This is a genomic window from Kitasatospora sp. NPDC059577 (assembly GCF_042735475.1).
Classification (GTDB): Bacteria; Actinomycetota; Actinomycetes; order Streptomycetales; family Streptomycetaceae; genus Kitasatospora.
Genome location: NZ_JBHWBZ010000007.1, coordinates 108,048 through 165,718 on the forward strand (window position 1 = coordinate 108,048; position 57,671 = coordinate 165,718).

The window sequence follows — 57,671 nt, forward strand, 5'->3', positions numbered from 1 at the left end:
GAAGGCGCCACTGGACCGCCCGTCCACGACCCGCGCGCTGGGCAGTTGGACGGCGGGAGGCCTGGTCGTGCGGGTCCGGCCGGATCTGGTGGTGGCGTACCGCAGTGGCACCGGCGCCGTCGTCTGGCGCTGGTCGCCGCCGGGGAACGACTCGGTGTGCGCGATGAGCCGGGGGATCGGGCAGGGCGGGACCGGGCCGGGCGGGGCGGGACAGCCCGGGGCGGGACAACCCGGGGCGGGACAACCCGGGGCCGGGCAGGACGGTGCCGCGACCGGCGGCGTCGGGCTGATCGGCCACTCGCCGCACGACAAGCCCTGCGCGGCGGTGACCGCGCTCGACCTCGCCGACGGCCGTGAGGGCTGGACCGCCGCCGTCGACGCGCCCGCCCGGGACGGGGACGCAGCCGCACCGGACGTGGTCGTCGTCGCCGGACAGCAGGCCGTCCTGCAGGAGAAGGGCGGCTGGCGGGCGGTGCGGCTGACCGACGGCGGGGCCGTGTGGCGCACCGCGGTCGACGCCGGCTGCTCCCCGCTGCAGGTCGCGGGCGGGGCGGCGGACGTGGTGGCGGTGGCGCAGTGCGGCGAGGCGCCGCCGGTCCTGCGGTCGCTGGTGGCCGCGGACGGGCAGGAACGGTCGCGGATCGCGCTGCCGGTGGAGGGCGGGCTGAAGAACCTCGCGGTGGTGTCGGTCGACCCGCTCACGGTGTGGGTGGACGCCCAGGGCGAGCGCGGGACGCACGCCGTGCTCAGCTACGACCGGGCCGGGCGGCCGCGGGCGTCGATCCCGGTCTCCGGGGAGGAGTACGACCTGGACGTCATGCTGGGCGGGCTGCACGCCTTCGACGAGTTCGACGCCCGGCCGCTGTTCGGCGGGGTGGTCGTGGGGGACCTGTTCATCGTGCCGGGGGAGAAGCCCGGGGACGTCAGCATCAGCGGCGGCAAGCACCCGAGTCGCAGCGCGACCGGGCGGCTGGTGGCCTACTCGCTCGCGGACGGCGGGCAGCGCTGGACGGCGGGGCTGGACGACCAGGTCACCGGCCTGGTGGTGGACGGGACGGCGGTGTGGGCGATGACCCGCACCAGGATCACCCGGGTCGACACCGCGACGGGACGGCGGAGCGCGGAGATGGACGTGAACGGGACGGCGTCGCTGTACCCGGTCGACCTGTCGGCGTCGGGGCCCGGGCGGTTCACGGTGGTGGCGGAGGACGGCACCCGGGACGAGCCGCCGGTGCGCGGGATGGGCTGAGCGTCGGACGTTCCGTCGCCACCCGCACGGGCCGCACCCGCGCACCCGCGCCCGCACGAGCCCGCGCATCCGGACCCGCACCCGCACCCGCACGCGCAGCGGCCGGGAGTGCGGCTGCGGCCCGTCCTACCGGGGGGCGTCGCGGAAGCCCGGATAGCCCAGGATGAAGACCTTCTCGGCCGGGTTCCGGACGTAGGGGATCACCTTGCCGGTGTCCTCGAAGCCGAGCCGCCGGTAGAAGGCCAGCGCGCGCCCGTTGCTCTCGTTGACGCCGAGGGTCAGCCACCGCACGTCGATGTGGTCGCGCGCGTGGCGGATGGTCGCGTTCACCAGGTCGGCGGCGGGGCCGGCGGCACCGCGGTGCGCCGGGGCGACGTAGACGGCGTGGACGTGCGCGGTGTCGGGGACGTGCGGGATGGGTTCGACGCCGGCGATCCCGACCACGGCGCCGTGGTCGTCACGGACCGTGAAGGTGGCGCAGTCCCCGGAGGTGGCCTCGGCGGCGGCGTGCTGCTGCCAGTAGCCGTCGGGGCGGGCGGCCGCGTCGGCGTAGGACAGGCTGAAGGCGTCGGGGGAGTCCCGGAGCGCCTCCAGGGTGATCTCGCGGAGTTCCCGCCATTCCTCGGCGGCGATCCGGCGTACGGCGTAGTGCATGCGTCGAGCCTGGCACGGACGCCGGGCGGCGGGATCACGCGTGAGGATGATCTTCGGCCCGATCCCGCCCCGGTCCTCGGCCGGACCCCGGGTTCGGCCCCGATCCCGTCCCGGTCCCGTCCCGGTCCTCGGCCCGGTCCTGGGTTCTGCCGTCTTGACGGCCTGCATGACGGCCCGCATCACGGCCCCCGCGCACCTCCCGGAGGCCCGGTGGCGGGGTACCGCAGCCGCCCGGACCGGCGGATCTGAGCCTTCCAGGCGGTTGTGTCAGGCTGGTGGGGGAGCACCGCAGAGATCGGGAGGCTCGTGATGGCCGAGATCAGGGTGAACGGGGTGGCGCTGCACTACGAGGTCCGCGGCGAGGGACCCGGCGTCGTCCTGGTGCACGGCTCGTGGAGCGACGGGGACTCCTGGGCGCGGGTGGTTCCGGGCCTGGCGGAGTCCGCCACCACCGTCGTCTACGACCGCCGGGGGCACAGCCGCAGCGAGGACCCGCTCACCCAGGGTTCGGTGTACGAGGACGCGGCTGACCTGGCCGGGCTGATCCGGGAGCTCGGCCTCGCCCCGGCCTTCGTCTACGGCGACTCCTACGGCGCGCTGGTCACCCTCCGGCTCGCCTCCGCCATTCCCGACCTGCTCCGGGGGATCGCCGTGCACGAGCCGCCCGGCACCGGCATCCTGCTCGCCGACCCCGACCTGCGCCCGATCGGCACGGCCTTCGCCGACCGGATCGCCGCCGTCCGGGAGTTGCTGGAGCAGGCCGAGTCGGCCGCGGCCGCCGAACTGTACGTGGACAGCCTCGCCTACGGACCGGGCGCGTGGGAGCAGTTGCCCGCGCCCATCCGGCACACCTACATCCGCAACGCGCCCACCTACCTGGACGAACTGCGCGACCCGGACGCGCTCGACCTCGACCTCACCGGACTGGCTCGCTTCACCGACCCGGCGCTGCTCACGCAGAGCGACGACAGCGCGCCGATGTTCGGCGAGGTGCTCGACCTCATCGACCTCGCCCTGCCGAAGGCGGAGCGGCACCTGTACCCGGGCGGCGGCCACGCCCCGCACCTGTCGCGGCCGGAGGACTGGGTGCGGGTGGTCCTTCCGCGCGTGCTGGCGTGACGGACCGCGCCGCGGCGCGCGGGAAGCGAGCCGCTGCCCGTACGAGGCGGTCCGCCGCGGGCCCGGGTCGAGCCGCTGCCCGTACGAGGCGGTCCGCCGCGGGCCCGGGTCGAGCCGCTGCCCGTACGAGGCGGTCCGCGCCCTGGCCGTTCCGGCCACGACCGATCGGGGCGGTTTCGTCCGCCTTCCGGGGGACCAGGATTCGACCCTGGACGAATCCCGGTGCCCGTGCTCGCCATCGAAGTCTCCCGGGGCGCAGGCTACTTCCGTGACCGCGTCAGTACGGACGCGGTGCGAGCGGAAGGACGAACATGACGAGCACGCGCGGCCGTTTCGCCGCCCTGCTGGGTGCCGTCGCGGTGGTCGCCGGAACCACCCTGGCCACCCCCGCCGTCGCCTCCGGCGGCCCCGCCGCCGATGTCGTTGCCGCGGCCGACCAGGCCGGACCCGGCGGCGGGATCACCGGGCAGGCGCCCTGCCCGGACGCACCCGAGTTCACCTGCGGGACCCTCACCGTCCCGCTCGACCACAGCGGCGCCACCCCCGGCACCCTCGACCTCGCGGTGGCCGTCACCGGCAACACCAAGGCCCCCAAGGGCGACCTGCTGTTCCTCACCGGCGGCCCCGGCCAGCCCGGTGTCCCGCTGATGAAGCGGATCGCGGGCAAGATGGAGCCCGTCCTGAAGGACTACCGCCTGGTCATGTACGACCAGCGCGGCACCGGAGGCGGCGCGCTCCAATGCCCGGGCCTCCAGGAGGACATGGGCTCCTCCGACCTCTCCGCACCCCGCAAGCAGTCCATCGCCGACTGCGCCGCCGCCCTCGGCCCGAACGCCCGCCACTACGGCTCCGCGGACACCGTCGCCGACATCGACCTGCTGCGCCGCGCCCTCGGCGACCGGCGCCTCACCCTGGACGGCGTCTCCTACGGCACCTTCGTCGCCGAACGCTACGCCCTCGCCCACCCGGCGCACGTGGCCAGGCTGGTGCTCGACTCGGTGGTTCCGCAACAGGGTTACGACCCCCTGGACCTGGCCGCACTGCCCGCCAGCGCCCGCGTCCTGCGCGCCGCCTGCCAGGCCACCGGCTGCACCACCGACCCGGCCGCCGACCTCGCCGCCACCGTCCGGCAGTACGGCAACGGGGCGCAGATCCTGGACGCCCTCACCAGCTACGAGTTCACCGACCCGAACTACGGCGGTGTCGCGCAGGCCCTGCACGAGGCCGCCGCCGGGCAGCCGGCCAAACTCCAGGCCTTCATCGACACCGTCCACCAGGGCGACGCCGCCCCCGCGAACCTGCTCAGCCAGGGACTGCACGCCGCCACGGTGTGTGCCGACTCGCACTTCCCGTGGGGCACCACCGACACCCCGGTCGCGGGACGCGCGACGGCGCTGGAGCGCACCCGGCAGCGGCTGACCGCCGAACAGACCTGGCCGTACGACCCGGCGACCGCGACCGGCCTCGGCAGCCTGCTGGTCTGCCTGGACTGGCCGCGCGAGCAGGTCCCGCCGACACCGCCGGCGCACCGCAAGCTGCCGAACGTGCCGGTGCTGCTGCTCGGCGGCGACCGGGACCTGTCCACGCCCAACGAATGGCTGTACCAGCAGGCCGAGTCGGCGCACGACCCGCAGATCGTGATCGTGCCCGGGGCGGCGCACTCGGTGCAGACCCGGGCGGCGAACCCGGCCGGACGGCAGGCCGTGTACGACTTCCTGCTGAAGTAACCGAAGTAACCGAAGTAACCCAAGTAACCGAAGCAGCCGAAGCAGCACGGGAGTTCGGGGAGTCGGCGGCGGTCCGTTCCGCACAGGGGACGGAACGGCCCCCCCCCCGGGCCCCCGCCCCGGCGGCGGCCGCCGGGGCGGGGCGCCCCCCCCCCCCCGCGCCCCCGCCCCCCCCCCCCCGCGCCCCCCCGGGGGGGGCGCCCCCCCCGCGCGCCGGCCCCCCCCGCCCCAGCCGTCGTCGGGCAGGGTGCGGTCCGGCTCGGGGCACTCGACGTGCTCGTAGCCCCACAGCATCGCCTTGTACAGCATGAACTCCTCCGACGGCGGCTCGTCGTAGGTCTCCCGGTTGGTCAGGACCAGCTCCACCCGGACCTCCTCGGCCGGCGAGAACATCAGGTTCTTCTGGTCCGGGAGGTTCTCGTACGTCACCGTCTGCCAGGTGTGGCCGGAGGCGGTCAGCGCGGCCATCAGCTCGGTCTCGGTGACGCGGCTGCCGAGCGTCACTGATCCGCCGCCCGGTCGCGGGAGTTCGAGCTCGCCGTACCAGGCCGGCAGGGACAGCGAGTGCAGCTGCCGGCAGCGGCAGAACACCGTCAGTACGTCGCCCCAGTTGAAGCCGTGCGGCCAGCGGTCGTCGCGGTGGATCCGGCCGCCGTCCCAGGGATCGCCGTAGTGGGCGGCGAGTTCGGGCAGCGAGGCGCCGTAGCGCAGCTCGCCGAGGCTGCCGGTGCCGGCCAGGCCGGTGAGGAGAGCGAGGAAGTCCGTCACCCCAGGCATCCGCGCACCGCGTCGATCAGCCGGGTCGCCCGGGCGTCGCCGTGGCCGATCATCCGGTTGGCGACGTAACCGAAGCCGATGCCGAACTCGTCGTCACCGAACGCGAACTGGCCGCCGGCGCCGTCGTTGCCGAAGCTCCGCGCGCCGAGCAGCCCGCGGAAGGCGGGGGAGTCGAGCAGGACACCGGAGCCCCAGCGGGCGCCCATGTCGAAGCCCAGGAAGCCCGCGCCGGAGGAGACTTCGCGCACCATCCCGGTGACCGTCTCGGCGGAGAGCAGCCGCTCCCCGCCGTCCAGGCCGGTGACCGCCGCCGCGTACAGGCCGGCCAGCCCGGTGGCGGAGGCGACGGCGCCCGCACCGGGCAGTTCGATCGCGTGCAGGGCCGGGTCGTTCCAGCCGTGCGGCGCGTCCAGGCCGGGGAAGACCAGTGCGCCGTTCATCGTCACGATCCGGGTCAGCAGGTGCTCGGGGCCGGGCATCGGGCGGCGGCCCTCCGCCTCCACCAGCCGCGCCAGGCGGGGGAGTTCGCTCTCCGGCAGGCCGATCCGGACCGGCAGTCCGAGCGGCTCGGCGAGTTCCTTGTGCAGGAACGCGCCCGGGGTCAGGCCGGTGATCCGGCGGATCACCTCGCCGACCGCGAAGCCGAACACGTGGCCGTGGTACTCGTAGGCCGTGTCCGGCTCCCAGAGCGGCTCCTGCGCCTCGATCGCCCGGATCACCGGCTCCCAGGCGGCGATCTCCTCGAACGTGAGCACCGCGTCCAGCGCCGGGATGCCGGCGCGGTGGCCGAGGATCATCCGGGTGGTGACGTCCTGCTTGCCGTGCCGCGCGAACTCGGGCCAGTAGCGGGCGACCGGGGCGTCCAGGTCGAGCCGGCCCTGCTGGGCGAGCAGGTGCGCGGAGATGCTCACCGGGCCCTTGGCGCACGAGAACACCGGCACCACGGTGTCCTGCGTCCAGGCCCGGCCGGTCCGTTCGTCGGCCGTGCCGTCCCACAGCTCGACCACCTTGCGGCCGCCGGCGAAGACCGTGACGGCGGCGCCCAGCTCGGGGAAGTCGGCGAAGTTGCGCGCGAAGGCGTCCGCGACGGTGCCGAACCGTTCGTCGGCCCAGCCCTGGTACTGCTGCATGGTGTGGAGCCCCGTTCTGCCCTCAAGATCAACGACCGGACCACGCTACGGGAGCCGGACAGCCGGGACGAGGGAATTTCACCAGGTCGGGGCTGAAGGGGCGGGTGTGACAGACTCGGCGGCGATCCGGGAGGTGACGCGCCGTCGGTCCGGCGGAGGGTCGGCGTCCGTCCTGCGGATCCCGGTGATCGGAGGAGGAGGAGGACGGGTGGCGGGGGTCGCGGTGGACCTGGAGGCGTTGACCGGGCGCTGGGAGCGACGGTGGCCGGGGAGCCTGCCGGTCGGGCACGAGCTGGACGAGCGGGGGCGGGACGTCTGGGTGCGCTTCCACGGCCTGCCCGACTCCAAGCGCTACCCCGGCGACGAACGCGAGTACGCGATCGTGCTGGAGCGCCACAACACGGTGCTGGACGAGCTGTTCGGCGGCACGGAGCTGTACGTCATCATTCCGGCGTGGACCTCCGATCCGCCCGCCCCCGCCGCGCGCCCGGGAACGACCCACTGGCGGACCTGGCTGCAGACCGACGACCCCGACCCGGCGTTCCGCACCTACGGTCACGCCTACGTCGAGCAGCTCCCGTGGCGGCGCGGCTGCCTGGACGGTCTGCTGCGCCAGGTCGCCGACGATGAGGTGGCCGGCGTCATCATCACGGACACCGACCTGCGGCGCATCCACCACCCGTACGACGGCGGCGCGGACGTGTTCCTGGCCACGACGGCGGAGCGCGATCGGCTGAAGGCGCGGCACGCCGGCTGGTTGTCGCGGCACCCGAACGGATGGTGACGAGCCGTCAGGTCCTGATTGGCGGACGGTGCGACCACGCCGCGACCCCCAGGGCCGTTCCGATGCCGACGAAGGCGGCGGCCCCGGCCGGGACGATCCAGCCGGTGATCGGGTCGCCGCCCGCGGCGTGGCCGCCGTTCGCACCCAGCAGGGCGGTGAGCAGCCCGTAGGGGACCAGCAGGGTGCCCGCCCAGGCGGGGACGAGCAGCAGGCGGCGGGGCAGGGTGCGGGCCGGTGGGCGCCGGGCCAGGACGAGTGCGAGCGCGACGCCCGCCAGCGCCAGGACGGCGGTGAAGTCGACGCCGTGCTGCTCCAGCCGGATCAGCGCGGCGGGTGCGCCGTTGCGCCGGAAGTCGTCCACCATCCGGTAGCCGTCGGCCAGTCCGGCGCGGCCGCCCGCCGCCCAGTACGACTTCAGCGCGATGTACGGCAGGGCGAGCGCGCCCGCCAGGGTGACGGCGTGCAGTCGGCGTCGGGTCATGTCCGGTCGTCGGGTGCTCCGCGGGGCTTTCGGTGCCCCAAGCCTGCCGGGGGCGGCCCGGGTTGCCGTCCCGCACGAGGAGGGGCCGTCTCCCCCGGGCGGGGGAAACGGCCCCGGGTGGGGTCGGCGCCCGTCGGGTGGGGGAGACAGACGTCGGGTGGGGTCGGCGCCCGTCGGGTGGGGGAGGTGCCCGTCGGGTGGGGGAGGCGCACGTCGGGACGGCTCGGCCGGACCGGGCCTAGCGGGGCGCGGGTGTGGGAAGGCTCGGTCGGTACGTCCGTACACGCCGCACCGGATGCCCGGGGCGGCCCGCACGACCCGGGCAGCCGAACGGTCGGGTGGCCGGGGCGGCACGGACGGCGCGAATGACAGGGAAGGCCGGGACGGCCCGGATGAAGGAGCCCAGGATGACCGCAGTGCACGAATCCGTCCTCGACGCGATCGGCGGGACGCCGCTGTTCCGCCTCGCCCGGCTCGGCGCCGGTATCGCCGCGCCGGTCTACGCCAAGGCCGAGTTCCTGAACATCGGCGGCAGTGTCAAGGACCGCGCCGCGCTCTCGATGATCCTGGCCGCCGAGCGGGACGGTCTGCTGGAGCCGGGCGGGACGATCGTCGAGGCGACCTCCGGCAACACCGGCATCGGTCTGGCCATCGTCGGGCGGCAGCGCGGGTACCGGGTGATCGCGGGGGTGTCGGACCGGTCGGCGCCCGAGAAGTCGGACATCCTGCGGGCGTACGGCGCCGAGGTGGTGCTCGCCACGACCGCCGTGCCGCAGGAGGATCCGGCGCACCTGTTCAACGTGGCCCGGCGGCTCGCCGAGGAGATCCCCGGCGCCTGGCTCGCCAACCAGTACGACAACCTGGCCAATCCTGACGCCCATGTCCGGACCACCGGCCCCGAGATCTGGGAGCAGACCGGTGGCCGGGTGACCCACTTCGTCGCCGGCGTCGGTACCGGCGGCACCGTCACCGGCACCGGCGGGTACCTGAAGCAGGCGTCCGGCGGTGCGGTGACCGTGGTCGGCGCGGATCCGGAGTCCTCCTCGTACGGGGGCGGGGACGGCAGCCCGTGGTTCGTGGAGAGCATCGGGCACTTCCTGCACCCCGGGACGATCGAGGACCGCTGGCCGCAGGCCTACCGCTCGGAGGTGGTCGACTCCTTCGAGCGGATCCCGGACCGGGAGTCGCTGCTGACGGCACGCCGGCTCGCCCGGGAGGAGGGCATCCTGGCCGGCCCGTCCTCGGGCACCGCGGTGGCGGCGGCGCTGCGGGTGGCGCGGCGGCTGGGCCCGGACGACCTGGTGGTCGTGCTGCTGCCGGACTCGGGGCGCTCGTACCTGTCCAAGGTGCACAGCGACACCTGGATGCGGGAGTGGGGCTTCCTGGAGGAGCCGGGGGAGACGGCGGTCCGGGCCGCGCTGGAGGCGGCGGATCCGCTGGTGGCGGTCCCCGCGGACGCGACCGTCGGCGAGGCGGTGGAGGCGCTGCGGGCCGCGCCGGGCGGTGTGGCGCCGGTGGCGCTGGCGCGGGCGGCGCGCCCGTTCGGGGTGAGTGCGACGGAGCTGGTGGGCTCGGTGTCGCGGGAGGCGCTGACGGCGGCGCTCGCGGAGGGCGCCGCCAAGCCGGACGATCCACTGGGCGCGCTGGTGGGGCCGGCGCTGCCGACGGTGGGCGTCGGGCAGTCGGTGGCCGAGGCGCGGGCGGCGCTGGCGGGCCGGGCGGCCGAGGGCGGCCACCCGGCCGTCCTGGTGCTGGTGGACGGCCGGGTGGCCGGGGTCCTGCCGGGGGAGGCGTTCGCGGACTGATGCGGCGTCAGATGTCGCTCGTGGGGGCGAGGATGGCGGAGACCACCCGGTCCAGCGTGCGGTCGAAGGCCTTGTCCGGGTCGGCGGGCGGGCCGGCGGTCGCGAACGCCTGCGCCAGGTGCGGGAATTCGCCGCCGGCCGCCGCCCGGCCGAGGTAACCGACCAGCTCGGCCTGCCACTTGGCGCCCGCGGCGGCCGTCTGCTCGTACTGTGCGAACTGGGTGACGAACCCGTTGAACAGCGCCATCGCCTCCATCCGGGCCCCGCCGCCCAGGCCGGTGGGGGCGGTGACGGCCAGGAAGTGGTCGGTGTAGCGCAGCGCGTTGGGGCCGATGCTGGGTCGGGCCAGCAGCAGTGTGGGCAGCCAGGGGTGGCGGCGGGAGATGCCGAGCTGCTGGTGGGCGAGGTCGGCGAGGTCGGCCCGGACGTCGCCGCTCGGCGCGGCCGGCAGCCGGTACTCGCCGGCGACCGCGTCGAGCATCAGGTCGAGCAGGTGCTCCTTCTTCGGCACGTAGTTGTAGAGCGACATGGTGCCCGCGCCGAGCACGGCCGCGACTCGGCGCATGGAGACCGCGTCCAGGCCCTCGGCGTCGGCGATCCCGATGGCCGCGGCCGCGATCGAGTCGCGGCTGTGGGCCGGGCGCGGGCCGCGGCCGGTGCGTTCGGGGCGCAACCAGATCAGTTCGGGTGCCTCGGGGGGCGTGGGCTTGGCCGGCCCGGGGCCGCCGGTCGCGGGCCCGGCGGTCGCGGAACTGTCGGTCACGGGCCCGCCGGTCACGGAACTGTCGGTCACGGGCCCTGCCTGGTCGGACGCGGCCGTGCTGGACGGCGTGGGCTTGCTGGACGGCACTGGAAGATCACCTCGCCCTCCCATCTTAGATACGTACGCCGTACGTAGTAGGGTGGCGTCCGCACGCACTTCTACGTACGCTGTACCTAGAGAAGGGCAGAGTCATGTCCGACACCACCCGGCCCGCCATCGAGATGGCGGGCGTGGAGAAGCGCTTCGGCGCCACCGAGGCCCTGCGCGGCCTCGACCTCACCGTCCCGGCCGGCACCGTCTGCGGCCTCCTCGGCCCCAACGGCGCCGGCAAGACCACCGCCGTCCGCGTGCTCGCCACCCTGGTCGCCCCCGACCGCGGCGTCGCCCGGGTCGCCGGACACGACGTCGTCCGCGCCGCCGAGGACGTCCGCCGCGCCATCGGGCTCGCCGGGCAGCACGCCGCCGTCGACGAGGGCATCACCGGCCGCGACAACCTCCACCTGCTCGGCCGGCTGCACCGCCTCGGCGCCCGCCGGGCCCGGGCACGCGCCGACGAACTGCTGACCCGCTTCGGGCTCGACGAAGCCGCCGACCGGCTGGTGCGCACCTACTCCGGCGGCATGCGGCGGCGCCTCGACCTCATCGCCAGCCTGGTCACCAGCCCGCCCGTGCTCTTCCTGGACGAGCCGACCACCGGGCTCGACCCGCGCAGCAGGCAGGAGATCTGGGACACCGTCAAGGAGTTGGCGGACGGCGGCACCACGGTGCTGCTCACCACCCAGTACCTGGAGGAAGCCGACCGGCTCGCCGACCACATCGTGGTCGTCGACCACGGCGCCGCCATCGCCACCGGACCGCCGGACCGGCTCAAGGCGGCGATCGGCAGCCAGGTCTCCGTCACCCTGGCCGATCCGCGGCAACTCGCCTCCACCGCCGTCGTGCTGTCGGCGATGACGGGAGGTGACGCGCGGGTGGACGTCGCCGAGCGGACCGTCACGGTGCTGACGGCCCCGGGCGCTTCCGTCCTGCTGCCCTCGCTGGTGCGGGAGTTGGACGGTGCCGGGGTCGTCGCGGAGGACGTCGCGGTGCGGGCGCCGTCGCTGGACGACGTGTTCCTGGCGCTGACCGACCGGCCCGCCGGAGGCTCCGGTGCGCCCGGAGGGTCCGCCGGGGCCGTGGAACCTGCCGGGGGCGCGGAACCTACCGGTTCCGCGGGGTCCGCCGGTGCCGCGGTGTCCGCCGAGGCCGGACGGGCCGCCTGATGGCCGCCATCGGGTCCGTGGCACCGCGCCCGTCCACCGTCGGCCGGCTGGTTTCCGACACCTGGACGTCGATGCTCCGCATCCTGCTCAACTACCGCCACTCGCCGGGCTTGTTGGCCGCATCGCTGGGCGTCCCGGTGGTCATGGTGGTGGTCTTCGGCTACGTTTTCGGCAGTGCCATGCAGGTGCCGGGCGGCGGTGACTACCGGGAGTTCCTGATGCCCGGGCTGTTCGCCATGGTCGCCACCAACGGCGTCATGCCCACCATGGTCGGCGCCGCCCGCGACGTCGGGCGCGGGGTCACCGACCGGCTGCGTTCCATGCCGGTCTCCCGCACCGGCCTGCTGCTCGGGCAGACCCTCGCCGACCTGCTGGTCAGCGTGGTCGTGCTGGCGCTGCTGGCCCTGGTCGGCCTCGCGGCCGGCTGGCGCGCCCGGCACGGACTCGCCGACGCAGCCGGGGCGTTCGCACTGCTCCTGCTCTTCCGGTTCGTGATGACCTGGCTCGGCACGCTGCTCGGCCTGGCCGTCGGCAAGGAGGAGGCCGCCGGTCAACTCTCCGTCGTGGTCTTCCCGGTGGCGATGATCACCAACGCCTACGTGCCGACCCTCGGCATGCCCGGCTGGCTGCGCTTCGTCGCCGACTGGAACCCGATCAGCTCCGTCGTCCAGGCCTGCCGGGAGCTGTTCGGCAACCCCTCGGCAGCCGGTTCTGCCTGGCCCGTGCAGCACGCCTTGCTTGCCGCACTGCTCTGGAGCGCCGTGCTGCTCGCGCTCTGCATGCCGCTCGCCGTACGGAAGTTCGCCACGCACGGGCGCTGAGCAGGGCACTCCGGCGCGCCCGCGCAATGTGCTGGACAGGGCGGCCGGTGTGGTCTTGGGTGGGGCGCCATGGAGTACACCCACCTCGGCCGCACCGGCCTGACCGTCTCCCGCCTCTGCCTCGGCACCATGAACTTCGGCCCGCACACCGAAGAGGCCGACGCCCACCGCCTCATGGACACCGCCCACGAACGCGGCATCAACTTCTTCGACACCGCCAACGCCTACGGCCGCGACAGCGAGGGCAACCTCAAGGGTCGCACCGAGGAGATCATCGGACGCTGGTTCGCCCGCGGCGGCGGCCGTCGCGAGCGCACCGTCCTCGCCACCAAGGCCTACGCCGAGATGGGCGACTGGCCCAACGACGGCAAGCTCTCCGCGCTCGCCATCCGCAAGGCCGTCGAAGCCAGCCTGCGCCGGCTGCAGACCGACCACATCGACCTCTACCAGATGCACCACATCGACCGGGCGACGCCCTGGGAGGAGATCTGGCAGGCGATGGAGGTCCTGGTCGCCCAGGGCAAGATCGTCTACGTGGGCTCCAGCAACTTCGCCGGCTGGCACATCGCCCAGGCCCAGGAGGCGGCCCGCTCCCGCCACTTCCTCGGCCTGGTCAGCGAACAGTCGCTCTACAACCTGCTCGACCGCACGATCGAACTGGAGGTCGTCCCCTCACTCCAGCACTACGGCCTCGGGCTCATCCCGTGGTCCCCGCTGCGCAGCGGCCTGCTCGGCGGCGTCCTGCGCAAGGAGCGCGAGGGCACGCGCGGCCGCAGCGCCATGGGCTACGCGAGCGAACTCCTCGACAAGCACCGCGACCGCCTCCAGGCCTACGAGGACTTCGCCGACGAACTCGGCACCCACCCCGCGGACCTCGCCCTCGCCTGGCTGCTCTCCCGACCCGCCGTCACGGCCCCGATCATCGGCCCCCGCACCCCGGCCCACCTCGACGCGGCCCTCGCCGCGCTCGACCTCCGGCTCGACCGGAAGACCCTCGACCGCCTCGACGAACTCTTCCCGGGCCACCAGCCCGCCCCGGAGGACTACGCCTGGTAGGCGGCGCGGTCCCCGTGGTCAGGCCCGGCCCGGCTGCTCGGCCTGGGCCTGGGCCTGGGCCTGGGCGTGGGCCTGGGCCTGGGCCTGACGGCCGGTGCGGGCCCGGCCCGCTCCGGCTGTGGTAGCAAGGCAGGCATGAGCGAGACGAGGGGCCGGGGGGCGTACCACCACGGGGCGTTGCCGGAGGCGCTGGTGGCCGCGGCGTTCGAGGTGCTGGACGAGCAGGGGCAGGAGAGGGTGAGCGTCCGGGAGGTGGCACGGCGGGCGGGGGTGTCCGCGGGCGCGCCGTTCCGGCACTTCGCCGACCGGCAGGCGCTGTTGACCGCGCTGGCGGACCGGGTGCTGGCGGACTTCGTGAGCTGGCAGGAGGCGCAGGTGGCGGCCGCCGGTGCGGACGGCCGGTCGGTGATGCGGACGATCGGTCTGGGCTGCGTCCGGTACGCGCTGCACCATCCGCGGCGGTTCGAGCTGGTGCGTTCGCGGGTGTTCGCGGCCTCGCGGGAGCCCGAGCTGCGGGAGCAACTGGACGGCATCGACCGGGCGTTCACGGACCTGATCGTCGCGGACCAGGAGGCGGGCCGGTTGCGCCCCGGGGATCCGGCGCTGGTCGGCCTGGCCGGGCAGGCCCTGGTGTACGGGCTGGCGCAGATGATCGTGGACGGGTACCTGCCGGCCGGGAAGGCGGAGGAGGTGGCCGCGCAGGTGCTCGACACCTTCGGCCAAGGGATCGCCAACCGGCCTGTGCAGTAGTCGAATTGTGGCTGTAGCGAGCCTTGACCGGGTCATCGCGCGCTGATGTAATCACCGCTTACATGGATGCGGGTGCCGGTGCGGGGGCACCCGCGGTCAGCCGCGGGGAGGCCGGGATGTCCACGGATTCGACGGGGAGCGGGTTCGTCCGCTCGATGTTCGCCAAACCGCTGCCGGGCTACACCACCGCCGCCGCCACCGGCGACACCGTGGTGCTGCTCATCGGCATGCGGATCAACCGGTTCTGGGCCGTGCACCACTGGGGCCCGGTGATGTTCGCGATGTTCCGGATGCTGTACGAGCTGCGCCGCGGCTCCGCGCGCGGCCGCGAACGCGGCCTCCTCGGCCGCATCCTGCTCACCGCCTCGCCGCGCACCTACTACGTCGTCCAGTACTGGGAGTCGAAGGAGAAGCTGTACGGCTACGCGAGCGCGCCGGACGGCTTCCACCACACCGTGTGGGGCATCGCCAACCGCAAGCTGCGGGAGGGCAAGGCCCGCGGGCACGTCGGGCTCTGGCACGAGACGTACATCGTGCCGGAGGGCGGCTACGAGTCGATCTACTTCGACATGCCGCCGTTCGGCCTGGCGGGCGCCACCGGTGCGCTCCCGGTCGAGGAGCGCGGACGCCACGCGGCCCAGCGGCTGGCCTACCGGTCGAGCGAGACCGGCGGCGCGGGGGACGCCGGCGGCGCCGGGAAGCGGGACGGGGACGTGGCCGTCGGGGACGGCGCGGCGGGCGCGTAGGTGGCGCCGACGGGCGAACCGGTGCCGTGATCGATCTCGGACTGAAGCCGGGCGGCCATCACCATCCAGACCACGAACGGGATCACGAACGCGATCCCCAGCACCGCCGTCACCCCGCCGAGTACGCCCAGCGCCGTCCTCTTCATGATTCCTCCCGCATCCCGTGCCGCTCCCGGCCCTGCGCCGCTCCCGGTCCTGGGTCGCTCCCGGCCTGGGTCGCTCCCAGTCCTGTGTCGCTCCTCGTCGGCGGCGTGATCACGTTAGGAGAACCCGCAGGTCGGCCGCCTGAGTACGGGTACTCAGGGAGTGTCGTGAGTCGGTCGGGCCGCCCGGCGTGAGAGCGTCGGGGGATGGTGGATCAGGGCAGCGCCGCGCGGCCGGTGCGGGTGGTGCACGAGGTGCCGTACCGGGCGCAGTGGGAGTCCCCGGAGCTGGTGCGGGAGATCGTCGACGGGCGGCTGGACGCGGCCGCCGACCCGCGCTGGGGGCAGTCCGGGGCGGTCGGCCCGGAGGAGTACGCGTGGTGGTCGTGGCGGCTGTGCGGGGTGGCCTGCCTGCGGATGGCATTGGAGCACTGGTGGGGCGTGACGCCGACGGCGATGGCGCTGGCGGGCGAGTGCGTGGCGGCCGGCGCGTACGTGCGGGACGGTGAGAGCCTGCACGGGCTGATCCACGCGCCGTTCGCCGACTACGTCCGGCGGCGGTGGGGACTGGCTGCGCGGGCACGGGAGTTGACGCCCGAGGAAGTGTCGGCCGAGGTGGCCGGCGGGCGGTTGGTGATGGTGTCGGTGCACCCGTCGATCCGGGAGCCGGGCGGGCCGGAACCGGTGCGCCCCGGCGGCCACCTGGTGCTGGCCGTGGGCGCCACGGACACGGCGCTGCTGATCCACAACCCGTCCGGTTTCCCGGGGGAGTCGCAGTCCTTCGCGCGCGTGCCGTGGCGGTCGTTCGGGGCCTTCTACGCCGGGCGGGGGGTCGTGCTCGGCCCGCCCGAGCGCCGCGAGCCGTAGGTCGCCACGGGCCGCACGCCGTAGATAGTGGGTCGTGCAGGTCGCCGCGGGTCGTGCGGGCCGAGCGCCGCAGGGCCCCGACGGCGCTACGGATTGTCCGGCAGACCCACCGGGTTGACCGGCAACTCGCTGCGACACAGCGCCGACATCGGCTTCAGCGCCGCCGCCAACCGGTCGAGTTCGGCGCGCGGGTAGTCCTCCCACACCCGGGCGGCGGCCAGATCGGTGGCGGCCTCCAGGGCCTGGTGACGGATCCGGCCGAGCTCGGTGATCGCGCCCCCGGCGGTCAGCCAGCCGCGCTCGACCAGACGCTCCGCGGCCGCCTCCCACTCGGCGTCCGTCCACCCGCGCAGCGGCTGCAGCGCCTCGCGCCGCACCTCCATCGCGCAGCGGACCACCAGTGCCTCGCAACCGTCCAGCCCGGCCGCCACCAGCGCGGCCACGTGGCCGTCCCCGCGGTGCTCGCGCATCACGGTCGCGGCCTGCCAGAGCCGCTCGTACACGCCGCTCGGCCGGGGCAGCCCGGCGTTCGCGGCGGCCAGCACCCGGCCCGCGCAGTCCAGCCGGGACGCGGCCTGCTCCAGGGTCTCCGCCACCAGCTCGACCTGCGCCCGGTCCACGTGCTCCAGCAGCCGGGCCAGCGTCGCCGCCGAGCCCTTCAGCCGGGCGGCCAGTGCCTCCTCCGGGCTCGCGTGCGACCACACCTCCGGCAGGGCGCGTTCGACCATCGTCGGGGAGAAGCTGAAGAACGCGGCGACCACCGGTGCCGCGTCCACCGCGCCGAGCGGGGCCGAGCGGCTCGCGAAGTAGCTGTGCAGCCGGCCGTGCAGCCCGGCCTCCTCGAAGGCGGCGCGGCCCTCGGGCAGGAAGTAGGTGACGGCGTGCACCGGCTCGAAGAGCCACCACAGGGCGCGGGCGGGGTGGACGAGATCGGCCATCGAGGGACCTTCCTCGGACGGAGCTCCGGGCGGGAGCGGGAGCTCGGCTGGTCGGGACGGCCCGGCGGGCGCCGTGACGGTCCGTGGCCCGGACCGCTGCGGCGGGTACGAGGACCGCTTCAAGGGCTGATGACCACGGCGACGGCCCCGGTAACCCCGGACGGGGTGTGATGACGGTCACGCGGGGGTCGCGCGTGCGGTCGGCGGTCGCACGGCACGAGATGATGGGGCGAGGCGCCCGTACCCGGGGAGCCCCCCAGCCCTCATGTGAAGGTAGTCGGTCATGGCCCAGATCAACCCCAGCATCCTGTCCGCGGACTTCGCCCGGCTCGCCGACGAGGCCGAGGCCGTCCGGGGTGCCGACTGGCTGCACGTGGACGTCATGGACAACCACTTCGTGCCCAACCTGACCCTGGGCGTCCCGGTGGTCGAGTCGCTCGCCCGCGCCACCGACACCCCGCTCGACCTCCACCTGATGATCGAGGACCCGGACCGCTGGGCCCCCCAGTACGTCGAGGCCGGCGCGGGCTCCGTCACCTTCCACGTCGAGGCCGCCGCCGCGCCCGTCCGGCTGGCCCGCGAGATCCGCGCCAAGGGCGCCCGGGCCTCGATGGCGCTCAAGCCCGGCACCCCGATCGAGCCGTACGAGGACCTGCTGCCCGAGCTCGACATGGTGCTCATCATGACCGTCGAGCCCGGCTTCGGCGGCCAGGCGTTCCTGGACATCATGCTGCCGAAGATCCGCCGCACCCGGGAGCTGATCGCCAAGCACGACCTGGAGCTGTGGCTGCAGGTGGACGGCGGCGTCGCCGCGAGCACCATCGAGCGCTGTGCCGAGGCGGGCGCGGACGTGTTCGTGGCCGGCTCCGCCGTGTACGGGGCGGAGGACCCGGCGGAGGCGGTCCGCAACCTGCGCGACCTCGCCGACCGGACCTCGGCGGACGCCTGGTGGTCCTGCCGGCACTGAGGCCCTGCGCCCCGGCGGGAACGGCTCGGGGCCGGACGGCCGCCGGACGGCCGTCGGATGGCCGGGCGCGAGTGGAGGAACCTCGGACCGTGATGGATGATCGGTGACGACGGACCCCTCTCCGCCCGGCCTTCCTCGTACGGTGGTGGAACCGCGATGAGCAACCTCGACCTCAAGCCCACCCCGACCGCCTGCGGTCGCGAGGCCAGCACCGGGCCGGTCCGAGACCTCCTGACGGCCCGTCAAGTCCCGCTGGGTGGAAGCACGGTGGTGCGCCGCCTGCTCCCCAACCTCGGCCGCCGGATGGTCGGCGCCTGGTGCTTCGTCGACCACTACGGGCCCGACGACATCGCCGACGAACCCGGCATGCAGGTCCCGCCGCACCCGCACATGGGCCTGCAGACGGTCAGCTGGCTCCACCAGGGCGAAGTGCTGCACCGCGACAGCCTCGGCAGCCTGCAGACCGTCCGGCCGTACGAACTGGGCCTGATGACCTCCGGCCGCGCGATCTCCCACTCCGAGGAGTCGCCGCGCCCGCACGCCCGCCACCTGCACGGCGCCCAGCTCTGGGTCGCCCTCCCGGACGCCCACCGGCACACCGCCCCCGCCTTCGAACACCACCCCGACCTGCCCGTGGTCACCGCCCCCGGCCTGCGCGCCACCGTCATCCTCGGCACCCTCGACACCGCCACCTCGCCCGGCACCACCCACACCCCCCTGGTCGGCGCCGACCTCGCCCTCGCCGAGGGCGCGGACCTCCGGCTCCCCCTCGTCCCCGACTTCGAGTACGCCGTGCTCGCCATGTCCGGCCGCGTCGACGTCGACGGCGTCCCCGTCGAACCCGGCTCCATGCTCTACCTCGGCTGCGGCCTCCCCCACCTCCCCCTCCACGCCCGCACCGACGCGGCCGTCCTCCTCCTCGGCGGGGAACCCTTCGACGAGAAGATCGTCATGTGGTGGAACTTCATCGGCCGCTCCACCGAGGACATCGCGCAGGCCCGCACCGACTGGATGACCGGCACCCGCTTCGGCGAGGTCCACGGCTACGCGGGCGACCGCCTGCCGGCCCCCGAACTCCCCGCCACGCCGCTGAAACCGCGCGGACGGGCGCGCTGACCTGCGGAGACATAGCTCTCGGGATTGTGTCTGGGGCCTGCCGGCCGGTGTGCTCCGGGCGCTCCTCAGGTCCTGGAGCGAGGGACGCCCCCTCAACCGCGTCTCGCGGTCGGCGGCGATCCGGTCGTGGCTCGCGCCGGCAGCCACCAGGACGATCGGCCTGCGCTCGGCGCCGGCGAGGTCGGGCGGCGTGCCGAAGGTCACGGCGTCTTCTCCGTCGGGGTGGTTCGGGCGGGTCGCAGCTGCTGCGGGATCGGTACGTCCGGGGCGGCGAGGCGGAACAGCAGCCTCGGTCCGAGCCGTTCCGCCTGGTCGGTCCCGACGACCAGCACGAGGTCGCCCTCGGCGGCTGTCTCGAAGAGCCGCTGCTCCGGTCCGGGTTCGCACGGTCCGGAGCGGACGCGGTGGACGGATCCTGCTCCGCGCGCCCGGAGGGCGGCCTGCTCGACTGCGTCCAGCGGATCAGGTGTGAGGTGGGCGGCAAGCGGGGTGCTGACCGGCAGCAGCACCACGTGGTCGGCATCGCCGAGAGCGGCGCCGAGCTCGTCGGCGTGCGCACTGGTGCGGGCGAGGCCGTCCGGCTCCAGGACCACGATCAGCGAGCCCTCGGTGAGCATCCGGGCGGCCGTGACGTCCTGGGCGATCTCGCGAGGGTGCCGGGCACGGGAGTCCACCACGGTGATGCCGGACTGCGTGCCAACCGTGGCCAGCGAACGCTCGACGCCGCGGAAGGCGCCGGCTCGCTCGGCGAGGACCTGCGGGCCCTCGCCCAGGATCAGGGCGGTGGCGATGGCGGCGCACACGGCCAGGGCGTGGTGGCGGCCGGTGACCGGGAGGACGAAGGCGTGGTCCGTCCCCTCGTATCGCAGGGTGACGCGGAAGTCCTCGCCGGTCCAGCGGGGCCTCGTGATCCACACGACGTCGGTCGGGTCGGTGCCGACGGTGACCACATGCGGTCCGGGCCGGTCGCTCAGGCGCTCGCGCAGGATCTTCGCGCCGTTGTCCCAGGTGGGCAGGACGACGGTGCCGGCGCGGCGGGCGAGGAGCTCGGCGGCGTCGAGGCCGGCGATGTTGTCCTCGTAGTGCGGGGCGTTCGCGTCGGTGGTCAGGATGAGCGCGGCGGCGAAGCGGGGGCCGTGGTGGAGGAAGTGCGGTGCGGGGCGGTGCTGCCAGGCGCCGGGCGGAGCGGCTTCGTGGGTGGTGGTGTCCGGGCAGAAGTCCGCGACGATACGGCCGTCCCCGGCGTGGCCGGCGCTGCCGCCGCCGGCCGGGGTGTTCAAAACCCAGCCCGTCTGGCCGTCATCCAGCACGGCCGCCAGGGCGGCTGCCGCGCTCGCGGTGCTGTGACTGCCCGCCACCGCCACCGCCTCGGACCCCGCCCCGGCACAGATGGCCGTGAGCGCGACGGCCCGGCCGAGGATCGGCAGCCGCAGCACCTGGGCGTGGTCGAGCTCGGGATGTGCCCCGGCGAAGACACCCGACCACACCACGGCCGTCCGGTCGGTGCGCACGTGCTCAGGCTTGAAGCCCAGCCGCACCTGGACGCCGGCAGCGCTCAGCGCGGCCACCGCCAGGCTGTCCCGGTCGGCCTCGGGGACGCTGCCGGTGACGTCGGCGCCACTGCCGGCCAGCCACAGAGCCAGGCCCTCCATGCCGGGAGCGGCGACATCGACCAGGTGTACGGCCCTCAGCAGATCGGGCACGGCAGACGTGGCCGGGCCCGCGACGGGGTGGCTGCCGGGGTGGGTGGTGGTGTCCATCATGGTCTCCAAGGGGAAGTCAATGGAAGGAAGTTGAGCGAAGCGGGGAGGGAGCGACCCGCCGCCGATCCGGGGCACCGGGGACGCATGGCCGGCGGCGGGGCTGTGCCGGACCGAAGCGTGTCCGATCGGTGGACCGTGCTGTGTTGCCTTGGTCCTCTGCTGACCGCCGTTCAGCGTTGCGAGGTACTCGGTCCCGAGTTCACCGCCTCTGGCGGGTGAGGCATCGTCGAGGCTGTCCGTCCGGCCCTGGGCGCGCGGTGTTTTCCGCGGCTGCGGTGCCCGGGGGTTCCGGGGAGCGTCTGCGACCAGGTGGCTACCGGGTTGCCGAGCCAGCGGGTGGCGGGAGGGACCGCCTCGCCGCGCATGACCAGCGAGGCCGCGCCGACCGACGAGCCCGGCCCGAGGGTGGCGCCCGGAAGGATGATCGAGTGCGGTCCGATCGACGAGCCCTCGGCCAGGCGCACCTCGTCCAGCCGCATCACCCGGTCGTGGAACAGGTGGGTCTGCAGCACCACCCCGCGGTTGACGCTGGCGCCGTCGTCCACCCGCACCAGGTCGGTCTCCGGCAGCCAGTGCGTCTCGCACCACACACCCCGGCCGATCCGGGCGCCCAAGCTGCGCAGCCAGATGTTCAGGAACGGCGTGCCGATCAGGGTCGAGCCCAGCCACGGCATGGCGAGTTCCTCGACGAAGGTGTCGTAGAGCTCGTTGCGCCAGACGAAGGTCGACCAGAGCGGGTGCTCGGCGGCCCGGAACCGGCCCAGCAGCAGCCACTTCACCAGGGTGGTGGTCAGGCAGGCGGCGATGCCGGCGCCGAGCAGCACCGGACCGCCGCAGGCGATGGCGGCCGCCAGGCCGTCGGTGCCCATCACGTCCTGCAGGGCGGCGAAGGTCAGGTCGCCCAGCAGCGCGCTGCACACCACCGGCAGGAACCGGCACAGCTCCACCGCGGCCCGCGCCAGCACCAGCCGCCGGGGCGGGTCGTAGGTGCGGCTCGGGTCGCCGGTGTCCGCGACTCGGGGCAGCGCGATGCCCGGCCGGCCGAGCCAGGACGAGCCCGGCGTGGCGTGCGGCGGCGTGTCGGCCAGCACGCCGACCAACGCGTCGTCCGGCAGCTCGCGGCCGGCCGCGACGATGCCGGAGTTGCCCACGAAGGCCCGTCGGCCGACCCGGGCCGCCCGGAGCCGCAGCCAGCCGCCGCGCACCTCGAACGGTGCGACCAGGGCGTCGTCGGCAAGGAACGCGCCGTCGTCCACCCGCATCAGCCCGGGCAGCGTGAGCACCGTCGAGGCCTCCACCCGGCGCCCGACCGTCGCGCCCAGCAGCCGCAGCCAGACCGGCGTGAAAAGGCTGGCGTAGAACGGGAAGAGCGAGCCGCGCGCGGTGTCCATCAGCCGCGCGACCACCCAGACGCACCAGCCGACCCGGCCGTGCACCGGGTGGTACCCCGGCCTGATCGGCCGGCTGAACAGCCGGACCAGCAGCGCCAGCAGCAGCGCGTAGCAGCTTACCGCGACCGCCACCAGCACCGGCGTCACCAGCATCAGCTGCAGCAGCGCGGAGCCCAGCGTCCGGTCGGTGTCCAGCAGCGGACAGGCGAGCGCCAGGGCCGGCGCGGCGGAGGCCGGCGGCAGCAGACCGAAGCCGAACAGGCCGAGGCCGTAGGCGAGTTCCCAGCGGCGGGACCGGTGATGCTCGGGGCGAGGCCAGCCGGAACCCGCAGGGGCGGCGTCGGGGGCCGGGCGGGCCGGCGAGCCGTGCACGTGCGCGTCGGCCGGTACCGGGTCGAGTACGCAGCTGCCGGGGGCGACGTCGGCCCGGGCACCGACCCGGGCACCCGGCATAAGGGTGGACCGAGTGCCGACCCGGGCGCCCTCGCCGACCTCGACCGCGCCCAGGTGCAGCAGGTCGCCGTCCAGCCACCAGCCGGCCAGGTCGACCTCGGGCTCGATCGAGCAGCCCGCGCCGAACCGGCCGAGGCCGCTCACCGGCGGCATCGCGTGCATATGGACGTCTTCACCGATCTCACAGCCAAGTGCTCGGGCGTAGTAGCGGGCCAATGGGGTACCAGCCACTACTGCGACGTTGAACATCGCGACCGTCCGCTCGGCGGCCCACAGCCGCAGGTGCACCGAGCCGCCGCGCGGATAGCTGCCGGGCTTCACCCCGGTGGTCAGCAGCCGGGCCGTGCCGGCCCCGATCACCAGCCGCCCGGGGACGCTGGACAGCACCGCCCAGCCGATGAGGATCAGCCACCACGGGGTGTACGGCGACCGCAACAGGGTGCCGCCGGACAGGTTGTCCAGCGCGGCGAGGCCGAGCACCCAGCGCAGGCTGCCGACCGTGTACAGCACGGCGAGTACCAGGAACTGCACCGGACCGGCCCGGCGCGGGGTCGGCCGGACGGTCCGCTGCTCGCGCGGCGGGCCGCCCAACTCGTCCAGTCTGGCGGCCATGTCGAGCAGGCCGGGGTGGGCGTAGAGGTCCGCGATCGAGACGGCGGGGTACCGCTCCCGCAGCGCCGAGACCAGCTTGGCGGCGGACAGGCTGGTGCCGCCGAGCGCGAAGAAGTCGCCGCCGGCGCCGACCGGGGTGCCCAGCAGCGCCTCCCATTGCCCGGCCAGCCAGCCGGCCGTACCGGTCGGGCGCGGGCCGTCGGCGCCGGCCGGGCCGGTGGTGGCGAGCGGCCAAGGCAGGGCGCTCCGGTCGACCTTGCCGGAGGTCTTGGTGGGCAACCGGTCCACCACGCCGAGCACCGGTACCAGCGACTGCGGCAGTCGCTCCAGCAGGAGTGAACGGGCGGCGGCCGGGTCGAACGGGGCGCCGTCGTGCAGCACCAGATAGCCGACCAGCACCTCGCCGCCGGCCGGGGTCCTGCGCACGGCCGCCGCGGCAGCCCGTACCCTCGGCAGTGCCTGCAGCGCGGCGTCCACCTCGCCCAGTTCGATCCGACGGCCGGCCAGCTTGATCTGCTCGTCGGCGCGGCCTATGAAGACCAGGCCCTCCGGCTCGGCCCGCACCAGGTCACCGGTGCGGTAGACCCGCGGGCTGCGCAGGTAGGGGCTGCGGCCGTACTTCTGTGCGTCCTTCTCCGGGTCCAGGTAGCGGGCGGCTCCGACGCCGCCGATCACCAGCTCACCGGTCTCGTGCCAGGCGACCGGCTTGCCCTCGCCGTCCACCACGCCGATCTCCCAGCCGTCCAGCGGGGCGCCGATCCGCACCGGCTGCCCGGGATGCATCTGCGCGGCGGTGGCGACCACAGTGGTCTCGGTCGGACCGTAGGTGTTCCAGAACTCCCGGCCGGGCACCGCGATCCGCTCGACCAGCTCGGGCGGGCAGACCTCGCCGCCGACGATCACCAGGCGGACCTGGGCCAGGCACTCCGCCGGCCAGAGCGCGAGCAGCGTCGGCACGGTGGAGACCACGGTGATGCCGCGCTCGACCAGCCAGGGCCCGAGGTCGGTGCCGGCCTTGACCAGCGAGCGTGGCGCGGGCACCAGGCAGGCGCCGTGCCGCCAGGCCAGCCACATCTCCTCGCAGGAGGCGTCGAAGGCGACGGACAGGCCGGCCAGCACGCGGTCGCCCGGGCCGAGCGGCCGGCGCTGCAGGAACAGCCGGGCCTCGGCGTCCACGAAGGCCGCCGCCGAGCGGTGGGTGACGGCGACGCCCTTGGGGCGGCCGGTGGTGCCGGAGGTGAAGATGATCCAGGCGTCGTCGGCCGGCGACGGCCAGGCCGGCTGCCCGCCGGGGTGGACGTGCGGGGTGGGCGTGATGGTGCGGCCGGCCCCGAGCACCGCGCAGACCTGGGCGTCCTGCCAGATCATCTCGGCCCGCTCGTCCGGGTCGTCGGCGTCCACCGGGACGTACGCGGCGCCGACCCGCAGCACGGCGAGGATGGCGAGGTAGAGGTCGGCGGTGCCGGACGGCACCCGCACACCGACCCGGTCGCCCCGGCCGATCCCCGCGGCGGCGAGCCGGCCGGCGAACTCGACGACCCGGTGCAGCAGCGTGCGGTAGTCGAGCACCTCGCCGCCGGCGTCCAGCGCGGGGGTGTGCGGGCAGGCCTCGGCGGCCGCCACGAGGGTGTCGAGCAGCGTGCGGGCCGGGGCGGCCGGGGCGAGCGGCCAGAGCGCCCCGGCAGTTACGTCCGGAGTGACCTCGCCGGGACTTTCCGCCCCGAAATACTCGCATGTCTCCATCGAATTTCTCCATCGGCAGGGCTTCTCGACTCTCTGCCGACGGGACTCCTCATCCGCCGGCAGTCGAGAGGGCGTGCGGACACCGCGGCAATCACTCCGAAGTACACGGATGAACAGAGCATCAAATGCCATTCCGTGCCGGGTCTGATCTGGGGTTCGATCTCACGAGGGTCAGATGCCGGACTGAGCATCGTACGGCGGGCTGACGTAGGAATCCGGTGGGTGAGAGGTGTTCTCGTATCCGCTGAAGGGCAGCGGCTGGGGCTGGGGAAGGCCTGTCGTCGTGATCTTCATACCTCCTGGCGGAATCGACTGCGGAGGGTCGGCTTCGTGATCGCACGTGCCGTTCGTGGCCGTTGCACCGTGATGGGTTGAAACCGGGTCGGTGTCCGGTCCGGCGGATCGATCGCCAGTCGTCACCTCGGGAACGGCAGCGGGGGCCCGTGACTTGGATGGCAACTGCGGGACGGGAGGGGAGGTTTCCGACCTGTGGTGCGCCGCCGAGCGTATAGGCATAACGACGTCAAGGTCCGATGGCGGCGTATGCCTTAAGGGGCTGCTAAGGATTCGCTCATTCTCGTCCGTGGCCCGCAAAGGCGCTCGCTGGTGCAGGGCACCGCAGGTCGGGGCCGATGTGGTGGTGGCTGCGACGCCTTTGTCGCCATGGAGTGGCTCACCGGAAGCGTGTCGGAAATGTCGGCCGTGCCCGTCGGGCCGGGTGAGTACTCCCCTGAATGAGCAAAACCTTATGTGTCGTTTAGGAATGGCGCTGAACGGAGCATCGAGCGTGTGGATCTCCTAGCATCCATGTCACCAGCGCCGCACCTGCCAGCGGCATAACAGCGAAGAGAGTTGTGCCAATGCACTCCAGAGCACGATGTCAGCGCTGCAGTTTCGACGGGCCCGGCACCGGCCACATCTGCAATCCACAAGCCGACGCCTCGTTCCCACAGGACTCCCGCCTCGATCTGCGCATCCCGCCGTACCTCCTGGAGCTCGATGCTCCGGAGGCGGGAAGCGAGGCGGAGACAATCGTGCTCCCGGTCATCAGCGAACTGGATCCGTCCGCCGAGCGCCGCGCCGGTGATCCCGGTCCCGGAAGACGCCGAGATCCGCAGTCGTCCGGGGCTGCCGCCCGCCGGTTCACCCGCAGGACGGTGCTGATCGTCGCGCTGGCCCTGACGGTGGGGGTGGTCCTGTATACGCAGATATCGGGACTGACCGCGCCGGCCGGCTCCGGGGACGGGACGTCGGTGGCCATCCCCGGCGGCCCGGTTGGGCAGAACGACTTCTCGCTCCCGCCGTTCGCGTCGCCGTCCCCGCAGCAGGCCGGTACCACACCGGGTTCCGTCGCGTCGGCGCCGGTCGGCACCACTCGCTCGGACCCGCCCGTAGCCCCTGCCGCCCAGGTGCTGGTGGACGCCGCGTCCGGCAACTGCCTGACGGCCGGCCCGGACGGCAGCCTGCAGATCTGGACCTGCGACGGGCGCGCGACGCAGCAGTGGACCCATACCGCCGCCGACGAAATGCGCACAGCCAACAGCACGCTCTGCCTCGCTCCCGCACAGGACTTCGGGCAGGACGGTACCCGGGTGATGACCATCCTCTGCACCGGATCGGCCAGCCAGAAGTGGACCGTGCGCCCGGACGGCAATCTGGCCCACGCCAGATCCGGGCTGTGCCTGGACGTACTTGACGGATACCGGGCCAACGGCACCCCGCTCCAACTGTGGACCTGCCCCGGCCCGGCCGGCCCGGCCTGACAACGCCGTTGCCGCCGAGCCGAATCGCACGGTCCGCCCGCTCTGGGAACACGCCGCCGAAGTCGGTGCCCCCGCGGCGGTATCGGTGTACAGCGTGGGCCGGAACACCATCGGCGTCAACGCCAACCGCCGCCTGCCGGCCACCGATCTGACCACCCCGGGCGGGCGCGCGAACACCACGACATCCGGCGACCAGTTGCCGGTCTTCGGCGAATCCCCCGCCCTGCCCGCCCTCGACGTGGACCTCTCGCCCGGCGAATCCGCGGCCACCGAAGAACCCGCGAGCGCGCAACCCGCCACCGCCCCATGGGATACCGGCGAACTCAACGCGATGCTTGTCGCCGGGCGCCAGCAGTACCCGGCCGGACAGGCGGCGCTCCAACAGCAGCTCTACCCGGCCGTGGCCCGGACACCCGCCACGTTCTGGGCCCCGGCAATCGCGCCCGCGCTCGGTACCGCCACCTCCTTCGACGTCCGACGACAAAAGGATCAACGTATGCTCAGAACACTGAACAGACACAAGTCCCGGGCCGACGGAGGCCGGGTGGTCACGCTCAGCCTGACTCTCGGCGGGCTGCTCGCCGTCGGCACGTCCTTGCTGAGCGTCTCCTTCGCCGACACCGTCCCCGTCGCCGCCCCGTCCGCCACCTCCGACCCGGACTGCACGCTCACCGTGCCCGACGCACCACTCAGCGACCGCGGGCTGGCCACCCCCTATGTTCTGACAGCCACCGACCCCGCCAAGGGCCCTTGCCACGAGAGCAACCCGCGCCAGGCGGTCTTCGTGCAGGCCACCGTGCTCGACCCGGACACCGGAGCGGTCTTCGTCTACAACCCGTTGGTGACCGACAGGGGCAGTGAGCCCGCCGTCGCCCCGGTTCTGCCCAAGCTGCCCGAACACGCTGTCGTCGGCATCTGGTTCAGCTTCGACGGCAATACCCTCACCCTGGCCGGCCACGCTGCCGCCGGCAAGTGCGCAGGCCGATCGCCGGTGCAGCCGTTCGGCCAGTTCGCCTCCTGCAATGCCGCCGAGTTCTTCAGGTCTGCGTGGTCCGCGCAGAGCGCCAGTCGGCTCGTCGTGCCGCCGCTGGGCACGGCGCGTGACGGCAGCCCCTGCCCGACCACCCGCGACCTGGGCATCGTCGGGCAGGACCACGACGGCAACGTGACCACCGAGTACCTGATCACTGCACGCGGCGCGACAGCACAGCGGACCGCTGCCACCACCGGTCGGCTTTCCGGCTCGACCGTGGCGCGCAGCGTCGTCGCACCGTCCGTCGGCAGCGACAACCTGCTGCTCACGAACTTCATCGACCCGGCGCTCGGCTGCACCCCGTGGACGGCTCCCGACTTGGCAGACCCGGGCAGTAGGGTCACCTCGCTCGCGCTGAACGAGCTCCAGGTAGCCAACTTCAAGGCATCGCCCGTGGGCCTGGCCCCGCTCACCGGAAGCCCCACCGGCCCAACGCGCGTGGGAGGCAAGGACCGGACCCGGCAGTTCCCCGCTGACGGCAACCCGCCGTCGGCCGATCACGCCACAACCGCCGATCTTCGTACCTACTGTCAGGCGCTCGCCACCGTGGAAACCCAACGGCTCCTACGAGACAAGGAGTTCACTGCCAAGGCCGCCTCGCCACAGCCCGGACGCACGCTGTTCGACTTCCTGAACCAGCGGTTGGCCGACTCCTTCACCGGCCTCGGCTGCCGCCAGGTCCTCGCGCCGGCCCCCAGCCAGGCAGCCGGCGGTACGCCGACCGCCATGCCCGGCCAGATCCCGTCGGCCTTCGGCAACCACTTCTGAGCTTGTCGCTCAACCTCGCCGGTCAATCGACCTGCTGAGATCCCCCGGGAACCGGGGACAGACGACGCGGCCGTTCTCCACGCTTCGAAATGTCAGGTGACGAAGTACGAGGGAACGGCCGCTGCGTGTGAGTCTCCGAGCCGACGAGATGCTGGTCGTCATGGGTCACGGACTGCGGCTACGACGTCGCTGACACGCAGGGACGGAATGCGTGGCGTGCGGGAGACCTCCCGCGCGCCGCGCCGCCTGCGATCCGCGGGCGGTCCGGCCGTACCCCCTGCGTGCGGTGCCGGTGTCCGGGTCCCTGGTCAGCCCATGGTGAAGAGGAAGTTGCCGGAGTTGTAGTAGTTCGGCAGGTGCACCAGAAACGATCCTGGATGCGGTGGATGCGCCTTCGTCCAGTCCTGGGGGCCCAGGAGGTGCGCGGGATAGTCGCTGGAGGGGACCGGTGGAACGAACAGGAGGTGGAATGCGGCTGCCTGGGCGTCCGGAGCGAATCGCCAGAGTTGCTCGGCCGTATCGGATCGGCAGGCCGTGAGGGTGACAGCGACACCGTTTCCGCCCGTGGTGGTGCCGTCGAGACACGTCCCGGTGCCGGTGTTGCGCAGCTGGTAGGTGTCCTGTCCGGCCGGTAGCCGCTGCCAGCGCTGGGCCGCCTGGCCGTTGCACGGCTGGAGCTGGAGCTGGAGCTGGAGCTGGCCGGCGGTCTGTGCGGCGGTCGTGGGGCCGACGCAGAGCTCCGAGCCGAGGTTGACGAGCGGAAGCCCTGCGGCAACCGAGTGCGTGGGCGAAGGGGTGGTGTTGGTGGGCGTGGCGGTCATCGGTGGGGTGGGCGACGGGGAGGTGTCGATGGGAGCCGCGGCGGAGGCGGAGGGCGGCAGGGAGGACATGGCGGCCGGGCCGATTTCCGGGGGCGCATCGTCGGAGCCGTTGGTCGGCAGCGATCTGCTGGGAGCGGGCAGGGTCGGGGCGTCGACCGGCTGCGGATGTTCTCCGGCCGTCTCCACTGTGCTGAGGAGCAGTCCGGCGATGGCGAGTGCGGCCAGGGCACCGGCGCCTGCCGCGGCGAAGGGTATGAGCAGGCGCCAACCGGTTCGGCCGTCGGTGCGTGCCGCTCGGGGCAGGCGCCGGTTCCTGTCGTGGGTGCCGGGGTCGGAACCGTCGGAAGTCGGATCGATGGGCGTCGGGTCCTGGGGCTCCTGCCCGGGTACGAGGGCCGTGGCCGATGGCGGTGATCCCGCATCCCACAGCACCAGTGCGTTGAGCAGGGCGGGCCGCTGCCAGGTCCGGATGGTGTCCAGGTCCGCCCGGACACTGCGGCAGCTCTCGCACCTGGCGAGGTGGCGGTCGAGGTCCTTGGGTTCGCCGCCGGTGGTGTGCCGGACGCTGTCGCCGAGTTGTGCGGCCAGGTGCCGGCAGGAGCGCTGGGGCGCGCGGGAGGCGTATGTCTGGAGGCAGGCGTCCTGAAGGCGGCACTCGGCAGGGCTCTCGGCCCGCGGCGTACGGGCCGGCGACCCGGCCGCGTCATCGAGGCGCTGCCACAGGTCCTCCTGCCGCGCCGCAGGCAGGCTCTCGAACGCGCTCAGGATGAGCGAGTCCGCTTCCGCCGCGGCGAGCGCCGCACGCGCCGACGCAGCTCCGTCGCCAGAACGGGGAAGGTCTGCGAGCCAGGCGGTGAAGGCCGGGTTCAGAGCCGATCCGCGTCCCGTGTCGGCCCACTCGGCCGCAGTCCTGGTCACCTCGGCCAGAAGCTGCAGGCGGCTCGGGCCCGGGTGGCCGCCGGGACCGCCGGCTTCCACTGCTCGCTGCCACGCCTCGTTCGCGAGCTCCTGCGCGGCGCGGCCGTCGGCGCAGCACGTGTTGGCGTACGCCGACACGGCCTCCTGGTGGCGGTTCGTCGGCTGGGTGGCGCTGGGTTCGTCCGGCTGCCGGCTGCCCGGGAGCCGGTGTGCGGAATCGGCTTCCGGGATCGTCGCGGTCCCCGAATGTGGCATCTTCACTCCTGAGCATGCCGGTGGGAAGGCAAGTGGTCGGACAGTCACTGCTCGGCCCGGCGCGAGGGCGGGGCCAGGCGCTGCAGGCCGGCCGGAGGATGCCGTGGGTGAGGCACTCCGTGCGGCGCTGTGGCCAGTGGATTCAATGGCGGGCGTTCCCCCGGGGGGATCTCCGGACCCGGCGCCGCCGAGGTCCGCCGGTGGCGACCTTGGCGGGGGAATTTACCAGCTGGTAGCGGTCCGCAAAAGGTGATGATCCATCAGTGTGCGAATTAACTGTGAGACGCTCCGTCAGCAACGGGTTGGTCCCGGTCTGTTTTCGGGGCTCGTGTCCAATGGAGTTGAGCCTCGCTGTGTTGCGGTCCGTCAGCCGTGTCGGCCGCGCGGCTTCTGCGCTGCCCGTCGGCGGTTGCGCCAACGGCGGCCGAGGGGCCGTCGGTCCTGGGCCGCCAGCCCGAGGTCCACCTCCACCCGTGCTCCGCCCAGCGGGCCGGGCCCGATGCGAAGGCGGCCGCGGGTGGACTCGGCCGCGCTGCGCGCGATGTCCAGGCCGAGGCCGGTCGATCCGGCACCGCTGGTTCCTCGGGAGAGCGCGACGGCTGGGTCCGCGATCCCGGGCCCGTCGTCCTCGACCACCAGGACGACGCTCTGGGCTGTCCGCCGTACGCTCACGGCGAAACGGGTGCCGTCCGGGGTGTGCCGGAACACGTTGCCCACCAGGGCGTCGACCACGGCCGCGACGTGATCGCCCGGCAGCTGAACGGGCGTCGGTTCGTCCGTCGCCTCGAAGGTGCAGGCCCGACCCTGTTGCTCGGCGAGGACGGCCCAGAAGCCGACGCGGTGGGCGGCGACCTCGGACACCTGGCATGACTCACCCGGGGCCGGGCCGGGCAGTCCGGTGCCCATGGCACGTGGCGCGTGGCCGGACTCGACCCTGGTGGACCTGGTGGACAGGGGCGTGCGGGCGGCGACGATGATCGCATCCAGTTCGTCCTCGAGTTGTTCGACCGCCGTCGCCAGCTGGGGCGCGGCCGGCGTGGGGCCGATCCGTTCGGCTGCGAGGCGCAGTGCGGTCATCGGGGTACGCAGGCGGTGCGACAGGTCGGCCACCAGCTCCCGCTCGGTCGCCAGCAGCTGCCTGACCCGGTCGGCCATGGTGTTGAAGGCGTCGCCGACCGCTCTGAGGTCGGGCGGGCCGGTGGGTTCGACGCGGACGTCGAGGTCGCCCGCGCCAAGGGCTGCTGCGGCGTGGGACAGCTTGCGGGAGGCGCGTACCACGCGGGCGCCGAGGCGGTCGGCGACCAGCACCGATCCGACGACCAGGCTCGTGGCGAGCAGGGCCATGATGGTCCAGGCCCGGGCCAGTCCGCGGTTCAGCTCCGAGTCGGGCACGAACTCCTCGACCACGGCGATCTGGTCGCGCCCGAGCAGGACGGGTTGGAGGTAGTCCCGGCCTCCGGGAACGTCGCCGATCAGAGCGGTCCTGCCCCACACCGCCCGATTCAGCAACGGGGTGCCGGAATGGGTGGTGCCCAGCCGGCTGCCGTCGGGCAGATGGATGCAGAGGCGGCCCGTCGTGTCCGTGCGGGCCACCGCCGCGGCGAGATCGGCCTGGTCCGGGACCAGCGTCAGCAGCGGCATCGTGGCGGCCACGCGCTGCTCGGCGGCGAGCATCGCCTGGGTCTGGACGTGGGTGCGCAGGAGCAGGGCAAGCGGGACGAGGAACGACACGGTGACCATGACCGTCACGGCGAGTGCGACCGTGGCAAGGGCGGACCTCACCGGGGCGAGACCAGCTTCACGCCGACGCCCCGGACGGTGTGGAGGAAGCGCGGCCGGGCGGCGCGCTCGCCCAACTTCCGGCGCAGGCAGGACAGGTGCACGTCCACGGTCTGCTCGTCCACGTAGGTCTGCCGCCACACCTCGGCGAGCAGCTGTCGTTTGGAGATCACCCTGTCGGCGTTCAGTGCCAGGAACGACAGCAGGTCGAACTCGCGTCGGGTCAGGCTGATCTCCCGGCCGGCGAGATGGACCGTCCGGGCGAGCGGGTCGATCCGCAACTCGCCGAGTACCAAAGGCTCGTGGTTCATCTTGGCGACTCCGTCCCCAGGTGCGAGCGTGCGGGCCGGGCTGCTGCAGCGACGCAGGACGGCGGTCAGGCGGGCGAGCAACTGCCCGCCGGAGAAAGGCTTGACCAGATAGTCGTCCGCACCCGCGTTGAGCAGTTTGATGATCTCGGCGTCGTCGTCCCGCGCGGTTGCCACCAGCACTGGGACCTGGGACAGTCCGCGGATCATCTTCAACGCGTCGGCGCCGTCGAGGTCCGGCAGGCCGAGGTCCAGCACCACCGCGTCCGGCTGCCACTGGGCGACCTCACGCAGTGCGCCGAACCCGTCGGGGGAACTGCGCACCACCAGTTGATGGCCGGCCAGCAGCTCTATCAGGGAGGCACGGATGGCGGGGTCGTCTTCCACGACGAGGACGGACGTCATGGCGCACACCGTAGCCGACGGGCCGATCCGGCTGACAGTGTCTTCGAACCGGTGGGCGGGCAGGGGCGGGTACACCGGGCCATCCGGTTGGCCACGGCCCCGGCCGTCATGGATTTCCGCTGGTCAGCGAGGTGATGCAGGCGGGATTCGGGGAATTTTAGCGGAGGCTTAGGGCTTTCTTAGTGGAGGCACAGCGAGCGCTCTCGGCCGGGTGGCCGCGGTTGCCGGAGTAGCATGGTCCGCCCTCAGGAGCTGTCGACACACCATCGGCGGTGGCATCGGTCGGCACCGTTCGTGGACGGTTCCGGCGGGCACGGTGGGATGCCGCGCGAGCTCGCCCGCCGCCTCCGTCGCCCCTGCCACCACCCGGCCGGGAGCACGAGCACGCCCAACGCGGCCGGTGTGGACGGGGGCTGCGTCGGGAAGTGATCGGGATCGGGAGACGGTCGAGCGTGCCCCAGGCCTTCGGCCGCGGTCGGCAGCGAGGAGAACGAAGCGGGTGCGTCCAGGTGCCGGATCCGCGGGACCGGCCAGACGATCGCAACCGCCCGACCCACCACGCTCGTCAGCGGAATGGTTCCTTGGCCCGGACTCCCCATGTGGAAGCGGGAGTCGGCGGACACATCGCGGTGGTCACCCATCACCCAGATCCGTCCCATGGGTACGGTGACGACGAAGGTCTGTTGAGAAGGCGCATTGCCCGGCGCGAGATAGGGCTCGTTCACCGCGACGCCATTGACGGTGATCCTGCCGTGGTCGTCGCAGCAGGCCACCGTGTCGCCGCCGACCCCGATCACCCGCTTGATCAGGTTCCGCCTGTCGTCCGCGGGGAACAGGCCGGCGAAGGAGAGAGCGGTCGTCACCGTTCGCAACACCGGCCCGCCCGACGTGTTCTGTCGGTCCGTCTCCAGCCAGCCGCCGGGGTCATGGAACACCACCACGTCACCGCGGTGCGGCCGGTCGCCGAACCACGGGCTGAGCTTGTCGACGACGACCCGGTCGCCGATGTCGAGCGTGTTCTCCATCGAGCCTGACGGAATCACGAACATCTGCATCAGGAAGGTCTTCAGCAGCAGGGCCAGCACCAGCGCCACCAGAGTGATCAGTGGCAGCTCGAACAGGCGGGAACGTCTCCTCCGGCGCACCGCACGCCGGGCGACCCTGCGCCGCTCGGCCCGCCCCCGAGTGGCACGATGGCACATCCGCCGCCGCGAACCGCGAAAGCATTGGGTTCTCATCGGCCCGAGCTTAGCGACTGTCCGGAGTAAAGCCGGTGGCCGTTCCCTCATTTCAAATCCACTGACCCGAGCGCAGCCCATCCGTCTGCGGTGAAGGCGAATTCACATCACTTGCCGATATAGCTGCGCTAAGTCTTCTCTAACTGGTTTTCGGCAATGCTCGTCCGCATGTTCCCGAACCCGGAACGTTCCCACCCTCCGGAGGAGTCCGTGCGATCTCGATCGTTTGCCCTGTCCGCTGCCCTGGCCGTGCTGTCGCTGGCCGCCGTCTCGTTGAGCGCCAATGCTGCGCTGACACCGCAGACTGCGGCCGCCCGAACGGCACTGCCGGAGACCATGTCCCCGGCCGTGTCCCATTCCCAGTGGCAGGACACCCTCGCTGCCGGCCAGCCGATGGCGGTCTCCGTCAACCTCAAACTGCGCAACACCGCAGCCCTCGACCGGTTCCTCGCAGCCGTCTCCAACCCGGGTGACCCGCTGTACGGGAAGTACCTGACGCCCGACCAGTTCTCGGCCGAATACGGCCCGACCCAGGGCGACGTGGACAAGGTCACCCGTTTCCTCGCATCCCAGGGCCTGACCGTCACCGGGGTGAGTGCCAACCGGCAGGTGGTCAACGTCGGCGGCACGGTCGACCGGATCGCCGCGGCCTTCGCGACCCACGAGAGCATGTACGTCGACGGCGAGCAGCACCGAACCTTCCACGCCAACGACACCCCCGCGTCGGTGCCGTCCGACCTGGCCTCCGTCGTCGCGGGGGTCGTCGGCCTCGACGACCACACCAGCCGCACCACCCGCACAGCCGGACCGGACGCCTCGACCCCGGCCGCCACCCCGGGCGGATTCGGCCCGGCCCAGTACGACGGCGCCTACAACCTGGACAAGGTCGGCACGAACGGAGCCGGCACCACGGTCGCCCTCTGGGAGTTCGACGGTTACCGGTCCTCCGACCTGACCACGTACGACCGCAGGTTCGGACTGTCCGGCCCGGCCGTGCGAACCGTCCCGGTGGACGGCGCGGACTTCGACGCCCACCCCGGCCAGGGCCAGGGCGAGGTCGAGCTGGACAGCGAGATCGTGCGCGGCGTCGCCCCCAACGCCCAGCAATTGATCTACGAGGCACCCAACAGCGACCAGGGCGAGGTCGACATGGCAGCCAGGATCGTCGCGGACAACAAGGCCTCGGTCATCTCGATCTCCTGGGGCTCCTGCGAGCCGGACACCACCGTCTCGATCATGACCGCGGTCAACAACTCCTTCAAGCAGGCCGCCGCCCAGGGCATCTCGATCTTCTCGGCCTCCGGCGACGACGGCTCGCGCGACTGCAGCCGCTCCGCCAGCGGCCCCGGCGTGCCCGTGGTCGACTTCCCGGCCTCCAGCCCGCACAACACCGGCGTCGGCGGCACCAACCTGAGGCTGAGTGGCAACACCTACTCCGCCGAGAGCGCCTGGATCACCTCGGGCGGCGGCATCTCCAAGGTCTTCGCCAAACCGACCTTTCAGAACGGCACCGGCGTCAACGCCGCTCGGCGCACCGTACCGGACGTCTCCTCCGACGCCGATCCCGCCACCGGCTTCGCGATCTTCACTCAGGGTAAGGCCGGCCCCGGCTGGCAGATCGTCGGCGGTACCTCGGCGGCCGCTCCGCTGTGGGCGGGCTTCACCGCACTGTACGACCAGAAGGCCAAGGCGGCAGGCCGGGCAGTGCTGGGCGAGGTGAACCCGAAGCTCTACGCGCTGGCCAACTCCGGCGGCGGCCGGTCGGCGTTCCACGACGTGACCACCGGCGGAAACCAGGACTTCCGTGCCAGGCCCGGCTACGACCAGGTCACCGGCTTGGGCACCCCGGTGGCCGACCAGCTGGCCGACCGGCTGCTCGCCGCCCACCGCTGAACGGGACGGCCCGAACGGAACAGCCCCGCCCGACCTTGAAGCCGCGTACGGCGAAGGCCGCTGACGAACGCACGAGGTTCCGCTTGCCCGGTGGCCCGGTGGCCCGGTGGCCCGGTGGCCCGGTGGCTCCCGATGGCCTTCCACTCGGCGTCGTCGAATCGGTGCTGAGCGGGCCCCGGCGGTACCGACTGAGCCTGGAATGAGCGCTCCCTTAGGGAAGTCGAAAGTTCCGCGCTGACGGTGTTCTCGACACGTCGACAGGCCGTACGGTCTCTCTCACCAAGCCCGGTACGGGCAGCACGGCACCGGGCCCACCTCATCCGTCCACGCCGCCTGCCGGGCGACCGGCATGCGGGCCCACGCCGACGCACGTCGGGCCGGTGGCCATCATCTGCCGACGCGCATTCCCCACCACAATCCGCACCTTAAGGATCGTCCGTGAACGACATGGCCATCCCGGCTGTCACAGCCGCCCCCGAAGGAGGCGCCGAGCTGCGTCTCGTGGTCCGTCTCGACTGGCAACGCGTCGCCGAACTCGGACTTCTCGCGTCCGAGTTGGCCAGTGAGCTGAAGCGGCCGGTCACTCTCGACGAAGCGGTGAGCCACCAGCTGGCCTTCCGTACCCGCCCGGTGGCTCCGGTTCACGGCACCGCCGGAACCCTCGCCGGCACCACGCCGACGACGACGGTGATGCCACTGTCCGGCGCGGCGGCCGTCGAAGCCCCTGGCCAGGCGCCGGTCGCGGCGGGCAAGCAGGCCGGACCCGCGTCGCTGGAGAGCGGCCCGTCGGGCCGGCCCGCAGCCGTCGCGTCCGGTCAGTCTGCGGTACGGCAGGCAACCGCGCCGGCACAGGCCGACGACAAGAACGCTCATCCGCTGGTCACCGCAGGGTGACTGCCGAGGCCGGACAGGTACCGCCCTCCTGGTCGGGTTCGTCCGGCTCCGGAATGCCCACCGGTCGGCCGACCGAGCCGAGCGGTGGGCCGACGGCCATGCCGACGTCCGACCCGGCCTACCCGCACACCGGCATGCCGACCGCGGCAGGCAGTGCCCGGACGCCGGTCTACAGCAGTCACTGGCAGAGCGCCACCCGCCGGGCGCGGAGGCGCACCGGCATCCAGGCGGTGGGTCTCCCAGCGCTTTCCCCGGCGCCACACGGCTGATGTCGTCCGGCGCCGGGAAACCCACGCTCATGTGCACCGGGTTCGCGCCGACCGCCGGGCCACCATCACTATCGGACAAGGACAGAGCTTGAGGAATTCGACAAGGCCACGTCGCAAGTCCCCGCAGGACACCGTGATGCGGCTTCGCGCGGCCGCCGCCGGCACGGCGCCGGAGCTGCCGAGGCCCCCGGTCCCGGTTCTGGCCGCCGCCGTCGTGGTGGTGCTCGCCGTGGTCGCCACGGTGTTGCAGGCTCTCCAGCTCCCCGCGACGGCGCACAACCGCAGCGGCACGGAGGCGGTGCACCGGTTCGTCGACTTCTTCTTCGGCGTGCTGACGCTGATGGCCCTCAGCGGCAGTGTCACGCTCGGACTCCTGGCAGCCGAGCGAAGGATGCTGACGCCGCGCCACAGGGTCGCGGTGCAGGCCCTCCACCGCGCCGTCTCCGTGGCGGCCGTGGTGACGCTGGTGATCCACATCGCCAACAAGGTCGCCGAGGGGCATGCCGCTCCTGCGGCGGCCGTGGTGCCGTTCGCTCCCGGCACCCGGTTCGTGGTCGGCGTCGGCACCATCGCCGCCGAACTGCTCGTCCTCGCCGCCGTGACCGGCGCACTGCGCGGACGGTTCACCGCCGACCCCCGCCTCACCCGGCTGTGGCGGCCCACGCACTGGGTCGCCTACGCCTCGTGGCCGCTCGCCCTCGCGCACGGGCTGGAGGCCGGGCGACCGGCCAGGGGCTGGGTCGTGTGGTCGTACGGCGTCAACATGGCTGCGGTGGCACTCGTCCTGCTCATCAAGTTCCTGTACGGAGCCGGACGCAACACCACTGGCGTCAACGCCAACCGCCGCCTGATGGCCGTGGACCTCGTCGATTCCGGCGAGGAGGCGGGCTACCCTGCGATCGGCGACCAGTTGCCCGTCTTCGGCGAGTCCTCCGCACTGTTGGCGCTGGACGTGGAGATTCCGGACGCCCGGCCGGCGGCGACGCCGGAACCCGCCTCGGCTGCCCCCGTGCCCGCCCCGGCGCCCATGGACCCAGCCGCCCTGCAATGGGACACCGGTGAGCTGAACGCCCTGCTCGACGTCGGCCGTCAGCAGTACCTGGCCGAGCAGGCGGCGTTCCAGCAGCAGCAGCAACAGATGCAACAGCGGGACCAGTTCACGACGGATGTCTGGGACACCGGCGAACTCAACGCGATGCTCTACGGAGGGGATCAGCAGTACCTAGTGGAGCAGGCGGCGTTCCAGCAGCAACAGCAGGCCGAGTACCCCCAGCAGTCGTATGTCCAGCAGTACCCGCCCCAGGCGTACGCCGGCAACCCCGGGTACCCGCAGGAACCCGACACGGGCCCGCAGTTCCCGCCCGCGGAGGGGGCGTGGGCCGGTCCCGGCTACGGGTACCAGCCCACGTGGACACAGCCCTTCGGCTACGGCGTCGACTCCTGGCCGAACGGATGACGGCCGTCACCGCGGACGTCCCGGAGGTCATTCGGATGGGACCGCCCCGGCTCACCGCCGGGCTCGACCAGTACATCCGGATGGGCTACGAGGCCCATCTCGCCGTGCACGGGCCACTGCCCCGGTACGGCGCGCCGGAGCTGGTCGACCTCGCCCAGCGGATCGGGCTGGCCGGGAAGGGCGGCGCCGCCTTTCCCTTCGCGCGCAAGCTCCAGGCTGTGATCGACTCCACGCGGCGCCTGCGTCTGCCCGCGGCCGTCGTGGTCAACGCCACCGAGGGCGAGCCGGGCAGCGCCAAGGACCGGATGCTGCTCGCCCGCGCCCCGCACCTCGTCCTGGACGGGGCGCTGCTGGTCGGCGAGGCGCTGCGAGCCGAGAGCGTTGCCGTCGGCGTGGACGAGGGCAGCCCGGGCGTCACCTCGATGCCCGCGGCGGTCGCGGAACGCCGCTCCCGGCTGCCGATCCGGGTCGTGCAGCAGCCGGCCCGCTTCGTCTCCGGCGAGTCCGGTGCGCTGATCCGCGGCATCAACGGGCTGGTCGCCCTGCCGCCGAGCCGCAAGGTCCGCTCCTCCGACGGCGGACTCGGCGGTGTGGACGGGCTGCCGACGCTGCTTTCCAACGCCGAGACGTACGCCCAACTGGCCGTCGCCGCCCGGCTCGGAGCGGAGGCGTACCGCGCCGTCGGCCCCGACGCCGAGCCCGGAACGGTGCTGCTCACGGTCAACCGGCCGGGCGCCCGGCGGCCCGTGGTGGTGGAGGCCCCCGCCGGGACCCCGCTCGGCGCGGTGCTGGACGCCTGCGGGACCGGGCCGGGCCAAGGAGTGCTGGTCGGCGGCTACCACGGAATGTTCCTGGACGCGGCGTCGGCGGTGTCCGCTCCCTGCTCCCGGGCCGGGATGCGGCAGTCCGGGGGCACGTTCGGCGCCGGGATCGTCATCCCGCTGCCTGAGGACACCTGTCCGCTGGGCGAGGCGTACCGGATCGTCCAGTGGCTGGCCGCGGAGTCGGCAGGCCAGTGCGGCCCCTGCCGACGCGGACTGCCGGAGCTGGCAGGAGCCTTCGGCGCGATGGTGGCCGGCAGCGGCAGCCGGGCGGTGGAGGAGGCCCGTCGGCTCGCCGCCGCGGTGGTGGGACAGGGAGCCTGTTCCCACCCCGATGGTTCCGCCGGGTTCGTCCGGTCCGCGCTCAGCGCCTTCAGCGAGGACGTCCGCGCGCACACGGAGGGCGCCGGCTGCGGACGGCGGGTGCGCGCAGTGCTGCCGACTGTTCCCTGGAGCCCGGACCGGGGCGTCGGTGAGGTCGGCCGGGTGAACCTGAAGGTGGACTGGGCCCTGTGCGACGGGCACGGACTGTGCGCGGACATCGCCCCGGAGCTGTTCACGCTCGACCGGCACGGCTTCCCGGTGGTCAGCGAGGGCCCCGTGCCGGTCTGGCTGACGCTGTCCGCCAAACGGGCGGTCAACCAGTGCCCGGCCTTGGCCCTTCGCTTCGCCGTGTCCGGCCGCTGAGACGGATGGCCAGGCGATCTAGGGGTCGGCCCGGTCGCCCCCCGGTGGGACCAGCACGAGTCGGCAGCCTGCTCATCCGGACGATCTGGCGGACAACCCCGCAGTGATCGAGGCCGAGACCCGGGGGCTTCGACCACATGATCCACGACGAGGCCGCGAACCCCGTGCGCCCTCGCGTGGAATCCATGAGTGACCATCAGTTGTGATGCTCGCGCTCGTCCGGCAGGAACACGGGCACCCGGGCGGCGTCGGTCAGCTCCTCGATCCGGGGCTTTCAAATCCTGCCGTCCCGACTGGAGTTCGCTCCATTGTCGCCGTTCAGGGCCTTGTTTCACGAGAGTGAAGCGGGGCCCTTGATCGTTTTCAGGGCCTGCCGCTCACAACTTCTCACGTCGGTGATGATCACGGGCAGCCGAGCAGCTCGCCGAGCTTCCCCGACCCTGTCCCTGAGTCTCTGCGGGTCGGGGCGCACGTAGACCCGCTTCGTGACGCTGAGGTCCGAGTGACCGGTCCAGGCGGAGACCACGGTCTCCGGGACGCCGTTGTTGGCCATCCAGGAGAGCGTGGCGTGCCGGGCGCCGTAGAGGCGAACCTTGCGAACGCCGGCGGTCTCCATGAGCTTGTACGCCTCGCGCCGGAGCCTTTCCGTCTTGAGCGGGTTTCCCAGCTCGTCCACGAGAACATATCCGGTGTCGTTGTAGGCGGGTCCGGCCGCGAGTTTCTCCACCGCCGGGATGGCCTTGGAATTCTTCAAGGCCTTGCGGACGGGTCCGGCAGCGGCCAAGGACCACCCCCCTTCGAGTGCCTGGTGAAGCGCAACATGAGGCATTCCTTAGCGGAGTCGGAATTTCAGGCTGGAGAGCGCTCCACGCGCCGAATACCGTCTATGTTCGTTCTCGCCAGGTCGCGGACCAGGGCAACTCGTCAACCGATCTGGCCTCTTCGCGCGTACCCGGAAGAAGGCTGGGCACCACTCCGTGCCGGCGCGCAGACACCTCAAACCACCGCGAAATACGGAGGCACCGACAGATGAACGTCATCCGTGCTGTTCCAGGACCCGTTGCCGGCGACGACGCACGGCACGTGGTGCGCTCCACCCCGGGACCGTCCTCGCCCTGACCGGGCCGGACCGCGGCCGCCGGTGATGCTGTCCGCGATCAAGCCCGTCACACCGTCCGTGACGCCGTCCCTCGTGCCGTCGCCGATCCAACCGTTGATCCCGCTGTGGTTCCGTCGGCGAGCCTGGCCGTGGTCCCTTCCGGGGCCAGGCCGAGCGTTCGGAGCCGGACCGTCCCATCGTGGCAGCCGTCCCGTGCTGCCGCATCATCCCCTCGTCGGCCGCGCCGTCCGTGGACCGTTGCGCGTGGCTCATCACCGCACGGACCACCAGGGCCCACCCGGACCAGTTCCCGTGGGTTCCCCACGGCCCTGACCTCCGGGTGCAGAAGAGGAAGAGCCCCATGTCATCCATGAGGAAGAAGCGTAGATCGGGAACAGCCGCCTACGGCCTCCCCCGGGTGAGCCGCCCTCCAAGGTCGTACGCCACCCTCCTGATCGTCGTCGCGACGATCCTCACCGCAGCGGCCCTGGTGTACCCGATGGTGACGTCGACCGGTGCCTATAGCAGCGCCCCGGTGAGCGACACCCAAGCAGCAACACAGACACCCACGGGGCCGCTCACCACCCTCGACCGTGACTTCGTCAAGCGGGTTCGGCTGGCCGGACTGTGGGAGATTCCCGCAGGCCGGATGGCCCTCGCGAAGGGCACCAGCCCCGCAGTCAAGATGGCCGGCCAACACCTGATCCAAGGTCACACCGACCTCGACAAGGCGGTGCTGACCGCCGCCCAGACCCTGGATCTGGAAGTGCCCACCGAGCCCTCGGCACAGCAGCAGGGCTGGCTCAAGCAGTTGGATGCCGCGCAGGGCGCGGACTTCGACGAGCAATTCGCGAACATCCTGCGCAGCGCCCACGGGCAGGTGTTCGCGGTCGTGGCCCAAGTGCGCGCCAGCACCCAGAACTCCACGGTCCGGGCTCTTGCGAACACGGCCAACGCCACCGTGCTCGACCACATGAACGTCCTGGAGGACACCCGACTCGTGAAATTCGACAAGCTCACCCCGCTACCGACCGGTTCGGCCGCTCCGTCCCCGAGCCCCACGCCGGCGTCCGCCGGATCGACCCGCTAGACGACCGGATGAAGGCCGTCTGCGGCCTGTCCGGTAGGCCTGATCCCGTTTGAGGAGAGTGCAGAACATGAAGTCTCGTAAACGTGACACGTCGAGGAGAAGGGCCGGCGCCCTGCTGTTGGCGGCGATCCTGGGTATCGGCGCGGCCGGGACGGCCGGGGCGGTGGCCTTCGCCGGCGAGCGTCCGTGGGGGAGTGCGCGGTCGGCGTCCCCGCAGCTCGGTACCGTCGCCTGCGCCGACGCCGGGGTGGCCCTGAACGAGGTGCCGGAAGCGTCCCAGGACGCGGTCGACAAGAACCTCGCCGAGCTCGACGTCCAGGTGGCGGACGCGTACGACCGGCTGTCCGCGCCCGCCCCGGGCGACAACGAGAACCGCGTCATGGGCGATCTCGCCAACAAGCGCGCGGACACTCTGAAGAAGCTGGCGGACGGCGCCGGTCCGGACTCCGGTCTGCCGCAGGACCTGTCGGGCATGGCGAAGTGCACGGTCAGGCACGACCTGGTGGCTCAGGACGCGGCCAAGGGGTTCAGTGCCGACGGCGTGGGCGGCGCCGTCGCCCAGACCAAGCCGGCCGCACAGGTGAAATCCTTCCCCAAGAAGGGGTTCGTCGACATCAAGACGGTGTCCCCGAACGTCCCGGCGCCCGTCAAGAAGGGGTCGGCCACCGGCTCCTTCACGTCCCAGTGCGGGCGCAACGAGAACCGCCACCTCAACCCCGACAACGTGATCGTCGCGCCCGGTGTGAGCAACGGAGCGCACCACATGCACGACTACGTGGGGAACGTGGCCACGGACGCGTTCGCCTCCAACAGCAAACTCGCCGCCTCGGGCACCACGTGCACCAACGGCGACGGGTCGGCGTACTACTGGCCCGTCCTGCGCGTCTTCGACGGCACCAACGAGAAGGACGCCAAGGCGCCCGGTGGTGGCAAGGACAAGAACGTCGGACGGATCCTGCAGCCGGCCGAGGCGAACATCACGTACACCTCCAGTGTCGGGAACCCCGTCCAGCCGATGAAGCGGTTCCTGCGCATCATCACCGGCGACGCCAAGGCCTTCACCAACGGGCCGGCGAACGCCCGTGCGTCGTGGAGCTGCACGGGCTTCGAGAACCGCCAGGTCATCGACAAGTACCCGATCTGCCCGCAGGGGAGCAGGGTCGTCCGGACGCTGAAGTTCCCGGACTGCTGGGACGGCAAGAACATCGACAGCGCCAACCACCGGACCCACACGGCGTTCTCCGACAAGTCGGGCGCGTGCCCGAAGAAGTTCAAGGCGATCCCGCAACTGACGCAGCGCATCACCTACGACGTGCCGGCCGGGGTCCGGTTCGCCGTCGACAGCTTCCCCGAGCAGCTCCACAACCCGATCACCGATCACGGTGACTTCATCAACAACATGAACCAGGGTCTGCTGGACCAGATGGTCGGTTGCATCAACCAGGGGCGTCGCTGCGGGTGACCCACCCCGTCCGGGGCCGACCCGCGCATGACGGCCGGGGCCGCTGCGCGGTACATCGAGCCGCAGGGCCCGTGCCGCCGGCTCGGGGCCCACACTCCGGGCGCTGCCGCTCCTCCTCGCGCGTGGCCCGTGCGGCCCGGGGCGCTCGTCGGGGCGGCGGGCCGATCGAGAGGTTCCGGAGGGCTATCGACCCTGAAACCCACGTCCCGGGTCCGCGGACCGGCGTTCGACGCCGGACCGGATCACCAGGGACGCGCATATCCACGGAAGGCCAGATTCCACCGATGGAAAGGCAAGGAACATGTTGACGAAGCGATACGGACTGGTGGGGCTCTGCGTCCTGCTGGTCGGGCTCCTGGTGATGGCCCTGATGGGCAGCATGAGCAGCAGCGCGAAGACGCCGTCCGGGTCGGACACCGGCCAACTGGTGGGCGCGCAGGACGCCGCGCCGGCCGGCAGCGGATCCTACGGCGCGTACGACTCCAACGGCGGTGCCAGCGCGTCGCCGTCCGCGGGCGGGGGTCAGGCCGGCGGAGCGCTGACCGTGCGCAACGACGCCAAGCTCGGCATGGTGGTCACCGACGGCCAGGGCTTCACCCTCTACCGGTTCGACAAGGACACCGCCAAGCCCCCGATGTCCAACTGCAACGACGGCTGCGCCAAGACCTGGCCGCCGGTCACCAAGGAGGGCACGACCGCGGGCAGCGGGATCGACGCCGGCGCGATCGGCGAGGTCACGCGGGCCGACGGATCGAAGCAGCTGACGCTGGGTGGCTGGCCGGTCTACCGCTACGCGCAGGACACCGCGGCCGGCGACACCAAGGGCCAGGGTGTCGGCGGCGTCTGGTTCGCCGTGGCGCCCGACGGCAAGAAGGCGGCCGCCCCGGCCCCCGGTGCGTCGGCCTACCCGTCGGAGATGCCGACCGATGCGGCCCCGACGTCCCAGCCGGCGCAGCCCGCCCCGGGTGGAGCCCAGGTCTCGGTGGCCACCCAGCCGCAGCTCGGCCCGATCGTCGTGGACGCGCAAGGCATGACGCTGTACCAGTACGCCAAGGACCCGTCCTGGCCGATGCGTTCCCTCTGCGAGGGCCAGTGCGCGATGACCTGGAAGCCGGCGCCCGCCGTCGACCCGACCCAGGTCAAGGGCGTGAACCCGAAGCTGATCGGCAAGATGCAGCGCTCCGACGGCACCTGGCAGCTGTCCGTCAACTGCAAGCCCGTCTACACCTACACGGGCGACAAGGCCCCCGGTGACGCCAACGGGAACGGCAAGGACAACCTGTGGTCGGCGATCAACCCCACGGGGAAGCCGGTGACCGGTAAGTGACGGCCGGGGACTCCACCGTGGCGGCCGTCCGGCCGCAGCGGACCGTCCGTCGCGCGCTCCAGTGGCTCGCGCTGACCGTCCTGCTCGGCCTGGGCGTCGTCGAACTGCTCGGCGGGGCAGGAGGACTGCTCGCCTCGCCGCAGACGTCGGCCCACGCTGCCCGGGCCTCGGTGGAGGACCTGGCCCAGCGGATCGGCTGCACGGCCGACATCACCGCCGACACCACGGACCTCCGCCAGGGGCTGTGCAGCCTCGGCGAAAACGAGGTCTGGATCGCCACCTTCCCGACCAACGGGGCCCAGACGGCCTGGACGTCGGAGGCCGAGGCGTACGGAGGGTCGTACCTGGTGGGTGACCGGTGGGTGGTCGTCGTGTCCGACACCACGGCGGACCTCCTGCACGCGAAGCTGGGCGGGGTCATCACCAGCGGCGCCGACCACACCGGGCACGCCGATCACGGCTATCACACCGGCCACGATCCGTCAGGGACCGGTTGACCCTGGCGAGCGTTTGATCGATCGGGCGGTGGCGACGCCACGGGACTCCCCGGCCCTGAGCCGCGGAGTCCTGTGGCGTCGCCACCGCCGTCGCAGTCCGGGCGTCCCCGGGGGCGCCCAGCCCCCGCACAGGGCTCCGAAATTGCCTCACGCTGCTGACCTCGGGCGATGCGCGATCCCTGGCCGGGCGTGATCGGTCCCCGTGGTCGTGCGGACGATCCACCTGCTGGCCATGCGGGTCCGCGGTCCGAAGGCGCCCATGCCGTGGGCCAGGGCCCTGCGTGCCATCGTGTGCGGTCTCCATCGCGTCCAAGGCTGACGATCTGCTGACCACAGATGGTCCGCCACACCCCTGACCTGGGAAGAAACGCAAATCACGTGGTATGTGGTGGAACTTCATCGGGCGCTCCACCGAGGACAGCGCGCGGGCCCGGGAGGACTGGATGACCGGCGACCGCTTCGGCGAGGTCCACGGCTACGCGGGCGACCGCCTGCCGGCCCCGGAACTCCCCGCGCTGCCGCTGAAGGCCCGCGGACGGGAGCGCTGAGGGGCCGCTGCGCGGCCGGGTGCCGTCCGGGGCGGCGGAGGCGTGCGGGGTGGGTGGGGGCGGTTGTCGCAGAGCTGTGACAGGCGGGGGCCGGATCCCTCAGGGGATCCTCATGACGTGCACGTATGGTCCTTCGCATGGCAGAGAAGGCGGCGGGGGCGGGTATGCGGAAGTTCGGGCACGGGGTGCGGCTGATCGGGATCAGTGTCGTGGCCGGTGCGGTGGCGGCGGGGATCGCGCTGCCCGCGGTGGCGGCGGCCGGGCTGGGTGCCCAGTCGGCGGCGGACGACTTCCAGAACCTGCCGGACGACTTCAAGACGCCGGCGCTGTCGCAGGCCTCGACGATCCTCGATGCCCGGGGCGGCACGATCGCCACCGTGTACGACCGCGACCGCACCGTCGTCCCGGGGGACCAGATATCCCCGCTGGTGAAGACCGCGCTGGTGGACGTCGAGGACAACCGCTTCTACGAGCACGGCGCGATCGACCTCAAGGGGGTGCTGCGCGCCGTCGACAAGAACGCGTCCTCGGGCACCACTGCGCAGGGCGCGTCGACGCTGACCCAGCAGTACGTGAAGAACGTCTTCGTGGACGAGGCGGGTGACGACCCGCAGAAGGTCGCGGAGGCGCAGCGGCAGACGATCGGCCGCAAGATCCAGGAGCTGAAGTACGCGATCAAGGTCGAGGAGACGCTGGGAAAGGACCAGATCCTCACCAACTACCTGAACATCACCTTCTTCGGGGAGAAGGCCTACGGCATCGAGGCGGCCGCGCACCGGTACTTCGGCATGCACGCCAAGGACCTCACCCTGCCGCAGGCCGCGATGCTGGCCGGCCTGGTGCAGTCGCCCAGCGGCTACGACCCGACGGTCAACCCGACCGCGGCCAAGGACCGGCGTGACACCGTGCTGCGCAAGATGGCCGAGTACGGGCACATCACCAAGGACCAGGCCCAGCAGGCGATCGCGACCCCGCTGGGGCTCAACGTCCAGGCGTCGCAGCAGGGTTGCATCCTGGCCAAGCAGGGCGAGGGCTTCTTCTGCGACTACGTGCGCCAGGTGGTGCTCACCGACCCGGCCTTCGGGAAGACGGCGGCCGAGCGGCAGGCGGTGTGGAAGCGCGGTGGGCTGCAGATCCACACCACGCTCGACCCCAAGGCGCAGGCCGCCCTCTACTCCTCGGTGACCGGCCACGTGAACGCCGGCGACCAGGCGGCGACCGCGATGAGCATCGTCGAGCCGGGCACCGGCAAGATCCTCGCGATGGGCCAGAGCCGCCCGTACGGCGTCGACGACAAGCAGCACCAGACGCAGATCAACTACAACGCCCCCAAGTCCCTGGGCGGCGGGCTCGGTTTCCCGACCGGCTCGACGTTCAAGCCGATCGTCGCGGCGGCGGCCCTGGAGAGCGGCCTCACGCCGAGCCAGAGCTACACCACCGACTACAGCATCCCGTGGCCGGCGATGAAGGACTGCTCGGGCGGCAGGTTCCCGTCGGCCGGGCAGGTGCACAACGACAGCACGAGCCTCACCGGCCAGTTCGACATGAAGACGGCGATGGCGCAGTCGGTCAACACCTACTTCGCGAAGCTGGAGGCCGACACCGGGCTCTGCAACGTCGCCCAGATGACCAACAAGCTCGGCATCACCCAGCAGGCCGGCGGTGAGAAGCTCCAGGTGGTGCCGTCGATGACGCTCGGCAGCAACGACCTGACCCCGCTGGCGATGGCGGGCGTCTACGCGGCCTTCGCCGCCCACGGCACCTACTGCGCGCCGACCGCCATCACCTCGGTCACCGGCCCGGACGGCAAGCAGGTCGCCGTGCCGCAGGCGAACTGCTCCTCGGTGATGTCCGCGGACACCGCCGACACCGTCACCGCGATGCTCAAGGGCGTCGTGGACGACGGCACCGGCAAGATGGCCGGCCTCACCGCCCGGGACAGCGCGGGCAAGACCGGCACCACCAACGAGAGCCGGCAGGTCTGGTTCGTCGGCTACACCCCGGAGATGGCCGGTGCCACGGTCGTCAGCGACACCGACAACCCGAAGCCGCTGGACGGCCAGCGGATCGGCGGCAAGGTGATCGACCAGGCCTTCGGCGGCACCCTGGCCGGTCCGATCTGGCGCGACGCCTTGGACGGCGCGCTCGACGGCACGCCGGCGGGAACCTTCCCGCCGGTCCAGCTGCCGTAAGGGACCGCGTCGCGCGGACCGGAGGCCGTCGGCCCGCCTTCCCCTCGGGAGGGCGGGTCGACGGCTTCGTCGTGGCGGTGGCCGCTGGGGAGGTCGCGGCTGCCGGCCGGTCGGGCGGGCGTGGTGGTCGGTGGGGCGGACGCGACGGGCGGTCGGAGTCGGGGACGGTCGGAGTCGGTCGGGCGGATTCGGTCAGGCGGGGGCGGATTCGGTCGGGCGGAAATGATCAGCGGTCGGGGAGAACGGCGAGGGCGTCGATCTCGACGAGCATTCCGGAGAGGAGGCCGACGACGACCGTGGTGCGGGCGGGAAAGGGGTGGCCGAGGAATGCACCGTAAGCGGCGTCCATGGCGGGGAAATCGTCCGCGTGTGCGAGATATACGCGCAGCATGACGGCGTCGGCGAGGGACGATCCCTCGGACCGGAGAATGGCGTCGATGTTCCGGAGCGTCTGCGTGGTCTGTTCGGCGACGCCGCCGGGGACGAGTTCTCCGGTCGCCGGGTCGGTGCCGCCCTGGCCGGCGACCTGGAGGAGGGCGCCGCGGCGGGCGCCCTGGGAGTAGCTGCCGACCGGGGTGGGTGCGGAGGAGGTCTGGACGGCAATCCTGGACATATGCACGTTTCTAGTCGCGGGTGGGGAGGCGGGGCAAGGAAACGGGGGCTTCCGGATCCGGACATGGCTTGATGTAGACACCTCAAGCAGGGTGGGCGAAGCGCCGATGATCGGTCCGATGCGGGAATGCCGCCCGTGCGCGGACGGATCGGTCGGCGGCCGGGGTGCCGGGCGCGGAATCCGACGATCAAGGTTCGGGTATTGCGGAGGTCTCAACTCCGATGTTAGGCATAGAGATGATCGCCCTACGACCGGGGAGCTGATCGCATGTCTCTGGTGCTCGCCGGTAATCCGGCCGCCGTGCCGATCAGCGTATTCGGGTGGGGTGTCCACCGGCGCTGCCGGTGCAGTTCCGGGGTTATCAGGGATGGGTCACGGGGGTTTCCTGATGCTTGAACCGTTCGGCCTCGGGCCGGAAAGCGAATGCCTTTACCTGACGATGCTCCGCAACCCCGACGCCGACCTCGGGAAGATCGCGGGCAGCCTGGGGTGGGACGAGAACGGGACGGCGGCGCAGATCGCCAAGCTCGCCGACCTGGGCCTGCTGCGGCCCTCCTGCGACGCGCCGGACCTCTGGTACGCCGTCAGCCCGGAGGTCGGGCTGCAGGACCTGCTGGCCCGGCAGCGGGTCGAACTGGCGCGTAGCCGGAGCCGGATCGAGGAGGGCAACGCGGCGCTCCAGGTGCTCCGCAGCGAGTTCGCCGACCGGCGGCTCACCACGATGGACGTGGAGGAGTTCACCGGCACCGACACGGTCTGCGACCAGGTGTGGCGGCTCTCCCGCGAGGCGCGGCACGAGGTCCTGGCCTTCGTGCCCGGCGGCCCGCAGCCGCCGGAGTCGCTCGCGACCAGCCGCGCGGCCCACCAGGACCTGCGGACGCGCGGCGTCGAGGCCCGGTCGATCTACCTCAACACCGCCCGCAACGACCCGGCGACCCGCACCCACCTGCGGTGGCTCCAGGAACGCGGCGTCGAGGTGCGTACGGTCGCGCTGCTGCCGCCGTGGATGATCCTCTTCGATCAGGAGCACGCGCTGCTCTCGGTCGACCCGGACGACGTCCAGGGCAAGGCCGCGATCCTGCTGTCCGGCCGGGGGACGGCCGCGATCGCGGCGCTGGCCTCGCTGTTCGACCAGTCCTGGCAGCAGGCGGCACCGTTCGGGGCGCCGGTCCGGGAACGGGACCCGGGTGCCGCCGGGGTCGAACTGGCCGGTGACACCAAGGCCGTGCTGCAGCTGCTGCACGAGGGCTACACGGACGAGCAGGCGGGCCGCAAGCTGGGCATCTCCAGCCGGACGGTCGGCCGGATCGCGGGCAAGCTGATGACCCGGCTGGGCGCCCGGAGCCGCTTCCAGGCGGGTGCGCTGGCCTCCCGCGAGGGCTGGCTCGATCAGTGACCGTCCCCGCCGGGGCGGTGCGGAGGGCGCCTGCGGCGGCGGTGCGGGGCGGGCGGACGGGGGACCTGCGGAAAGGGGCGGACAGGGGACCGGCGCAGGCTCCGGGCGGCGTCCCGGGCGCGGTCCTTTGAGCGCCCCCGGCGCCCGTGCCATGCTCGTCGGCATGCTGCGACGCCGGGTCGGGATCGGACTCGTCGGGCGGGACGACGAACTCGGAGACCTGCTCGGCGCGTTGGACCGCGTCCGGACCGGGGAGCCCGCAGCCGTCGTGGTGGTCGGTGAGGCGGGCATCGGCAAGACCCGGCTGATCGAGGAGTTCACGGCCGCCGCCGGGCGTTCCGGCGCGCTGGTGCTGACCGGGCGTTGCGTCGACACCCGGTCGGAGCTGCCCTACCTGCCGTTCGCCGAGCTCGCCCTACAGGCGACGGCGGCCGGCCGGCTGCTCGAACACGAGGGCGTGCTGGGCCTGTTGACCGCCGGACCGGCGGCAGAGGCGGGCGGGCGGCCGCCGAGCCGGGTGCGGATGTTCTCGGCGGTTCTGGCGGCCGTGCGGGAGCTGGCCCGGGAGACGCCGGTGGTGCTGGTGATCGAGGACCTGCACTGGGCCGACCGGTCCAGCCTGGACCTGCTGACGTTCCTGCTGTCCCGGCTGGGCCCCGGGCCCGTGCTGACCGTCGCGAGCCACCGCAGCGACGACCTGGAGCGGTGCCACCCGCTGCGCCGGGTGCTGGCCGAGCTGTACCGGCTGCCGGGCGTGCACCGGCTCGAACTCGCCCCGCTGACCGAGGAGGTGATCCTCGACCTGGTGCGGGCGCTGGCGGCGCCGACGGAGGGCGGACCGCCGCCGGAGGACGCCGAGCTCGACCGCATCGCCCGGCGCTGCGACGGCAACCCGTTCTTCGCCGAGGAGCTGGTCACCGCCGCGACGAGCACCCGGACGGGTACCCGGGCGAGCGTCCGGACGGGCACCTGGACGGGTTCCCGGTCCGTCGGTCCGACCGGCAGCCTGTCGGAGGTCCTGACCGCTCGGGTCGAGCGTCTCGCGGACCCGACCCGGCTGCTGCTCCGCGCCGCCGCCGTGGTCGGCCGCCCGGCGCCGGCCGAAACCCTGGGGGCGCTCGCCGAGCTGGGGGGCGCGAACCTGGACGACGCACTCCAACAGGCCCTGGACCACGGTGTCCTGATCACCGAGGAGCCGCCCGGGACCGTCACCGGCGCCGCGTGGAGCACATCCGTCGAGTGGACCACGTCCGCAGCGCGGACCGCAGCCGTCGAGGGGGCCACGTCCGCCGCGTGGACCGCAGCCGCAGGACCGGCCGGTGCCGTCGGCGCGGTCGCCACCGAGAGCTACGGCTTCCGGCACGCCCTCCTGCGCGAATCGGTGTACGGCGGCCTGCTCCCCGGCCTGCGCGCCCGGCTGCACGCCCGCTGCGCCGCCCTGCTGGAACGGTCCCGGGGCAGCGCCGCCGAGGTGGCCTTCCACGCGCTGGCCGCGCACGACCTCCCGCTGGCGCTGGACGCCAGCGTGCGCGCCGCCCGGGACGCCGCGCACCGGGGTGCGTTCGGCGAGGTGCTGGCGCACGGTGAGCGCGCCCTCGACCTGTGGCCGCGCGTGCCCGACGCGGCCGCCGTCACCGGGACGAGCGCGGTCGGCCTGACCCGGCTGGCCGCGATGGGCGCGGGTGACAGCGGTGAGCCCGAACGGGCCCTGGCGCTGCAGGAGAAGGCCGTCGAACTCGCCGAGGCGGACGGCGATCCGGTGGTCGCGGCGGCCACCCGGCTGCGGTACGGGCTGCGGTTGCTGGAGTTCCCCGGACAGGCCGAACGGGCCGCCCGGCAGGCCGGGATCTCGCTGCGGCTGCTGGCCGCCGGGCCGCCGTCCGCCGACCGGGCCTGGAGCCATGCGCTGCTCGCCCGCGCCCTGCACCGGCTCGGCCGGACGGAGGAGGCGTCCGAGCAGGCCGCGAGCGCCGTCCGGGACGCGCTGGCGGCCGGCGCACAGGCGGCGTTCGCGCCGGGAACGGACCCCTACGGGCCGGAGTGCGACGCGCTGGGTGCGGAGGCCGACGCGCGGATCACGCTGGCCTTCGCCGGGCTGCGCCGGCCCGGCGCCGCCGCGGTCCTGGCCGACATGCGCCAACACGGCGGCGTGTCGGGCCACTTCGGGGTCGAACTGCGGGCGCACTACGGGCTGGGGCTGACCAGGCTGCTGGCCGGTGACCCGGCCGGGGCGGTGGCCGAGTTCGTGGCCGGCGAGGAGCGGGCCGAGCGGACCGGGACCACCTGGAGCGAGTACGGCCTACGGCTGCGGACGGCCCGCGCGGTCGCGCTCTTCCGGGCCGGCGACTGGGCCGGGGCCGGGGCGGCGCTACGGCCGGACCACACCCCTCCGTCGAATCTGATCATCCGTCAACTTTATTCGGCGGAAGCGGTGTTGGTGGCCGCTCGGGGCGAGGAGGTCGATGGGTGCGGCCGGGAACCGGTCCCCCCACACCTCGCACTGCTCGCCGCGCAGGCGCTCGCCGAGGCGGCGCTGTGGCGGGGCCGGCCGGAGGAGGCCGCCGACCTGGTCCGGCGGGCGCTCGACCGGGACCGCGGCGAGGACTCGGCGGCCCGGCGGGCGGAGGAACTGCCGCTGTGCGCGCTCGGCGCGACCGCGTACGGCCGGCTCGGCGACGCCGGGGCGGTGGCCGCGCTCGCGGCCCGGGCCCGCGCGCGGGCCGAGGGCGCGCCGTCCCGCGGCTGGTCGGCCTGGATCGAGGCCGAGCACCGGACCGCGCTCGGCGAGACCACCGCCGAGCAGTGGGCCGCAGTCGCCGAGGCCTTCGCGGCCGGCGACGGCAGCGGTGGAGGCGGCGGCGGAGGCCGTGGAGGTGGCGACCCGTACCGTCGGGCGCAGGCGCTCTGGCGGCGCGCCGAGGTGCTGGTGCGCACCCGCGCGGCGGGCGCCGGCCGCCGAGCCGGCCACGCGACGAGGGCACAGGCGGGCGCAGACCTGGAGCAGGCGGCCCGGATCGCCCGCCGGCTCGGCGCGGCGCCGCTGCTGGCGGCCGTCGAGGACCTGGCCGGACGGATCGGGGTCCGGTCGGCGGGGGCGGCGGGTCGGGTCGCGGAAGCCGGAAACGGACCGCTCACCGAGCGGGAACGCTCGGTGCTCGCCCTGGTGGCCCAGGGCCTCACCAACCGGGAGGTGGGCGAGCGGTTGTTCATCAGCGAGAAGACCGTCAGCGTCCACCTGACCCGGGTGATGGCCAAGCTCGGTGCGGGAAGCCGGACCGAGGCGGTGGACGCCGCCCACCGGCAGCGCCTGCTCGGGCCGCCGTCGCAGTCGTGAACCGCCGCAGTCCTGGTCTGCCGCAGTGCTGAACAGCCGCTGCCCCGAACCGTCGCAGCCCCGAACCGTTGCAGCCCTGGACCGTCGCTGCCCCGAACCGTCGCGCCCGCGAAGGGCCTTCGAGCGGCCCGAACCGTCGCGGCGGGGCGTCCCCTTACCCGGCCCTTACCCCCGCCCGGCGGACACCCGCCGACACGACGTGATCTCCCGATGTGCCGCCCCGCCGTCCGGCCGAGACTGGTCCGCGCCCGCGCATGATCCCCGCGCGGCCACGTGACTCTCCACAGGGGGAAGGACCCATGAAGGAACTGCTCGCCGACGTCACACCGCTGCGGCGGTCCCCAGGCTTCCGGAGACTGTTCGTCGGCCAGTGCCTGACCATGGTGGGCAGCCAGGTGACCCAGGTCGCGGTGCCCTGGCAGGTGTACTCGGTCTCGCACTCCTCCGTCGCCCTCGGCATGGTCGGCCTCGCCGCGCTGCTGCCGATCGTCGTCTTCGGCATCTACGGCGGGGCGATCGCCGACTCGATGGACCGCCGCCGGCTGATCCTGATCACCTCCTCCGGTTCGGCCGCGGTGAGCGTCGCCCTGGTGGTGCAGGCGGTCGCGCACGCCGACAGCCTCTGGCTCCTCTACACCTGCGTCACCGTCCAGGCCGCGTTCTTCGCGATCGACCTGCCGACCCGGCGGGCGCTGCTGCCCCGGCTGGTCGAGCCGGAGGACCTGCCCGCCGCCAACGCCCTGCTGCTGCTGGTCTTCACCGTCGGCATCGTCGGGGGGCCGCTGGCGGCCGGCGCGACGGTCTCCCTCGGCGGGTACGGCGCCGCGTACGCGGTGGACGTGGCCTGCTTCGTGCTCGCCATCACGTTCATCGCCGGACTGCCGGCCGTCCTGCCCGAGGGCGGCGGGCGGCGTGCCGACCTGTCCTCGGTGCTGGAGGGCATCCGGTACCTCAAGTCCCGTCCGGTGCTGTGGATGTGCTACGTCCTGGACCTCAACTCGACGGTCTTCGCGATGCCCACGGCGCTCTTCCCGGTCCTCGCGGTGGAGCGCTTCCACGGCGGCCCGGAACTGGCCGGCTACCTGTCGGCGGCGCTGGCGAGCGGGGCGTTCCTGGGGTCGATGTTCGGCGGCTGGATGCCGAAGGTCCGCCGGCTCGGACGGGCCGCGCTGCTGGCCGTGCTCGCCTGGGGCATCTCGCTGGGGGCACTCGGGCTGGCGGGCTCGCTGTGGCTCGCCATGCTGCTGCTCGCGGTCGCCGGGTACGCCGACACGGTCAGCGCGGTCGAGCGGTCGTCGATCCTGCAGCACGAGACCCCGGACGAACTGCGCGGGCGGACCTCCGGGGTGCTCACGGTGGTCGGCGCCGGCGGGCCGCGGCTCGGTGACGTCCGGGCGGGCCTGGTGGCGGCGGCCTGCGGGCCCGCGGTCGCGGCGGTGGCGGGCGGGGTGGCCTGCGTGGTCGGGGCGCTGGCGCTGGCGAAGGCGGTGCCGGAGTTCACCCGCTACCGGATGGCGGAGGAGGCCGCCGGGGCCGGGGAGGCCGCTGCGGGGACGGTGCCCGCGGATCCGGCCGCGCGAACGGCCCCAGCGGATCCGGCGGCGGGGACGGCGCCCGCGACGCCGCCGTCCGCGGCCGCGCAGCCCGGCGGGACGAAGAGGAGTGAACCGGACGGATCGGGGCAGGCGACCGCCGCACGGTCGTCGGCCACGCCGTAACCGGAATGAGCCGACGACCGGGCGACCGTCAGACCTCCGGGGCTCCGGCCCCGGGGTGCTGGGCCGGGCTGTCGGCGGACAGTCCGGCCCAGCGGGGCTCCCGCCCCTCCGCGAAGGCGCGGGGGCCCTCGACGGCGTCCCGGCTGTGGCGACGCCGCTCCTCCCAGGTGAAGCGGGTGCCGAAGGCTTCGGCGAGCGGCAGGTCGAGCGAGGCCAGGGCGGCCTCCTTGATCGCGTAGAGGGACAGCGGCGCGCAGCGCAGCACGTCCCGTACCCAGGCCTCGGTGCGGGCGTCGAGTTCCTCGGCCGGCACGACCTCGTTCACCAGGCCGAACCGCAGCGCCGCGGCGGCGTCCAACCGCCGGCCGGTCAGCAGGTGGCCCATCGCGGTCTTCAGCGGCAGCTGGCGGACCAGCCGGAACACGCCGCCCGCGCCCGGCATCAGCCCGAGGCCCGCCTCCGGCAGCGCGAACACCGCGCGTTCGGAGGCGATCACCAGGTCGCAGGCGAGGGCGAGTTCGAAGCCGCCGCCGAGCGCGTAGCCGTCCACCCGGGCGATCACGGGCTTGACCAGGCCGAAGCGCTCGGTCAGCCGGGGGTGGCCGGGCAGGCCGCGACTGCCGAAGGAGGTACGCGGTCCGCCCTCGGCGTCGAGCCGGGCGCGTTCGTGCAGGTCCTGGCCGACCGAGAAGGCCCGGTCGCCCGCGCCGGTGAGCACGGCCAGCCGGATCCGGTCGTCGGCCTGGACGTCGTCCCACACCTCGGCCAGTTCGGCGTGGGTGCGCAGGTCCATCGCGTTGAGGACCTCCGGGCGGTCGATGGTGACCCGGGCGACGTGGCCGTCCTTCACGTAGCGCACGCGCGGACGCCCGTGCGCCGCGGGGGCCTTGACCGCCGAACCGTTCGCCGCATCCCCGCTCACGGTGTCGCCGTCCCCGCGCCCGGTTGTGCCGTCCCGGCTCACGGCGTCGCCGTCCCCGCGCCCGGCCGCGCCGAGAAGCGCCCGGCCTTCGCCAGGACGTCCGGGTCGAACAGCCGCAGCGCCTGCTGGAGGGCGAACTCGGCCATGTACCGGCGGAACGCGTCCTCCGGTTCCTCCGCGAGGTTGAGCATCCGCCGGTTGGCCAGTACGGCCGGGCCGCGCAGCGACCGCAGGGCCCGTTCGACGGCTGCGTCCACCTCCTCGGGTTCGACCACCTCGTCGGCCAGCAGCCGGGCGTCGGGCTCGGCGGCGCGGATGCGGCGGCCGCCGAGCACCAGGGAGCGGGACCGCCGGGCGCCCATCGCCCGGCCGAGGCGGAAGTTGGCCGCGCCGGGCACGATGCCCTCCTGGGCGGCGGGCAGGCTGAAGAACGCGTCCGCGGCGGCGATCACGTGGTCGAACACCAGCAGCAGCTGGGCGCCGCCGCCGATGGCGAAGGTGTCGACGGCCGCGACCCACGGTTTCTCCACCGTCCGGCGGTCCCAGCGCGGACGGCCGTCGGGGTGGGCGGCGGTGCCGCGGCCGGGACCGGCGCCGCCGACCGCACCGGCGCCGGGTCCGTCGACGGGGAGCACCCCGCGTATCAGCTTGTGGATGTAGCCCAGTTCGCGCCGCAGCAGGAAGTCGACCAGGGGGATGCCGCCGCCGTGCAGGCTCCTGAGGTTGATGCCCGCGCTGAACACCCGCCGGCCGGCGTACCGGGGGTGGCTCATGACGCCGCCGCGGAGCAGGCCGACCTCGGTGCCCGGGTCGAGCAGGGTGAGGTCGACGGCGGTCTCCATGTCGTCGACCTGGCGCGGGTCCTCGGCGTTGAGGCAGTCCTCCCGGACCATGGTGAGCCGCGCGGCGCCGTCCGTGCGCTCGATCCGGACCGAGCCGAGGTCGGCGCGGCCGGTGGCGGTGAACTCCGGCAGCAGGGCCAGGGCGCGGCCGGTGGGGCGCAGCATGGCGTCCAGCAGGTGGGGGCCGGCGGTGGGCGAGGTGAGGA

General features: G+C 73.1%; 42 protein-coding genes and 1 pseudogene (2 of these 43 cut by a window edge). 28 read left to right on the forward strand and 15 right to left on the reverse strand.

What is annotated here, in order from left to right:
* Positions 1-1,249 carry the 3' portion of a PQQ-binding-like beta-propeller repeat protein gene (locus ACFV0O_RS09385; RefSeq protein ID WP_380338548.1) on the forward strand. 335 nt of this gene lie to the left of the window's left edge, so the window shows 1,249 of its 1,584 coding nt (coding positions 336-1,584); its start codon lies beyond the left edge, outside the window; the stop codon is at positions 1,247-1,249.
* A 126-nt stretch (positions 1,250-1,375) separates the two neighbouring features.
* Here the strand turns inward: ACFV0O_RS09385 and ACFV0O_RS09390 are convergent, their stop codons facing one another.
* Positions 1,376-1,903, reverse strand: coding sequence for a GNAT family N-acetyltransferase (locus ACFV0O_RS09390; protein ID WP_380338551.1), 528 nt, complete (start codon positions 1,901-1,903; stop codon positions 1,376-1,378).
* A gap of 309 nt (positions 1,904-2,212) precedes the next feature.
* Here ACFV0O_RS09390 and ACFV0O_RS09395 point away from each other — a divergent pair, with 309 nt between their 5' ends.
* Together ACFV0O_RS09395 and ACFV0O_RS09400 are read left to right on the forward strand one after the other, a co-directional pair.
* Positions 2,213-3,022: an alpha/beta fold hydrolase gene (locus tag ACFV0O_RS09395; RefSeq protein WP_380338554.1), complete on the forward strand. Its 810-nt coding sequence runs from the start codon at positions 2,213-2,215 to the stop codon at positions 3,020-3,022.
* A gap of 311 nt (positions 3,023-3,333) precedes the next feature.
* Complete coding sequence (locus ACFV0O_RS09400) at positions 3,334-4,749, forward strand: alpha/beta hydrolase (RefSeq protein WP_380338557.1); 1,416 nt, start codon at positions 3,334-3,336, stop codon at positions 4,747-4,749.
* Positions 4,750-5,513: 764 nt separating this feature from the next.
* Here ACFV0O_RS09400 and ACFV0O_RS09405 read toward each other — a convergent pair.
* Positions 5,514-6,656 carry a serine hydrolase domain-containing protein gene (locus ACFV0O_RS09405; RefSeq protein WP_380338559.1) on the reverse strand — a complete coding sequence of 381 codons (1,143 nt, stop codon included), beginning with the start codon at positions 6,654-6,656 and terminating at the stop codon, positions 5,514-5,516.
* A gap of 208 nt (positions 6,657-6,864) precedes the next feature.
* On the opposite strand from ACFV0O_RS09405, the gene ACFV0O_RS09410 reads away from it, so the two are divergent.
* A complete protein-coding gene (locus ACFV0O_RS09410) occupies positions 6,865-7,440 on the forward strand; it encodes a hypothetical protein (protein WP_380338562.1) in 576 nt (191 codons plus the stop codon).
* Between the two features lie 7 nt (positions 7,441-7,447).
* On the opposite strand, the gene ACFV0O_RS09415 is transcribed toward ACFV0O_RS09410, so the two are convergent.
* Positions 7,448-7,921 carry a hypothetical protein gene (locus ACFV0O_RS09415; RefSeq protein ID WP_380338565.1) on the reverse strand — a complete coding sequence of 158 codons (474 nt, stop codon included), beginning with the start codon at positions 7,919-7,921 and terminating at the stop codon, positions 7,448-7,450.
* Positions 7,922-8,328: 407 nt separating this feature from the next.
* Between ACFV0O_RS09415 and ACFV0O_RS09420 the strand changes: the two genes are divergently transcribed.
* Positions 8,329-9,726, forward strand: a complete 1,398-nt coding sequence (locus ACFV0O_RS09420; RefSeq protein WP_380338567.1) for a pyridoxal-phosphate dependent enzyme — start codon at positions 8,329-8,331, stop codon at positions 9,724-9,726.
* Between the two features lie 7 nt (positions 9,727-9,733).
* Here ACFV0O_RS09420 and ACFV0O_RS09425 read toward each other — a convergent pair whose 3' ends face one another.
* On the reverse strand, positions 9,734-10,489 hold the full coding sequence (locus ACFV0O_RS09425) for a TetR/AcrR family transcriptional regulator (protein ID WP_380338570.1): 756 nt from the start codon (positions 10,487-10,489) through the stop codon (positions 9,734-9,736).
* A 191-nt stretch (positions 10,490-10,680) separates the two neighbouring features.
* Between ACFV0O_RS09425 and ACFV0O_RS09430 the strand changes: the two genes are divergently transcribed.
* From ACFV0O_RS09430 to ACFV0O_RS09455, 6 genes are all read left to right on the forward strand, one after another.
* Positions 10,681-11,751, forward strand: a complete 1,071-nt coding sequence (locus tag ACFV0O_RS09430; RefSeq protein ID WP_380338573.1) for an ATP-binding cassette domain-containing protein — start codon at positions 10,681-10,683, stop codon at positions 11,749-11,751.
* Between the two features lie 17 nt (positions 11,752-11,768).
* On the forward strand, positions 11,769-12,572 hold the full coding sequence (locus ACFV0O_RS09435; RefSeq protein ID WP_380338576.1) for an ABC transporter permease: 804 nt from the start codon (positions 11,769-11,771) through the stop codon (positions 12,570-12,572).
* 69 nt (positions 12,573-12,641) lie between these two features.
* Positions 12,642-13,628, forward strand: a complete 987-nt coding sequence (locus ACFV0O_RS09440; RefSeq protein ID WP_380338579.1) for an aldo/keto reductase — start codon at positions 12,642-12,644, stop codon at positions 13,626-13,628.
* Positions 13,629-13,763: 135 nt separating this feature from the next.
* Positions 13,764-14,378, forward strand: coding sequence for a TetR/AcrR family transcriptional regulator (locus tag ACFV0O_RS09445; protein WP_380338581.1), 615 nt, complete (start codon positions 13,764-13,766; stop codon positions 14,376-14,378).
* Positions 14,379-14,533: 155 nt separating this feature from the next.
* Positions 14,534-15,124 (forward strand): DUF4188 domain-containing protein, encoded by a 591-nt coding sequence (locus ACFV0O_RS09450; RefSeq protein ID WP_380338756.1) that lies wholly within the window; start codon positions 14,534-14,536, stop codon positions 15,122-15,124.
* 350 nt (positions 15,125-15,474) lie between these two features.
* The gene (locus ACFV0O_RS09455) at positions 15,475-16,134 is read left to right on the forward strand and encodes a C39 family peptidase (RefSeq protein WP_380338583.1); all 660 of its coding nucleotides are present in this window, start codon (positions 15,475-15,477) and stop codon (positions 16,132-16,134) included.
* A gap of 86 nt (positions 16,135-16,220) precedes the next feature.
* Here the strand turns inward: ACFV0O_RS09455 and ACFV0O_RS09460 are convergent, their stop codons facing one another.
* Complete coding sequence (locus ACFV0O_RS09460) at positions 16,221-17,072, reverse strand: hypothetical protein (protein WP_380338586.1); 852 nt, start codon at positions 17,070-17,072, stop codon at positions 16,221-16,223.
* Positions 17,073-17,355: 283 nt separating this feature from the next.
* Here ACFV0O_RS09460 and rpe point away from each other — a divergent pair, with 283 nt between their 5' ends.
* Positions 17,356-18,039, forward strand: a complete 684-nt coding sequence (gene rpe, locus ACFV0O_RS09465) for a ribulose-phosphate 3-epimerase (protein WP_380338588.1) — start codon at positions 17,356-17,358, stop codon at positions 18,037-18,039.
* A gap of 156 nt (positions 18,040-18,195) precedes the next feature.
* Positions 18,196-19,155: a pirin family protein gene (locus tag ACFV0O_RS09470; RefSeq protein ID WP_380338590.1), complete on the forward strand. Its 960-nt coding sequence runs from the start codon at positions 18,196-18,198 to the stop codon at positions 19,153-19,155.
* Between the two features lie 200 nt (positions 19,156-19,355).
* On the opposite strand, the gene ACFV0O_RS09475 is transcribed toward ACFV0O_RS09470, so the two are convergent.
* Together ACFV0O_RS09475 and ACFV0O_RS09480 are read right to left on the reverse strand one after the other, a co-directional pair.
* Complete coding sequence (locus tag ACFV0O_RS09475) at positions 19,356-20,918, reverse strand: glutamate ligase domain-containing protein (protein WP_380338759.1); 1,563 nt, start codon at positions 20,916-20,918, stop codon at positions 19,356-19,358.
* A gap of 170 nt (positions 20,919-21,088) precedes the next feature.
* The gene (locus ACFV0O_RS09480; RefSeq protein WP_380338593.1) at positions 21,089-25,117 is read right to left on the reverse strand and encodes a Pls/PosA family non-ribosomal peptide synthetase; all 4,029 of its coding nucleotides are present in this window, start codon (positions 25,115-25,117) and stop codon (positions 21,089-21,091) included.
* 860 nt (positions 25,118-25,977) lie between these two features.
* Here ACFV0O_RS09480 and ACFV0O_RS09485 point away from each other — a divergent pair.
* Complete coding sequence (locus ACFV0O_RS09485) at positions 25,978-26,880, forward strand: ricin-type beta-trefoil lectin domain protein (RefSeq protein WP_380338596.1); 903 nt, start codon at positions 25,978-25,980, stop codon at positions 26,878-26,880.
* Between the two features lie 94 nt (positions 26,881-26,974).
* Entirely contained in the window at positions 26,975-28,681 is a 1,707-nt protein-coding gene (locus ACFV0O_RS09490) for a hypothetical protein (RefSeq protein ID WP_380338599.1), read from the forward strand.
* A gap of 308 nt (positions 28,682-28,989) precedes the next feature.
* On the opposite strand, the gene ACFV0O_RS09495 is transcribed toward ACFV0O_RS09490, so the two are convergent.
* The 4 genes from ACFV0O_RS09495 to lepB all read right to left on the reverse strand — a co-directional run bounded on the left by ACFV0O_RS09495 (position 28,990) and on the right by lepB (position 34,486).
* The gene (locus ACFV0O_RS09495; protein WP_380338602.1) at positions 28,990-30,675 is read right to left on the reverse strand and encodes an RICIN domain-containing protein; all 1,686 of its coding nucleotides are present in this window, start codon (positions 30,673-30,675) and stop codon (positions 28,990-28,992) included.
* A gap of 366 nt (positions 30,676-31,041) precedes the next feature.
* Positions 31,042-32,457 carry a sensor histidine kinase gene (locus ACFV0O_RS09500; RefSeq protein ID WP_380338605.1) on the reverse strand — a complete coding sequence of 472 codons (1,416 nt, stop codon included), beginning with the start codon at positions 32,455-32,457 and terminating at the stop codon, positions 31,042-31,044.
* Complete coding sequence (locus tag ACFV0O_RS09505; RefSeq protein ID WP_380338608.1) at positions 32,454-33,167, reverse strand: response regulator transcription factor; 714 nt, start codon at positions 33,165-33,167, stop codon at positions 32,454-32,456. The genes ACFV0O_RS09500 and ACFV0O_RS09505 overlap by 4 nt, the downstream gene beginning before the upstream one ends.
* Positions 33,168-33,412: 245 nt before the next feature.
* Positions 33,413-34,486, reverse strand: coding sequence for a signal peptidase I (gene lepB / locus ACFV0O_RS09510; RefSeq protein ID WP_380338611.1), 1,074 nt, complete (start codon positions 34,484-34,486; stop codon positions 33,413-33,415).
* Positions 34,487-34,615: 129 nt separating this feature from the next.
* Between lepB and ACFV0O_RS09515 the strand changes: the two genes are divergently transcribed.
* From ACFV0O_RS09515 to ACFV0O_RS09530, 4 genes are all read left to right on the forward strand, one after another.
* Positions 34,616-36,298, forward strand: a complete 1,683-nt coding sequence (locus ACFV0O_RS09515) for a protease pro-enzyme activation domain-containing protein (protein ID WP_380338614.1) — start codon at positions 34,616-34,618, stop codon at positions 36,296-36,298.
* A gap of 438 nt (positions 36,299-36,736) precedes the next feature.
* Positions 36,737-37,192, forward strand: a complete 456-nt coding sequence (locus ACFV0O_RS09520) for a hypothetical protein (protein WP_380338617.1) — start codon at positions 36,737-36,739, stop codon at positions 37,190-37,192.
* A gap of 405 nt (positions 37,193-37,597) precedes the next feature.
* Complete coding sequence (locus tag ACFV0O_RS09525; protein ID WP_380338620.1) at positions 37,598-38,917, forward strand: hypothetical protein; 1,320 nt, start codon at positions 37,598-37,600, stop codon at positions 38,915-38,917.
* Positions 38,918-38,952: 35 nt separating this feature from the next.
* Positions 38,953-40,425: an NADH-ubiquinone oxidoreductase-F iron-sulfur binding region domain-containing protein gene (locus ACFV0O_RS09530; RefSeq protein WP_380338623.1), complete on the forward strand. Its 1,473-nt coding sequence runs from the start codon at positions 38,953-38,955 to the stop codon at positions 40,423-40,425.
* Between the two features lie 331 nt (positions 40,426-40,756).
* Here ACFV0O_RS09530 and ACFV0O_RS09535 read toward each other — a convergent pair whose 3' ends face one another.
* Positions 40,757-41,209 carry a tyrosine-type recombinase/integrase gene (locus tag ACFV0O_RS09535; protein ID WP_380338626.1) on the reverse strand — a complete coding sequence of 151 codons (453 nt, stop codon included), beginning with the start codon at positions 41,207-41,209 and terminating at the stop codon, positions 40,757-40,759.
* Positions 41,210-41,885: 676 nt separating this feature from the next.
* Here ACFV0O_RS09535 and ACFV0O_RS09540 point away from each other — a divergent pair.
* From ACFV0O_RS09540 to ACFV0O_RS09565, 6 genes and pseudogenes are all read left to right on the forward strand, one after another.
* The gene (locus ACFV0O_RS09540) at positions 41,886-42,614 is read left to right on the forward strand and encodes a DUF4142 domain-containing protein (protein ID WP_380338629.1); all 729 of its coding nucleotides are present in this window, start codon (positions 41,886-41,888) and stop codon (positions 42,612-42,614) included.
* Between the two features lie 67 nt (positions 42,615-42,681).
* Positions 42,682-44,076, forward strand: a complete 1,395-nt coding sequence (locus tag ACFV0O_RS09545) for a DUF1996 domain-containing protein (RefSeq protein ID WP_380338631.1) — start codon at positions 42,682-42,684, stop codon at positions 44,074-44,076.
* Positions 44,077-44,377: 301 nt separating this feature from the next.
* A complete protein-coding gene (locus ACFV0O_RS09550; RefSeq protein ID WP_380338634.1) occupies positions 44,378-45,403 on the forward strand; it encodes an SCO0930 family lipoprotein in 1,026 nt (341 codons plus the stop codon).
* Between the two features lie 17 nt (positions 45,404-45,420).
* A complete protein-coding gene (locus tag ACFV0O_RS09555) occupies positions 45,421-45,900 on the forward strand; it encodes a hypothetical protein (RefSeq protein WP_380338636.1) in 480 nt (159 codons plus the stop codon).
* A gap of 383 nt (positions 45,901-46,283) precedes the next feature.
* Positions 46,284-46,448, forward strand: a pseudogene (locus tag ACFV0O_RS09560) (pirin family protein); the annotation flags it as partial.
* Between the two features lie 137 nt (positions 46,449-46,585).
* Positions 46,586-48,640, forward strand: coding sequence for a transglycosylase domain-containing protein (locus tag ACFV0O_RS09565; RefSeq protein ID WP_380338639.1), 2,055 nt, complete (start codon positions 46,586-46,588; stop codon positions 48,638-48,640).
* Between the two features lie 226 nt (positions 48,641-48,866).
* On the opposite strand, the gene ACFV0O_RS09570 is transcribed toward ACFV0O_RS09565, so the two are convergent.
* Positions 48,867-49,253, reverse strand: coding sequence for a RidA family protein (locus ACFV0O_RS09570; RefSeq protein ID WP_380338641.1), 387 nt, complete (start codon positions 49,251-49,253; stop codon positions 48,867-48,869).
* Positions 49,254-49,692: 439 nt separating this feature from the next.
* Here ACFV0O_RS09570 and ACFV0O_RS09575 point away from each other — a divergent pair, with 439 nt between their 5' ends.
* The 3 genes from ACFV0O_RS09575 (at position 49,693) to ACFV0O_RS09585 (ending at position 55,701) form a co-directional block, all read left to right on the forward strand.
* The gene (locus ACFV0O_RS09575; RefSeq protein WP_380338644.1) at positions 49,693-50,649 is read left to right on the forward strand and encodes a LuxR C-terminal-related transcriptional regulator; all 957 of its coding nucleotides are present in this window, start codon (positions 49,693-49,695) and stop codon (positions 50,647-50,649) included.
* Between the two features lie 163 nt (positions 50,650-50,812).
* The gene (locus ACFV0O_RS09580; RefSeq protein ID WP_380338647.1) at positions 50,813-53,983 is read left to right on the forward strand and encodes an AAA family ATPase; all 3,171 of its coding nucleotides are present in this window, start codon (positions 50,813-50,815) and stop codon (positions 53,981-53,983) included.
* A gap of 299 nt (positions 53,984-54,282) precedes the next feature.
* The gene (locus ACFV0O_RS09585) at positions 54,283-55,701 is read left to right on the forward strand and encodes an MFS transporter (protein WP_380338650.1); all 1,419 of its coding nucleotides are present in this window, start codon (positions 54,283-54,285) and stop codon (positions 55,699-55,701) included.
* 28 nt (positions 55,702-55,729) lie between these two features.
* Here the strand turns inward: ACFV0O_RS09585 and dpgD are convergent, their stop codons facing one another.
* Entirely contained in the window at positions 55,730-56,623 is an 894-nt protein-coding gene (dpgD, locus tag ACFV0O_RS09590) for an enoyl-CoA-hydratase DpgD (RefSeq protein ID WP_380338653.1), read from the reverse strand.
* A gap of 38 nt (positions 56,624-56,661) precedes the next feature.
* Positions 56,662-57,671: the 3' portion of an enoyl-CoA hydratase/isomerase family protein gene (locus tag ACFV0O_RS09595; protein WP_380338656.1), read on the reverse strand. It continues 382 nt past the right edge of the window; 1,010 of the gene's 1,392 nt are visible here — the last part of the coding sequence; the start codon falls outside the window, past its right edge; it ends in the stop codon at positions 56,662-56,664.

Coding starts and splice junctions, on each gene's coding strand:
- ACFV0O_RS09390 (WP_380338551.1), bottom strand. CDS start 1,903: ATGCACTACGCCGTACGCCGGATCGCCGCCGAGGAATGGCGGGAACTC.
- ACFV0O_RS09395 (WP_380338554.1), top strand. CDS start 2,213: ATGGCCGAGATCAGGGTGAACGGGGTGGCGCTGCACTACGAGGTCCGC.
- ACFV0O_RS09400 (WP_380338557.1), top strand. CDS start 3,334: ATGACGAGCACGCGCGGCCGTTTCGCCGCCCTGCTGGGTGCCGTCGCG.
- ACFV0O_RS09405 (WP_380338559.1), bottom strand. CDS start 6,656: ATGCAGCAGTACCAGGGCTGGGCCGACGAACGGTTCGGCACCGTCGCG.
- ACFV0O_RS09415 (WP_380338565.1), bottom strand. CDS start 7,921: ATGACCCGACGCCGACTGCACGCCGTCACCCTGGCGGGCGCGCTCGCC.
- ACFV0O_RS09420 (WP_380338567.1), top strand. CDS start 8,329: ATGACCGCAGTGCACGAATCCGTCCTCGACGCGATCGGCGGGACGCCG.
- ACFV0O_RS09430 (WP_380338573.1), top strand. CDS start 10,681: ATGTCCGACACCACCCGGCCCGCCATCGAGATGGCGGGCGTGGAGAAG.
- ACFV0O_RS09440 (WP_380338579.1), top strand. CDS start 12,642: ATGGAGTACACCCACCTCGGCCGCACCGGCCTGACCGTCTCCCGCCTC.
- ACFV0O_RS09445 (WP_380338581.1), top strand. CDS start 13,764: ATGAGCGAGACGAGGGGCCGGGGGGCGTACCACCACGGGGCGTTGCCG.
- ACFV0O_RS09450 (WP_380338756.1), top strand. CDS start 14,534: ATGTTCGCCAAACCGCTGCCGGGCTACACCACCGCCGCCGCCACCGGC.
- ACFV0O_RS09455 (WP_380338583.1), top strand. CDS start 15,475: ATGGTGGATCAGGGCAGCGCCGCGCGGCCGGTGCGGGTGGTGCACGAG.
- ACFV0O_RS09460 (WP_380338586.1), bottom strand. CDS start 17,072: ATGGCCGATCTCGTCCACCCCGCCCGCGCCCTGTGGTGGCTCTTCGAG.
- rpe (WP_380338588.1), top strand. CDS start 17,356: ATGGCCCAGATCAACCCCAGCATCCTGTCCGCGGACTTCGCCCGGCTC.
- ACFV0O_RS09470 (WP_380338590.1), top strand. CDS start 18,196: ATGAGCAACCTCGACCTCAAGCCCACCCCGACCGCCTGCGGTCGCGAG.
- ACFV0O_RS09475 (WP_380338759.1), bottom strand. CDS start 20,918: ATGATGGACACCACCACCCACCCCGGCAGCCACCCCGTCGCGGGCCCG.
- ACFV0O_RS09480 (WP_380338593.1), bottom strand. CDS start 25,117: ATGGAGACATGCGAGTATTTCGGGGCGGAAAGTCCCGGCGAGGTCACT.
- ACFV0O_RS09485 (WP_380338596.1), top strand. CDS start 25,978: ATGCACTCCAGAGCACGATGTCAGCGCTGCAGTTTCGACGGGCCCGGC.
- ACFV0O_RS09495 (WP_380338602.1), bottom strand. CDS start 30,675: ATGCCACATTCGGGGACCGCGACGATCCCGGAAGCCGATTCCGCACAC.
- ACFV0O_RS09505 (WP_380338608.1), bottom strand. CDS start 33,167: ATGACGTCCGTCCTCGTCGTGGAAGACGACCCCGCCATCCGTGCCTCC.
- lepB (WP_380338611.1), bottom strand. CDS start 34,486: ATGGGCTGCGCTCGGGTCAGTGGATTTGAAATGAGGGAACGGCCACCG.
- ACFV0O_RS09525 (WP_380338620.1), top strand. CDS start 37,598: ATGCGGCTTCGCGCGGCCGCCGCCGGCACGGCGCCGGAGCTGCCGAGG.
- ACFV0O_RS09530 (WP_380338623.1), top strand. CDS start 38,953: ATGGGACCGCCCCGGCTCACCGCCGGGCTCGACCAGTACATCCGGATG.
- ACFV0O_RS09540 (WP_380338629.1), top strand. CDS start 41,886: ATGTCATCCATGAGGAAGAAGCGTAGATCGGGAACAGCCGCCTACGGC.
- ACFV0O_RS09545 (WP_380338631.1), top strand. CDS start 42,682: ATGAAGTCTCGTAAACGTGACACGTCGAGGAGAAGGGCCGGCGCCCTG.
- ACFV0O_RS09550 (WP_380338634.1), top strand. CDS start 44,378: ATGTTGACGAAGCGATACGGACTGGTGGGGCTCTGCGTCCTGCTGGTC.
- ACFV0O_RS09565 (WP_380338639.1), top strand. CDS start 46,586: ATGGCAGAGAAGGCGGCGGGGGCGGGTATGCGGAAGTTCGGGCACGGG.
- ACFV0O_RS09570 (WP_380338641.1), bottom strand. CDS start 49,253: ATGTCCAGGATTGCCGTCCAGACCTCCTCCGCACCCACCCCGGTCGGC.
- ACFV0O_RS09575 (WP_380338644.1), top strand. CDS start 49,693: ATGCTCCGCAACCCCGACGCCGACCTCGGGAAGATCGCGGGCAGCCTG.
- ACFV0O_RS09580 (WP_380338647.1), top strand. CDS start 50,813: ATGCTGCGACGCCGGGTCGGGATCGGACTCGTCGGGCGGGACGACGAA.
- ACFV0O_RS09585 (WP_380338650.1), top strand. CDS start 54,283: ATGAAGGAACTGCTCGCCGACGTCACACCGCTGCGGCGGTCCCCAGGC.